Source organism: Streptomyces sp. JL2001 (assembly GCF_050917515.1).
GTDB lineage: Bacteria > Actinomycetota > Actinomycetes > Streptomycetales > Streptomycetaceae > Streptomyces.
Genome location: NZ_CP169421.1, coordinates 2,212,600 through 2,267,522 on the forward strand (window position 1 = coordinate 2,212,600; position 54,923 = coordinate 2,267,522).

Genomic DNA, 54,923 nt, shown 5'->3' on the forward strand with positions numbered 1-54,923 from the left:
TTGCCCCCGCCCGCCGTGACGACGAGGTCCGCGCCGCCGCTCTCGGCGACCTCGGCCTCGATCAGGTTGGAGGTGCCGAGGAAGTTCGCGACGAACGTGGTCCGCGGGTTCTCGTACAGGTCCGCGGGGGCGCCGAGCTGCTCGACCCGGCCGCCGTTCATCACCGCGACCTGGTCGGCCATGGTCATGGCCTCCTCCTGGTCGTGGGTGACGTGGATGAAGGTGATGCCGACCTCGGTCTGGATCCGCTTGAGCTCCAGCTGCATCTGGCGGCGCAGCTTGAGGTCGAGGGCGCCGAGCGGCTCGTCGAGGAGCAGCACCTGCGGGTGGTTGATGAGCGCGCGAGCCACGGCGACGCGCTGCTGCTGGCCACCGGAGAGCTGGTGCGGCTTGTGCCGGGCCTTGTCGCCGAGCTGGACGAGGTCGAGCATGTCGGCGACCTGCTTCTTCACCGACTTGATGCCGCGCCGGCGCAGACCGAAGGCGACGTTCTCCTGGATGTCCAGGTGCGGGAAGAGCGCGTAGGACTGGAAGACGGTGTTGACCGGCCGCTTGTACGGCGGCAGGTCGGTGACGTCCTTGTCGCCGAGGAAGACCGTGCCGGTGGTGGGGTCCTCCAGGCCGGCGATCATCCGCAGGGTGGTGGTCTTGCCGCAGCCGGAGGCGCCGAGGAGGGCGAAGAACGAGCCCTGCGGGACGGTCAGGTCGAGCGGCCGGACGGCGTGGAAGGAGCCGTAGGTCTTGCTGATCCCGGAGAGACGGACATCGCCGCCGGTGTTCGTGTCAGTCATGGGTTGCGGTCCCAGGTCGTGGTGAGGAGTGGACGGCGTACATGGCCCGAGGGTGCGCGCGCCGGGCTCGGCGCCCGCGCTCAGGCGCCGATGAGCTTGGCGAACTTCTCTTCGTACGCCGTCTCCTCCGCGCTGGTGAGCGAGCGGAAGGCGTGCGACTTCGCGGCCATGGCCTTGTCGGGGAGGATCAGCGTGTTGGCGGCGAGCTCCGGGTCGATCTTGGCGAGCTCGTCCTTCACCCCGTCGACCGGGCAGACGTAGTTGATGTACGCGGCCAGCTGGGCGGCGACCGGAAGCTCGTAGTAGTAGTCGATGAGCTTCTCGGCGTTGGCCTTGTGCCGCGACTGGGCGGGGACCAGCAGGTTGTCGCTGGAGGTGATGTAGCCGGCCGACGGGATGGAGAACTTGATGTCCGGGTTGTCGGCCTGCAGCTGGATGATGTCGCCGGCCCAGGCGAGACAGGCGGCGATGTCGCCCTTGTCCAGGTCGGAGGTGTAGTCGTTGCCGGTGAAGCGGCGGATCTGCTTCTTGTCGACGCCCTTCTGGAGCCGCCCGATCGCCGCGTCGTAGTCGGCGTCGGTGAACGCGCCCGGGTCCTTGCCCATGTCGAGCAGGGTCATGCCGACCGAGTCGCGCATCTCGGTGAGGAAGCCGACCCGGCCCTTCAGAGCGGGGTCGTCGAGCAGCTGCGTGACGGAGTCGACCTTCTTCCCGCCGGTCGCCTTGGAGTTGTACGCGATGACCGTGGAGATGCCGGTCCACGGGTACGAGTACGAGCGGCCCGGGTCCCAGTCGGGGCGCCGGAACTGCGCGGACAGGTTCGCGTAGGCGTTGGGCAGGTTGGCCGGGTCCAGTTTCTGCGCCCAGCCGAGCCGGATGATCCGGGCGGCGAGCCAGTCCGTGACGCATATCAGGTCACGGCCGGTGTCCTGGCCCGCCGCGAGCTGCGGCTTGATCTTGCCGAAGAACTCGACGTTGTCGTTGATGTCCTCGGTGTACTTGACCTTGATCCCGGTGCGCTTGGCGAAGGCCTCCAGGGTGGGGCGGGACTTCTCGTCCTCGCTGACGTCCATGTACTCGGTCCAGTTGGAGAAGGCGACCTGCCTCTCCTTGGCCGAGAAGTCCGTGGAGGCGGGCCCCTTGTCCTCCCGCTTCGCCGGCGGGATGCCGCAGGCGCTCAGACCGGCCAGTGAGCCGATGGTGAGCGCACCGACACCGCCGGCGCGCAGCATCGAACGGCGGCTGAGGGCGCCCCGGCCGCTGGTGAGGCTGCGCCGCATCGCGGCCAGCTGCGCCGCGGACAGGCTGTCGGGCTCGTACTGCTCCATGCGCTGTGCCCTTTCGGGATGGTTTCGCCGCTGGTCGGGCGACGGGCTGCTATCGGTCCCCGAAGATCGTGCGGTGCCAGTCCTTCGCGGCGACCGCTGTGTTGTCGTACATCACGTGCTTGACCTGCGTGTACTCCTCGAAGGAGTACGACGACATGTCCTTTCCGAACCCGGAGGCCTTGTAGCCGCCGTGCGGCATCTCGCTGATGATCGGGATGTGGTCGTTGATCCACACGCAGCCCGCCCTGAGCTCGCGGGTGGCGCGGTTCGCCCGGAAGACGTCGCGGCTCCATGCGGACGCGGCGAGGCCGTACGGGGTGTCGTTGGCGAGCCGGATGCCCTCGTCGTCGCCGTCGAAGGGCAGGGCCACCAGGACCGGGCCGAAGATCTCCGACTGCACGACCTCGCTGTCCTGCGCGGCGCCGGTGATCAAGGTCGGACGATAGTACGCGCCGGCCTTGAGGGCACCGCCCGGCGCTTCGCCGCCGGTGACGACGGTGGCGTAGCCGCGGGCCCGGTCGACGAACGCGGCGACGCGGTCGCGGTGCACGTGGCTGACCAGCGGCCCGAGGTCGGTGGCGGGGTCGAAGGGGTCGCCGAGCCGGACGGTCTCCATCAGCTCCGCGACGCGCGCGACGAAGGCGTCGAAGAGCGGACGCTGGACGTAGGCGCGGGTGGCGGCGGTGCAGTCCTGGCCGCTGTTGATGAGCGAGGCGGCGACGGCGCCGTGGGCGGCGGCCTCCAGGTCGGCGTCGTCAAAGACCACGAAGGGGGCCTTGCCGCCGAGTTCGAGGTGGAGGCGCTTGACGGTGGCCGTGGCGATCTCGGCGACGCGCCGGCCGACGGGGGTGGAGCCGGTGAACGAGGTCATGGCCACGTCGGGGTGGCCGACGAGGTGCTCGCCGGTGGTGCGGCCGGCGCCGGTGACGATGTTGACGACGCCGTCGGGGATGCCGGCCTCGGTGGCCGCCTGGGCGAACATCAGCGAGGTCAGGGGGGTGAGTTCGGCCGGCTTGAGGACGATCGTGTTGCCGGCGGCGATGGCCGGCAGGACCTTCCAGGCGGCCATCTGGAGCGGGTAGTTCCAGGGGGCGATGGAGCCGACGACGCCGATCGCCTCGCGGCGTACGTACGAGGTGTGGTCGCCGCTGTACTCGCCGGCCGACTGGCCCTGGAGGTGGCGGGCCGCCCCGGCGAAGAAGGCGGTGTTGTCGACGGTGCCCGGGACGTCGAACTCGGTGGTGAGCTTGACGGGCTTGCCGCACTGGAGCGACTCGGCGCGGGCGAGGTCGTCGGCCTGCTCGGCCAGGACGCCGGCGAAGCGGTGCAGGGCGTCCGAGCGCTCGCCCGGGGTCGCCCCGGACCAGCCCGGGAAGGCGTCCCGCGCGGCGGCCACGGCGGCGTCCACGTCCGCGGTGGACGCGAGTTCGTAGGTGAACACGCGCTCGCCCGTCGCCGGGTCGACGACGCTGTGCTCCTGACCTGAGGTTCCGGGCCGCAGACGCCCGCCGATGTACTGCGCGCCGTCCGCGAAGCGGTCCGTTGCCTGGAAGCGGTTGCCCATGACGCTCTCCGTTGTTCCAGATCGAATTGAGTGCCGATCCTGACAGAGGGACAACCGTCCAACAAGTGATTCCGTTGTTGCCTTTTGGTTACGCGACGGAATCGGTCGACCAAGTGTCGAGGGGTCGGTCACTTCAGCGTACGGAGTGTCCGTGGCGGCTGTCAGACTCGCGTGCATGGGGAATCTGGAACAGCTGACGGAGCAGGTCAGCCGGGGTGAACGCGTGAAGTGGCTGCTCTTCTGGGGGCACCGGCCGATGCCGGACGGCAGGCTCTCGGCGAGCTGCCTGAGCCAGTGGTGGCCGTCACCCTTCGAGGTCGACGGCGTGCGCTACGCGACGGCGGAGCACTGGATGATGGCGTCGAAGGCACGGCTCTTCGGGGACGCGGAGGCCGAGCGGGCCGCGCTGGACGCGGCGACGCCCGCGCAGGCGAAGAATGCCGGGCGGCTGGTGCGCGGCTTCGACGACGCGGTGTGGCAGCGGGAGCGCTTCGGGATCGTGGTGGAGGGCAGCGTCCACAAGTTCTCGTCGGACGAGGCGCTGCGCGGATACCTCCTCGGCACGGGCGGCCGGGTGCTGGTGGAGGCCAGCCCGCTGGACCGCATCTGGGGCATCGGCCTGGCGGCGGACGACGCCCGGGCCAAGGACCCGGCGCGCTGGCGCGGCCTGAACCTGCTGGGCTTCGCCCTGATGGAGGCCCGGGAGCGGCTGCGCACGGGGGTGTGACCGGGACGGGAGGACGCGGCCGTGGCCGTGACGGGGCCCTCCGCACATGCCGAGGGCGCGTGATCGGCGATCACGCGCCCTTCGCTCCGGACACGACCTGAGGGTTGGACAGCCCTTAGCGCCGCGTCTCCACGACCAGGTGCGTCGCGAACGGGTCGTCCTCGTCGTCGAAGGACGAGGAGTCCTGCGCGATCGCCCAGATGATGAATCCCAGGAACACCGCGCTCACGAGCGTGCCGATCGCGCCGAGCACGATGCCCGCGATCGCCATGCCCCGGTTCGTCGCCTCGCCCCGGCCCGCCTTCTTCAGGCCGATGACGCCGAAGATCAGCGCCAGGATGCCGAGGATCGCCCCCAGGCCGTACAGGCAGAAGCCTGCGGTCGCGATGATGCCGAGCACCATCGAGGCCGTGCCCATGCCGTTCGACGGCTGCTGCTGCCAGCCGGGCTGGCCGTAGCCCCCGCCGCCGCCACCGTAGGACGGGTAGCCGGGGTAGCCGTAGCCCGACGTGGCCGGGGTCACCGGCGGGGTCGGCGCCGTGGGGTAGCCGTAGCCGCCCGGAGCGACCGGAGGCGGCGGCACCTCGCCGGTCGGCATCGACGTCATCGTCGGCTGGTCGTGCACGTGCGGCACCGGCGGTGTCGCCGGCGAGGGCGACGGCTTGCTCAGTTCCACACCGTCGCGGTTCGGCGGAGCCCACGGGTCCGCCGGGTCGTACCCGCCCTGCGGCTGGTCGCTGTTGTCAGACATGGGCCTCCCCCATCGTGGTCACGTCATGCTACGACCTCCCTCCGACAGGCGAACGGCCCGGCCTACGATGACCCGATGACCGATCTCCACCCCTTCATCGCGGGGCTTCCCAAGGCAGAGCTGCACGTCCACCACGTCGGCTCCGCGTCTCCCCGGATCGTCGCCGAACTGGCCGCCCGACACCCGGACTCCAAGGTCCCCACGGACCCCGAGGCCCTCGTCGACTACTTCGTGTTCACCGACTTCGCCCACTTCATCGACGTCTACCTGTCCGTCGTGGACCTGATCCGCACCCCGGAGGACGTCCGGCTGCTGACCTACGAGGTCGCCCGTGACATGGCCCGCCAGAACATCCGGTACGCCGAGCTGACGATCACCCCGTACAGCTCGACCCGCCGGGGCATCGACGAGCGCGCCTTCATGGACGCCATCGAGGACGCCCGCCGGGCCGCCGAGGCCGAACTGGGCGTCGTGCTGCGCTGGTGCTTCGACATCCCCGGCGAGGCCGGACTGGAGGCCGCCGAGGAGACCGCCCGCCTCGCCGTCGACCTGCACCCCGAGGGCCTCGTCGCCTTCGGGCTCGGCGGCCCGGAGATCGGCGTCCCGCGCCCGCAGTTCAAGCCGTACTTCGACCGGGCCATCGCGGCCGGCCTCCACTCGGTCCCGCACGCCGGCGAGACGACCGGCCCCGAGACCATCTGGGACGCGCTGAACGAGCTCGGCGCCGAGCGCATCGGCCACGGCACCAGCGCCGTGCAGGACCCCGAGCTGCTGAAGTACCTGGCCGAGCACCGGATCCCGCTGGAGGTCTGCCCGACCTCGAACATCGCCACCCGGGCGGTCCTGGACCTGGACGAGCACCCGGTCAAGGAGATGGTGAAGGCCGGCGTCCTGGTGACGATCAACAGCGACGACCCGCCGATGTTCGGTTCGGACCTGAACAACGAGTACGCGGTCGCCGCCCGTCTGCTGGAGCTCGACGAACGGGGCCTGGCGGCCCTCGCCAAGAACGCGGTCGAGGCCTCCTTCCTCGACCCGGCGGGCAAGGCGCGGCTGGTCGCGGAGATCGACGACTACACCGAGAAGTGGCTGTCCCGCTGACCCTCAGGGAGGGCGCCCGCCGCCGCGCGCACCCCGCCGGGTCCGGACGCCGGGCCGGGGTTGCCGCGACAATGGCCGCATGGACCACGTCACTGTCGTAGGCCACCGCGGCGACCCGTACCGCGTGCGGGAGAACACCGTCCCCTCGATCGTCGCGGCGATCGAGGGGGGCGCGGACACCGTCGAGATCGATGTCCGGCTCACCGAGGACGGCGTGCCCGTCCTGCTGCACGACGACCGGCTGAAACGGCTGTGGGGCCACGACGTCGCGCTGGCCGATCTCACCCTGGAACAGGTCCGCGACATGACCTACGACGAGATCCCCACGCTGCGCGAGGCGCTGATCGCGGCCGGTCCGCGCCGGCTGATGATCGATCTGCCGGGCGGCGACGAGAGTTCCGTCCGCACCGTCGTCGGCATCGTCCGCGAGTGCGGCGCGTCCGAGCGGGTCCTCTACTGCGCGGGAGGCGTCGCCATGCTCCACGTGCGGGCCGCGGACCCGTCCGCCGAGATCGCGCTGACGTGGACGTCGCTGGCCCCACCGCGGGCCGCGCTGCTCGACGCGGTCCGGCCTCGCTGGCTCAACTACCGTTTCGGGCTGCTGAGTCGGGCTCTGGTGGACAAGGTGCACAAGGACGGCTACCTGGTCTCGGCCTGGACGGCGGACACCCGGCACTCCATGCGTAAGCTGATCGCGCACGGCGTGGACTCCATCACCACCAACCGGGTGGACGCCCTCGTCGCCGAACTGCGAAGGGGTGCTCCGAGGTGACCGGGACCGACAGGATCCGTACCGACGTCGCGCACAACGCCCGCGTGTGGAACTACTGGCTGGGCGGCAAGGACAACTACCCGGTGGACCGGGCAGTCGGCGACCAGGTCACCGGCTTCTACCCGAGCATCGGCGAAGTCGCCCGCGCGGACCGGGCGTTCCTCGGCCGGGTGGTGACCCACCTGGCCGGCGAGGCGGGCGTCCGCCAGTTCCTGGACATCGGCACGGGCCTGCCGACGGCCGACAACACCCACGAGGTCGCCCAGCGCGTCGCGCCGGACTCCCGCGTCGTCTACGTCGACAACGACCCGATCGTCCTGACCCACGCCCGGGCCCTGCTGACCAGCGCCCCGGAGGGCGTCACCGAGTACGTCGACGCGGACGCGCGGCGGCCGGAGCGGATCCTGGAGGCGGCGGCGCGGACCCTGGACCTGTCGCGGCCGGTCGCGGTGATGATGCTCGGCATCCTCAACTTCGTGCTGGACACGGACGAGGTCCGCGGCATCGTCCGGACCCTGATGGACGCGGTGCCCTCCGGCAGCTACCTCGTCCTGACCCACCCCACCCTGGAGCCCGGCCTCGGCGGCGAGGGCAACGCCGAGGCGATGGCGTTCTGGAACGAGAACGCCACCCCGCCGATCACCGCCCGTACCCGCGCCGAGTTCGCCTCCCTGCTGGAGGGGCTCGACGTGCTGGAGCCGGGCATCGTCTCGTGCGCGAGCTGGCGGTTCGCCCCGGCGAGCGAGGTGGCGCAGTTCGGCGCGGTGGGCCGCAAGCCGTAATGGACCTGCGGGGGGAGGTACGGGGCCGGTGGGAGCGGGCCCGGGTGGTGGGGGCGGCCAACCCGTGGGCGGTCGACATCGGGCTGGCGCTGCTGGTGCAGGCGGCGATGACGCTGCCGTTCGTGGTGCCCCGGCCGGCCGAACTGGAGCCGGCGACCTGGCCGGCGTACGGCCTGACGACGCTCATGGTGGTCCCGCTGGTCTGGCGGCGCCGCGCGCCGCTGACCGTGCTGCTCGCGATCCTGGCCGCCGGCAGCCTGTACCAGGTGGCCATGGACGGCCCGGGACAGCCGCTGCCCTACACCGGGCTCGTCATCGTCTACACGATCGCCATGCTCGCCCCGCCGTGGCAGCGGCTCGTGACCGCGCTGCTGATGCTCGTCGCCGTCCCGTGCTCCGTCTGGCTCAACACCCGGTCGGCCCGAGAACTGACCTTCTCCCTCTTCGTCTTCGCCGCGGCCTACGTCTTCGGCCGGCTGACCGTCACCCGGCAGCGGGCGGACCGGGTCGAGGCCGAGCAGGCCGCGGCGCGCGAACGCGCCAGGATCGCACGCGAGATGCACGACATCCTGTCGCACGCGGTGAGCCTGATGATCGTGCAGGCGGAGGCCGGGCCGGTGGCGGTGCGGACGGCTCCGGACCGGGCGGAGGCCGCGTTCGACGCCATCTCCGAGACCGGCCGGGACGCGATGGCGCAGCTGCGCCGGATGCTGGGGGTGCTGCGGGAGGGCGACGGTCCGGGTGATGCCCCGCGTGCTCCGCAGCCGGACATCGCGGCGCTCCACGAGCTGGTGGAGCGGGTGCGGGCCAGCGGGCTCGACGTCGGGTACGAGACGTCCGGCGGCGTGCGGACGCTGTCCGCGGCGACCGGGGCGACCGTCTACCGGATCGTGCAGGAGGCGCTGACGAACGTGGTCCGCCACGCGCACGCGCGCCGTGCCTCGGTCCGGCTGAGGTACGCGGAGGGGGTCGTGGGGATCGTGGTGTCGGACGACGGGCGCGGGGCCCAGCCGGGGTCGGCCGGGCACGGTCTCGTGGGCATACGGGAGCGCGCGGCGGCCCACGGCGGCACGGCGGTCACCGGTCCGGGTCCGGGCGGCCGGGGCTTCGAGGTGCGGGTGGAGATACCCGTAACCTCTGCTGCGGAGGTGGGGAGTTGACGATCCGTGTGGTGGTGGCGGACGACCAGGAACTGGTCCGCAGCGGCTTCGCGATGATCCTGGACGTCCAGCCGGACATCGAGGTCGTCGCCGAGGCGGGCGACGGTGCGGAGGCGGTCGAGGCGGTGCTCCGGCTCGCACCGGACGTGGCCCTGCTCGACATCCGGATGCCGCGGACCGACGGCATCGAGGCCTGCCGGGCGATCAGCGAGCGGAGCGACTGCCGGACGGTGATGCTGACGACCTTCGACTCCGACGAGTACGTGTACGAGGCGCTGCACGCGGGCGCCAGCGGCTTCCTGCTGAAGGACGTGCGCCGCGACGACCTGGTGCACGCGGTGCGGGTCGTGGCGCGGGGCGACTCGCTGCTCGCGCCGTCGGTGGCGCGGCGGCTGGTGGAGCAGTACACCCGCCCCGCGGTACGGCCGCGCAGGACCGATCCGGCCCTGGACGCGCTGACCGGGCGGGAGCGCGAGACGCTGCTGCTGCTCGCGCGCGGTCTGTCGAACGCCGAGATCGCCGCGGAGCTGGTGGTCAGCGACCACACGGTCAAGACGCACGTCGGGAACGTGCTCGCCAAGCTGGGGCTGCGCGACCGGATCCAGGCGGTGATCTGCGCGTACGAGACGGGACTGGTCGCGGCCGGCACGGCCGCTCCCCCGGCCGGGGGAGGCGGGGCGCGCGCGGACTCCCCCGCGTCGGCGAGGAACTGACCCGGGGAAGACCGCCGGTGCGGGCGATCCGCGCGACGGCCCAGGTCAGCAGGATGGAGCCATCGAGAACAACGGCTCGCACCCACGGAGTTGACCATGAAGCGCACCACCCGCACCCTGCTCGCCGCCGCCCTGGTCCTCGGGGTCGCCGCGGGTCCGGCGGTCGTCCCGGCGGTGGCCGCCGGCCCGGACACCGCCCTCGCGGTGTCCGCCCCGCCGCTTGGCCCGGCCCTGGAGGCGGCGATCGCCGGGCTGCCGACGGCCGACGCGACGGCGGCACTGGTCCGGGTCGGCGGCACCGAAGGCGTCTGGCGGGGCAGTTCGGGCGTGCACGACCTGCGGACGGGCCGCCCGGCCGACCCCGGCGCCCGCTTCCGGGCCGGTTCGGTGACGAAGGTCTTCACGGCGGCGGTCGCCCTGCAGCTGGCCGCCGAGGGGCGGCTGGACCTCGACCGGACGGCCCGCTCGTACCTGCCCGACCTGGTCCCCGCCCGCTACGGCGCGGTCACCGTCCGCCAGCTGCTCGACCACACGCACGGCATCCCGGCCCCGGACTTCCCGGGCGAGACCGTCGAGGAGTGGTACGCGCACCGCTTCGACGTCCACGACCCCCGGGACACGGTGCGTTCGGCGACGGCGAAGGAGCCGGAGTTCGCGCCCGGGACGAAGCAGCACTACCTCAACATCGGCTACACGATCGCGGGCCTGCTGATCGAGCGCGTGACGGGCGACTCCTACGAGCACCAGGTCGGCGTCCGCGTCCTCCGGCCGCTGGGCCTGCGGGGCACGTACTTCCCGGGGACCGACCCGCACATCGCGGGCCGTCACAACCACGGCTACCAGGCGATGCGGTCGGCCGACGGGACGACGGGCCTGCGGGACGTGACGGTGTGGGGGACGACGGACGGCTGGGCGGCCGGGGACATCGTCTCCACCACGGCCGATCTGGAGCGCTTCACGCGGGCCCTGTTCCGGGGCGACGTGGTGCGCGGCCCGCTGCTGGAGGAGATGTTCACGCTGCCGAAGGTCGCGGACGTGCGGACCGGCGCCCCGGCGGCCTACTCGGTGGGGCTGTCGATGAAGAAGCTGGGCGGCAGGGAGGTGTGGGGCAAGACGGGCGGCCGGTGGGGCTACAACGCAGCGGTCGCCTCGACCCGGGACGGTTCGCGCACCCTCGTGTACAGCGTGAACTCCACCGACGCCAAGGGCCAGGACATGAACAGGGTCGCGCTGAACCTCATGGTGGCGGCCTTCGGCCCGCCCTCCGCCTGACCGCCGGCGGTCCCGGTACGGCGGCGGGCCGGTGGCCGGCGCCGCCGCCTCCGTCAGCGGCTCAGCAGACCGCGGCCGCCGGCCGCGTCGCCGGCGGGGCGGCCGTCAGGCCCTCCAGCCGCTTGATCATCCGCCGCACGACCAGCAGCGGGACCACGCCGACGACACCGAACGACATGTCGATGACCGACCACCAGAACGGGATGTCCCGGATCGGTCCGCAGATCAGCGCGAGCGGGATGATGCCGGCGCAGGCGATCATGCCGAACTCGACGACCCAGATGTTGCGGACCGGGTCGCGGTAGGGCCCGTAGAACGCGACCGCGATGACGAGGTGGGCGAAGGCCAGCCAGTCGGTTCCGTACAGCACGAAGGGGTGGTCCGCGTCGGCGGTGTCGAGGCCGACGCGCACCCGCCGGATCCAGTCGAGCAGCCCGGGGAAGAGGTCGGCGGCGGGGCTCGCCCAGGAGGTCAGCGCGCTCTCGGCGAGGTGGAGTTCGGTGACCAGCGGGAAGGCGGTGAGGCCGCTGAGCACCAGGCAGACGATGAAGACGACCAGCCAGACGCGGATGCGCTTGAGGAGGGCTCTCGGCCCGTTCGTGTCGCTCATGGCAGCACCCTACGCCCCTCATGAACGTGTTCAAAAATCGGGTCGCCCCTGGGTTCCCGGCCGCCGGCCGCCCCCGCGACCGCCCGGCCTACGCCCCCCCGCCGTTCACCCGCGCCGGGTCACCCGCCGCGCCACCGCGTGCGCGGCGACGGTGGCGCCCGCGGCCACCGCGAGTCCCGTCACGGCGTCCCTCGCCCGGGCCGGCCGCAGGACCCCCGCCCGCTTCAGCCGCCCGCGGGCCCAGAGCGTGAAGGGGACGACGAGCAGCGGCGAGGTCACCGAGCCGGGCGTGTAGCCGCGGACCACGGCGGCCTGGGCGAGGTGGACGAGCCCGTGCAGCCCGAAGCCGTTCAACGCGGCCTGGTAGAAGGCGGACCGCCCCTGCGAGCGCGCTCCCGCGACGGCCGCGGCGGCGACCACGGCGCCCATCACGGCGACGGCGGCCGCGAACTCCCGCTCGTCCACGCCCTCCATGGCCTTCCAGACCGCCTCCGGCACCTCGGGGAACCGCTCGCGCAGCTCCGGAAGCCGCTCCCGGACCCAGCGCGGCCCGCGGGCGAGCTCCTCGGCGTCGTGCAGCGCCCAGGCGACGAACAGGCCATACGTCACAGTCGAGTTCACGAGGGAGGAACTCACAGCCCGACGATCGAGTTCCACCTCCTGACGAACCCGGCGCGCTCCTCGGAGGTGATGTCCCGGGCGATGGCGAGCCGCCGGCGCATCGCGTCGTCCGGGAAGATCAGCGGGTCCTCGGCGAGAGCGGCCAGCTCCTCGTCGCCGGAGTCGGCGAGGACGTCACGGGCGGCGGGCACCGGGCACACGTAGTTGACCCAGGCGGCCAGTTCGGCGGCCACCTCGGGCTCGTAGTAGTAGTCGACCAGGGCCTCGGCGTTGGCCTTGTGCGAGGCGAGGTTGGGGATCATCAGCGACTCGGCCCACAGCTCGGCCCCCTCCTCGGGGACGACGAACTCGATGTCGGGGTTGTCGGCCTGGAGCTGGATGACGTCCCCGGAGTAGGCCTGGCAGGCCAGGACGTCGCCGGTGGAGAGGTCCTTGATGTAGTCGTTCCCGGTGAAGCGGCGGATGTGCTTGCGCCGTACGAGCCCCTCGACCTGTTCGCACAGCGCGTGGAAGTCGTCGCCGGTCCAGCGGGTCACGTCCACGCCGTTGCCCTGCATCAGCAGGGCGAAGGACTCGTCGAGCCCGGACAGCAGGGTGACCCGGCCGCGCAGGTCGCCGGCCCAGAGGTCCTTGGTCGAGCGGATCTCCCGGCCCAGCTTCCGGCGGTTGTAGGCGATGCCGGTGATCCCGGACTGCCAGGGCACGCTGTGCAGCCGGCCCTCGTCGAAGGCGGGGCCGCGCAGCTGCGGATCGAGGTGCCGGGTGATGTTCGGCTGCCGGGAGCGGTCCATCTCCTGCACCCAGCCGAGCCGCACGAAGCGCGCGGCCATCCAGTCGCTGACGACGATCAGGTCCCGGCCGGTCTCCTGGTGGTTCATCAGCGCGGGGCTCACCTTGCCGAAGAACTCGTCGTTGTCGTTGATCTCCTCGGTGTACCGGACGGAGATCCCGGTCCGCTCGGCGAAGGCGTCGAGCGTGGGGCGCTTGGACGTGTCGTCGTCGTCGGTGTCGATGTAGAGGGGCCAGTTGGCGAAGTCGAGGACCCGGTCGCGCGCGGACAGGTCGCGCCCGGACCGGCGGCCGGGCTCCACGTAGGCGGCGGGCACCCCGCAGCCGGCCGTCGCCATCAGGCCCGCGGCGCCCCCGAGTCCGCGCAGCAGGGTCCGGCGGGACATGGTGTTCCTCGCTGTCGCTCTCACCCGAGCAGCCTCCCCCCGCGCCCCGCGCCGGGGCAATGGACGCTCCGTCTCCCCCACGGCCCCCGCCCCGACACCTTGTCGATCACCGGGGCGACTCGGTCCTGTCCGGGCGACAGGACCTGGATTGAGCGCCATGGCCGACGCACCGCGCGGCACGGTCAGTCCCGACGCGCGGACGGGCGGCCGGGGAGGAACCCGACCGCCCGTCCGTGTTCAGGGGGTTCAGCCCAGGGACGTCATCACGTGCTTGATGCGCGTGTAGTCCTCGAAGCCGTACGCCGAGAGGTCCTTGCCGTAGCCGGACTTCTTGTAGCCGCCGTGCGGCATCTCCGCGACCAGCGGGATGTGGGTGTTGATCCAGACGCAGCCGAAGTCGAGGGACTTCGACATGCGCATCGCGCGGGCGTGGTCCTTCGTCCAGACCGAGGAGGCGAGGGCGAACTCCACGCCGTTGGCGAACTCCAGGGCCTGCTGCTCGTCACGGAAGGACTGCACCGTGATGACCGGGCCGAAGACCTCGTTCTGGACGATCTCGTCGTCCTGCTTCAGGCCGGAGACGACGGTCGGGGCGTAGAAGTAGCCCTTGTCGCCGACGCGGTGGCCGCCCGACTCGACCTTGGCGTGGGCCGGGAGGCGCTCGATGAAGCCGCTGACCTGCGCGAGCTGGTTGGCGTTGTTCAGCGGGCCGTAGAGCACGTCCTCGTCGTCCGGCAGGCCGGTCTTCGTGTCGGTGGCGGCCTTCGCGAGCCGGGCCACGAACTCGTCGTGGATGGACTCGTGGACGAGCACGCGGGTGGCGGCCGTACAGTCCTGGCCGGCGTTGAAGAAGCCCGCCACCGAGATGTCCTCGACGGCCTTGTCGATGTCGGTGTCCTCGAACACGACGACGGGGGCCTTGCCGCCGAGCTCCAGGTGGACGCGCTTGACGTCCTTGGCCGCCGACTCGGCGACCTGCATGCCGGCGCGTACCGAGCCGGTGATGGAGGCCATGGCCGGGGTCGGGTGCTCGACCATCGCCTTGCCGGTCTCGCGGTCGCCGCAGATGACGTTGAAGACGCCCTTGGGGACGATCTGCCCGATGATCTCGGCGATCAGGACTGTCGAGGCGGGGGTGGTGTCCGAGGGCTTGAGGACGACCGTGTTGCCCGCGGCGAGCGCCGGGGCGAACTTCCACACGGCCATCATCATCGGGTAGTTCCACGGCGCGACCTGGGCGCAGACACCCACCGGCTCGCGGCGGACGATCGAGGTCATGCCCTCCATGTACTCGCCGGCCGAGCGGCCCTCGAGCAGACGGGCGGCACCCGCGAAGAAGCGGATCTGGTCCACCATGGGCGGGATCTCCTCGCTCGCGGTGAGGGCGACCGGCTTGCCGGTGTTCTCGACCTCGGCGGCGATCAGGTCCTCGGCGCGCTCCTCGAACGCGTCCGCGATCTTGAGGAGGACCTTCTGGCGTTCGGCGGGCGTCGTGTCGCGCCAGGCCGGGAACGCCGCGGCGGCGGCGTCCATGGCGGCGTCGACGTCGCTCTGGCCGGAGAGCGGAGACGTGGCGTAGACCTCGCCCGTGGCCGGGTTGACCACATCGATGGTCCGCCCGTCGGCGGCGTCCCGGAACTCCCCGTTGATGTAGTTACGCAGCCGGCGCAGCTCGGTGGTCACTTGCCACCCCTCCTGTCGTTCAGAGTTCATTCTGTCCCGATGGGTGAGACACCCCCACAGTAGTCGCTCGGCGGACGCTTTCGACAGGCCCGACAGCCCCCAACTTCGGATTCGGTGAGATGATGGAGCCGAAACAACGAATTTCATCGATCCGGGCTTGCCAGACAGACGAGTCCCGGTGCAGAGTGAGCTCGTGGCCAGTCAAAGCGCTAACTCCAGGACCGGATCCGGCTCGTCCCCGACGATCGATGCGGTCTCCCTGGCGATCATCGAGCAGCTACAGGAGGACGGTCGCCGTCCCTACGCGGCGATAGGCAAGGCCGTCGGCCTGTCCGAAGCCGCCGTGCGCCAGCGCGTCCAGAAACTGCTCGACCAGGGCGTCATGCAGATCGTCGCCGTCACCGACCCTCTCACCGTGGGGTTCCGGCGGCAGGCGATGGTGGGCGTCAACGTCGAGGGCGACCTGGACCCGGTGGCGGACGCGCTGACGGCCATGGCCGAGTGCGAGTACGTGGTGATGACCGCGGGCTCCTTCGACCTGATGGTGGAGGTCGTCTGCGAGGACGACGACCACCTGCTGGATGTGATCAACAAGCGCATCCGCACCCTCCCCGGCGTGCGCTCCACCGAGAGCTTCGTCTACCTCAAGCTCAAGAAGCAGACCTATATGTGGGGAACCCGATAGCCGTGAGCAACTCCCGCAGCGATCTCTCCAAGTCCGCCTACGACCACCTGTGGATGCACTTCACCCGCATGTCGTCGTACGAGAACAACCCCGTCCCCACCATCGTCCGCGGTGAGGGCACCTACATCTACGACGACAAGGGCAGGAAGTACCTCGACGGCCTCGCCGGCCTGTTCGTGGTCCAGGCCGGCCACGGCCGCACGGAGCTCGCGGAGACCGCCGCCCGCCAGGCCAAGGAGCTCGCCTTCTTCCCGGTGTGGTCGTACGCCCACCCCAAGGCCGTCGAACTGGCCGAGCGCCTCGCCCACGAGGCCCCGGGCGACCTCAACAAGGTCTTCTTCACCACCGGTGGCGGAGAGGCCGTCGAGACGGCCTGGAAGCTGGCCAAGCAGTACTTCAAGCTGGTCGGCAAGCCCACCAAGTACAAGGTCATCTCCCGCGCGGTCGCGTACCACGGCACCCCGCAGGGCGCCCTGTCGATCACCGGCCTGCCCGGCCTGAAGGCCCCCTTCGAGCCGCTGGTTCCCGGCGCGCACAAGGTGCCGAACACGAACATCTACCGCGCCCCGCTCTTCGGCGACGACCCCGAGGCCTTCGGCCGGTGGGCCGCCGACCAGATCGAGCAGGAGATCCTCTTCGAGGGCCCCGACACCGTCGCCGCCGTCTTCCTGGAGCCGGTGCAGAACGCCGGCGGCTGCTTCCCGCCGCCGCCCGGGTACTTCCAGCGGGTCCGTGAGATCTGCGACCGGTACGACGTGCTGCTCGTCTCCGACGAGGTCATCTGCGCCTTCGGCCGCCTCGGCACCACCTTCGCCTGCGACAAGTTCGGCTACGTGCCGGACATGATCACCTGCGCGAAGGGCCTGACCTCGGGCTACTCCCCGATCGGCGCGTGCATCGTCTCCGACCGCCTCGCGGAGCCGTTCTACAAGGGCGACAACACCTTCCTGCACGGCTACACCTTCGGCGGCCACCCGGTCTCCGCGGCCGTCGGCCTCGCCAACCTCGACCTGTTCGAGAAGGAGAAGCTGAACCAGCACGTGCTCGACAACGAGGGCAACTTCCTGTCGACCCTGCAGAAGCTGCACGACCTGCCGATCGTCGGCGACGTCCGCGGCAACGGCTTCTTCTACGGCATCGAACTCGTCAAGGACAAGGTCACCAAGGAGTCCTTCAACGACGAGGAGACCGAGCGCGTCCTGTACGGCTTCCTGTCGAAGGCGCTCTTCGAGAACGGCCTGTACTGCCGCGCCGACGACCGTGGCGACCCGGTCATCCAGCTGGCCCCGCCGCTGATCTCCGACCAGTCCACGTTCGACGAGATCGAGCGGATCCTCCGCGAGACCCTCACGGAGGCCTGGACGAAGCTGTAAGGCGCCTCGCGACCCACGCCGCCCTCACGGCGTGAACGGCCCGGGCATGCCGCCATCCGAGTGGATGACGGGGTGCCCGGGCCGCGTGCCGTCCGTACCGGCGGATCCGAATCCTTACGGTGCCCAGTGACCGACAGGACCGTCTCTTCGTTCCCCCGGACGGGGGAAGCACGGGGGACCACACACCAGATCCGCCACTCCTCCGATCCGACTCGATCCGACTTCGAGGTGTACGCGATGGCCCCACCGGACAACGACGTGCTCTGGGCGCGTTCCCTGCACTACTCCCTGGGGGGATCGACCGCGCTGAGCGGGGTCTCCCTCGGGGTCCGCGAAGGCGAGATCCTCGCCCTGGTCGGCCCGCGCGGCAGCGGCAAGACCGCGCTGATGCACTGCCTGTCCGGCCAGGCCGTCGCCCAGCAGGGCGAGGTCTGGTTCAACAGCAGCCCCGTGCACACCATGACCGGGCCCCAGCGCGAGCGGCTCCGCAGGGACCGGTTCGGCTGGATCGACCCCGAGCCGGGACTCGTGCCGGAGCTGACCACCTGGGAGAACGCCGCCCTGCCGCTCCTGCTGCGCGGGGTGTCGCACCGGAGCGCCAAGGTCGCCGCCGTCGAATGGCTGGAGCGGCTCGACATCGGCATGTGCGCGCGCCGGCGCCCGCACGCCCTCAACCAGTCGCAGCGGCAGCGGATCGCGATCGCACGCGCCCTGGTCACCACCCCGACGGTGCTCTTCGCCGACGAACCCACCGCCTCCCTGCACAGCGCCGACGGCGCGCAGGTGCTGCGCACCCTGACGGCCGCGGCCCGCTCGCACGGCATCACGGTGCTGCTCGCCACCCACGACGCCGAGGTGGCCACCCTCGCCGACCGCGCGGTCGGCCTGCTGGACGGGCGCCGCGTGAGTGCCGGCTCCCTGCCGCCGACGAACGGGGCGGAGGGCGTCGCCGCGTGCTCGCTCTCCGTCTAGTCCGCGGCACCCATCCCCTCGTCCTGCTGCGGCGGCTCCTGGTAGCCGCCGCGGCGGCAGGGGTCGGCTTCCTTCTGCTGTGCACGCTGGGGTACGCCGTGGGCCATCCGGACCGGTCGGCCTCGTCCGTGCTGCGACTGCTGTGGTGCGTGATCCCGCTGGCCGCGACCACGCACTTCGCGGTGGCCGTGGCCCGTACGGATCCCAGCACCCGGCCGCGGCCGGGGCTCTCGGCGATCGGGCTCGGCCCGGCCCGGCTGACGGCACTCGCCGCCGCGTCGACGGCGGTCTCCTGCACGCTGGGCTCGATGCTCGCCCTGCTGTTCTACCTGCACCTGCGCGGCGACATCACCGGCCTGCCCTTCGACGGCGCCGCGGCCGAGCTGCTCGCCGCCGACCAGCCCCTCCCGCTGGCCGCCGCGCTCACCCTGCTCGCGATCCTGCCGGTGGTCGCCTCGACGGCCGCGGGGCTCGCCCTGCGGCCGCGGAAGCCCGCCGCGCCCGAGGGCGCGGAGCGGACGACCCCGTCGGGGCTGCCATGGGGCGTCGCGCTGCTGGCCGTGGGCCTGGCCGTGGAGACGTACGCCGGCCAGGGCGGCGGGAACGGCGACTTCCCGCTGCCGGGCCGCTTCGAGGCCAGCCCTGGAGGCGTCCTCGCCGGCTGGGTCCTCACCGCCGTGGGTCTCGCGATGGCCGGCCCCGGTCTGACCCACTGGTGCGGCCGCCTGCTGCAGGCGGTGCGGCCCGGCGCGGTCCGGCTGCTGGCCGGCCGCGTCCTGATGGACGAGTCCCGCCGCATCGGACGCCCCCTGGGCGTGGTGTGCGCGGTGGCGTCCGGGGCGGTGGCCGCGGTCACCCTGTACGGGTCCGGGACGGGCGACTTCGGCCCGCTGACCGGCCTGGGAGCGGCCCTGGTGATGTCCTGCACGACGGCGACGCTGCTGACGGCGACCCTCGAATCGAAGCAGTGCCGCGCCCACACCACCGAGGCGCTGCTGCGCCTGGGCGCCCCGCCCACGGTGCTGCGCACGGCCGCGCTGCTGCGGGCGGGCGCCCTGCTGGCGGTCTTCCTGCCCCTGACCTGGCTGGTCGGAGAGCTCGCGGCCGTCCCGCTGGGCGGCTGACCGGCCGCGCGATCCCGGATCCCGGCGCCCGCTCCCCGACGGCGGCGCCCGGGGGCCGACGCGCCGGACCACCGGGCTCCGGCCGTCCTGTCCGGCGGCGGAGGCAACTTCGGCGGCCCGTATCCCGTCTGTCCCGGGGACGACACAGGAACAGCACACGGCGGGGATGCCGTACGACGGGAACGGAGCCCCCAGTGCTCACAGGACTGCTCACCGCGGTCGCCGCCTCGCTCTGCTACGGCACGGGTTCGGTCCTGCAGGCGGTCGGATCCCGCAGGTCCGCCCGCCGCGAGGCGGCGGCCGGACAGCTCAGCCGGCACGGCGGCCCCAGCCTGTCCTCGACCGCGAAGGCGGCGATGACCTGGGAGTTCATCGTCGGCACGATCCTGGACTTCGTCGGCTTCGGGCTCGGGGCCCTGGCCGCCCGGATGCTGCCGCTGTTCCTCTCGCAGACCGTGATCAGCGCCAATCTGGTGATCACGGCGGTCCTGAGCATCCGGCTCCTCGGGATCCGCCTCACCCGCGCGGAATGGACCTCGATCGGGGTGGTCTGCTCCGCCCTGGTGCTGCTGGCGAGCGCCGCGGGCCCCGAGGGCAGCGGGCACACGTCCCTCGCCACGCACGGGTGGCTGCTCGCGGTCTCCGTCCTGCTGATGGCGGGCGGCACCGTCCTCGTCCGGCGGCTCGGCGCCCGCGCGGCGGTCCTGGCGGGTCTCCTCTCGGGCCTCGGCTTCGGCGCGCTCGGTGTCGGGGTCCGGGTGCTGAACGGCGTCGACCCCTTCGACCCGGCCGCACTGCTCGCCGATCCGGCGCTGTACGCGATCCTGGTGGCCGGCGCCGGCGGCATGTACCTGCACACGGTCGCGTTGCAGATCGGTTCGGTGAACGGGGCGACGGCGGCGCTGGTGGTCGGCGAGACCGTGCTCCCCGGCATGATCGGCGTCTGGTGGCTGGGCGACGCCTCGCGCCCCGGGTTCGCCTGGCTCGCCGTGGCCGGGTTCGTCCTGGCGGTGGCCGGCGCGGTGGCGGTGGCCTGGTTCGGGGCGCCGGAGGACGAGCCGACGGCCGGCGCTCCCGTGCGGGACGCCCGCCGCGGCGACGGCGCCGCGCCCGCCGCCCGGGAGCCCGCCGCGACTCCGTGAGCGCGGCCCCACCCCCGTGGGCCCCCGCGCCCGCTGGTTGTCCGGGCGCGCGGTCAGCCGGTGGTGACGTCCGCCAGGAGCACGACCTCGGCCGGCGCGAAGGTCACGCCGACCCGGGCTCCGGCCTCCGGCGCGTCGTGCAGGGCGCACTCCGCCTCCAGCGCGGGCCCGTCATCCGGGCGGAGCCGTACCGCCACGCGGCTGCCGCGGAAGGTCCGGGCCTCGACCCTGCAGGTCAGGCCGTCCGCGGGGGCGCCGAGCCGCACGCCGCCCGGACGTACCAGGAGCCGGGCCGCACCGCGCGGCGACCCGTCCGGGACCGGGATCCGGCCCCACACCGTGTCGGCGGAGCCGGCGTCCACGGTCGCCGCCACGACGTTGTCGAAGCCGAGGAAGCGCGCCACGAACTCGGAGGCCGGCCGCTGCCAGACGTCGAGCGGCGTGCCGGACTGGGCGATCCGGCCGTCGCACATCACCACGACGCGGTCGGCGAGGGCGAACGCCTCGCCCTGGTCGTGGGTGACGGCCAGCACCGTCGTACCCAACCGGCCGAAGAGGTCGCGCAGTTCGGTGACCAGCCGTTCCCGCAGCCCGCGGTCGAGCTGGCCGAGGGGCTCGTCGAGCATCAGCAGCCGCGGCCGCGGCGCGAGGGCGCGGGCCAGCGCGACCCGCTGCTGCTCGCCGCCGGAGAGCGAGGCGACGGCCCGCCGCCCCGCTCCGGGAAGGCCCACGAGGTCGAGCAACTCGGCGACCCGGGCTTGCTGTTCGGCCCGGCCGACGCCGTGCATCCGCAGGCCGAAGGCGACGTTGCCGGCGACGTCACGCTGGGGGAAGAGCTGATGGTCCTGGAACATCAGGCCGACGCCCCGCCGGTGCACCGGCACCCCGGCCTGGTCGGTGCCGCCGAGCAGGACCCGGCCGGCGTCCAGCGCCTGCAGCCCTGCGACGGCCCGCAGCAGGGTGGACTTCCCGCTGCCGCTCGGCCCGAGCACGCACACGGTCTCGTGCTCGGCGACCTCCAGTTCCACCGCGTCGAGCACCGCGCGGTCGCCGAACCGTACGGTCGCGTCCGTGAGGGTCAGCATCAGAACTCCCCGGAGGTGCGGTCGGTGCGCAGCCGTTCGAGCAGGAGCAGGGACACCGCGCACACCACCATCAGAATCGTCGAGAGGGCCATGGCCTGGCCGTAGTTGAGCTCACCGGGCCGGCCGAGAAGCCGCGCCACCGCGACCGGCAGCGTGGGGCGGTCGGGGCGGGCGATGAAGACGGTCGCGCCGAACTCGCCGAGGGAGACGGCGAACGCGAAGCCGGCCGCGATGAGCAGGGCGCGGCGCACCAGCGGCAGGTCCACCTCGCGCCAGGCGCGCAGCGGCGAGGCGCCGAGGACGGCCGCCGCCTCGCGGAGCCGGTCGTCCACCGCGCGCAGCACGGGCAGCATCGTGCGGACGACGAAGGGGACGCCGACGAGCGCCTGGGCGAGCGGGACGAGGATCCAGCTGGCCCGCAGGTCGAACGGCGGCTCGTCGAGGGTGATCAGGAAGCCGAAGCCGACGGTGACGGCGGAGACCCCGAGCGGCAGCATGAGCAGCGCGTCGAAGCCGCGGACGAGGCGGCCGGCCCGCCGGGTCAGCGCCGCCGCGGCCAGTCCGCCGATGACGACGGCGATGGCGGTGGCGACGACGGCGTACTGGAGGGAGTTCGCCAGGGTGTCCGTCAGCGGGACGAGGAAGGTGCCGGAGGCGTCGACCTCCTGCAGGGCCCGGTAGTAGCCGAACCCGTACCCCTCCGGGGTGTCGAAGGACCGTTCGACGAGGACCGCGAGCGGGAGGACGAGCAGCAGGGCGATCGAGAGCAGAACGGCCCCGAACAGCGTCCACTGGCCGAGGCCCCGAGGGCGTCGCGCGGTCCGCTCGGGGGCGACGAGCCGCAGCGCGGTCTCCCGTCGCCGGACCGTCCGGGCGTGCACGGCGAGGATCGCGCCGACGGCGACGAACTGGACGATCGTGAGCACGGCGGCCGTGCCGAGGTCGAACCGGTCGACCGTCTGCCGGTAGATCTCCGTCTCCAGGGTGGAGTACGTCGGTCCGCCGAGGATCTGGACGACGGCGAAGGACCCGGCGGTGAAGAGGAACACCATGAGGGCGGCGGCGCCGACCGCCGGGACGAGGGCCGGCAGGGTCACCTTCCGCCAGGCGGTCCAGCGGGAGGCGCCGAGGACCCGGGCGGCCTCCTCCTGGCGCGGGTCGAGTTGGGCCCACAGCCCGCCGACGGTCCGGACGACGACGGCGTAGTTGAAGAAGACGTGGGCCAGGAGGATCGCCCAGACGCCGGTGTCCAGGCGGATCCCCCACAGCTCGTCGAGGAGCCCGCGGCGGCCGACGAGCGCCAGGAAGGCCGTGCCGACCATGACGGTGGGCAGCACGAAGGGGACGGTGACGACGGCGCGCAGAACCCCCTTGCCGGGGAATTCGAAGCGCGCGAAGACGTACGCGCCGGGCAGCGCGATCAGCAGGGTCAGCGCGGTGGAGGCGAGTGCCTGCCAGAGCGTGAACCACAGCACGTCGAGGATCTCCGGCCGGCCCAGGGTCTGGGCGAACCGGTCGAGCCGCGGGCCGCCGTCGCCGCCGAGACCGCGCTCGACGATGGAGGCGACGGGCCAGGCGAAGAACAGCCCGAAGAACGCGACGGGCACGGCCATGAGGCCGAGCCGCGCCGCGCTCCCGCGGACGTCCCGTCGCCGGGCTCGGCGGTCTACTTCAGAACGAGCGAGGACCACGACTTGATCCACTCGTCACGGTTCTCCGCGATCTTCTCGGGGGCCATGGTCTGCGGCTTGTCGACGACCACGCCGTGCTTCGTGAAGAGCTCGGGCAGGGTGGCGTCCTCGGCGACCGGGTTCACGAACATCTGCAGCGGCATGTCGTCCTGGAACTTCTTGGAGATCAGGAAGTCGATCAGCAGCTTGCCGCCCTCGGGGTTCCTGGCCCCGTCGAGCAGGCCGGCGAACTCGGTCTGCCGGAAGCAGGTGCCGGTGGAGACGCCGGTGGGGGCGGTCTCCGGCTGCGGCTCGGAGTAGAGCACCTCGACGGGCGGGCTGGAGGCGTAGGAGACGACCAGCGGCCGGTCTCCCTTGGCCTTCCGGCCGCCCGCGGAGCCGGAGAACTCCTGGTTGTACGCGAGCTCCCAGCTGTCGACGGTCTTGACGCCGTTGGCCTTGAGCCTGGTCCAGTAGTCCTGCCAGCCCTGGTCGCCGTACTGGGCGGCGGTGCCGAGCAGGAAGCCGAGGCCCGGGGAGGACCGCTCGGGGTTCTCGACGACGAGCAGGTCCTTGTAGGCGGGCTTCGCCAGGTCGTCGAAGGTCTGCGGGGGCGCGAGCTTCTTGTCGGCGAAGTACTTCTTGTCGTAGTTGACGCAGATGTCGCCGGAGTCGATCGGGGTGACCCGGTTCTCCTTGTCGAGGCGGAGCGCGGCCGGGACCCGGTCCAGGCCCTTCGCCTCGTAGGGGACGAAGATGCCGTTGTCGAGGGCGCGGGACAGCAGGGTGTTGTCGACGCCGAAGAAGACGTCGCCCTGCGGGCTGCCCTTGGTGAGGATCTCCTTGTTGACGGCCTCGCCGGCGTCGCCGCTCTTGACGACCTCGACCTTGAGGCCGGTCTGGCGGGTGAACTCCGCCAGGACCTCCTTGGAGGCGTTGAACGAGTCGTGGCTGACGAGCTTCACCGTCTTGGGCGCGGCGCTCCCGGTGTCCTCGCCGTCGGACCCGCCGCAGGCGGCGAGGGTGGTGACGCCGAGCGCGGCGACGAGCGCCGCGGCGGCCATCTTCTTGGTGCTCACTGGATTTCCTCCTGGGTGTGACCAGGAAGAGACGCGGCCCCACCCGCCCGGCCATGGGGGTCCATGGCCGCGCGGGCAGGGCGCAACAGCTCGAGTAACGACCGAACTTCCTACCCAGAATGACCTGGGCGAGGTTCAGAGGGTCTGCGGCCTGACGGTGCCGCACTCTCAGCGCTGTGGCGCTCCCCTGTCGGAATATGCATATGTGTTCGAGCTCAGGCTACAAGGTCAGCGCTCCGCCGCCGCAAGCTGTCCACAGGCGCCGTCGATCTCCTGGCCGCGGGTGTCACGGACGGTGACGGGGACGCCGTGGGACGCGATGGCCTCCACGAACGCCTTCTCGTCCTCGGGGCGGGACGCGGTCCACTTGGATCCGGGCGTCGGGTTCAGCGGGATGAGGTTGACGTGCACCCGCTTGCCCTTGAGGAGCCGGCCGAGCAGGTCACCCCGCCAGGCCTGGTCGTTGATGTCCCGGATGAGGGCGTACTCGATGGAGATCCGGCGGCCGGACTTCTCCGCGTACTCCCAGGCTGCGTCAAGGACCTCGCGGACCTTCCAGCGGGTGTTGACCGGCACCAGGGTGTCGCGCAGTTCGTCGTCAGGGGCGTGCAGCGAGACGGCGAGACGGCACTTGAAGCCCTCGTCGGCGAACCGCAGCATCGCGGGCACGAGGCCGACGGTGGAGACGGTGATGCCGCGCTGCGAGAGCCCGAGGCCGTCCGGCTCGGGGTCGGTGAGGCGGCGGATGGAGCCGACGACGCGCTTGTAGTTCGCGAGCGGCTCGCCCATGCCCATGAAGACGATGTTGGACAGCCGCGCGGGCCCGCCGGGCACCTCGCCGTCACGCAGCGCGCGCATGCCGTCGACGATCTGGTGCACGATCTCGGCGGTCGACAGGTTCCGGTCGAGGCCGGCCTGTCCGGTCGCGCAGAACGGGCAGTTCATCCCGCAGCCGGCCTGCGACGAGATGCACATGGTGACCCGGTCCGGGTAGCGCATGAGCACGGACTCGACGAGGGTGCCGTCGTGCAGCCGCCACAGCGTCTTGCGGGTGGTGTCGTCGTCGCACGAGATGTGCCGGACCACGGACATCAGGTCGGGCAGCAGCTCCCCCTGCAGCTTCTCGCGGGAGGCCGCGGGGATGTCGGTCCACTCGGCGGGGTCGTGGGCGTACCGCGCGAAGTAGTGCGTGGACAGCTGCTTGGCGCGAAACGGCTTCTCACCGATCGCGGCGACGGCTTCCTTGCGCTCGGCGGGCGTGAGGTCGGCGAGGTGCCGCGGCGGCTTCTTGGCTCCGCGCGGGGCGACGAAAGTGAGTTCTCCGGGCTTGGGCATGGTGCTACCAGTGTCGCAGACGCGGGCATGTGGCCCTTCTCCTTCGGGGCGCACCGCCCCTTCCCGACTCCCGCGGGAAGGAACCGGGCGCGCCCGCACACCCGGCTTCCGCACGCCGACGGCCCGGCTCCCGCTGCGCTCGGGATCCCGGGCCGCCGGCGTGTGCGCTTCGGCTCGTTCGTTTCAGGGGTTGTCGATCGTGCCCGGGTCGACCCGGGCGCTGATGCCGTCGATGGCGCCGTCGGGTGCGAGCGTCACGTCGACGATGACGGGTTGGATGGGGTGCGGCGGGACGATCGGGTTGGGCGGGACGATGGGGTGCGGCGGGACGATCTTGAAGAAGGTGGGGTTGAAGGTCAGCGGGGTGATCGGGTCGGGTGGCCAGGCGACTTCGTCGGTGTCGCTGCCGACGAAGCGGTAGCTGTCGCCGCTGACCTCGCCGGTGCCGGTGGTGTTCAGCAGGGTGCTAGTCACACGGGCGGTGCCGCCGCCGCCCGAGTCGGTCTCGGTCACGACCCGGATCCGGATGCTGCCGGTGATGTCGATCGGCTCCGAGGAGAAGGCTCTGAACGTGCCGCTCAGGGGCAGCACGACGGTCTCCCGGTCGGTGATCGGTGCGGGCCGGGCCGCGGCGGTGGCCGTGGCTGCCGTGGTGACCAGGCCCAGCGTGGCGAGAACGAGGCTGGCTTTCGTGGCGGCGCGCGTGAGATGACCGCGCATGGGTGCTCCCATCGGTGAGGCGGGACCGCGTCTCCACGCACGTCCCGCGGACGGAATCCCAGCCTGTCCAGCCGACCGGACACGTGTCGCGCCGGACCGGACCGGTCGAGTGACGGCGCCCGCCCAGGGGCGGTCCGCCGCCGGACGGTCCGGAGGTCGCGTGCGGTGGTGGCTCACGGCTGCTGATCCGTGACTCCTGGCGGGACGGCGGCGGACGCGGAACGTTCCGCCGAGAGAGAGGGCCCTGCCCTTACCTCCTGAAGAGCCCGCCCTGCCACACCGGAGGAATCCGGGCGAGGGTGAACGAGCAAGACGCCGTCCCCACCCTCGTACCGTCCGGGCCACGACAGGCAACGCCTGACCGACTGGGCGAGAGTGACGAAAGGGGCCCGCGGCACCACGAACCGGAGAGGGCGAGATGCGGTACATCAAGCTGCGTGACCTGGAGGTTTCCCGGATCGGCCTGGGCGCGATGGGCATGTCCCACGGCTACACCGGCTCCGGTACCGATGAGGCGGAGTCGATCAGGGCCGTACACCGGGCGGTGGAACTGGGAGTCACCCTCGTCGACACCGCCGAGATCTACGGGCCCTACACCAACGAGGAGCTGCTGGGCCGGGCCCTGAAAGGGCGCCGGGAGAAGGTGGTGCTGGCGACCAAGTTCGGCCTCGTCTCCCACGCCGGGGCGGGCGCGTGGACCCTGGACTCCAGCCCGGCCAACATCCGGACGGCGGTCGAGGGCTCCCTGAAGCGGCTGGGCACCGACCACCTGGACCTGTACTACCAGCATCGCGTGGACCCGGACACGCCGATCGAGGAGACCGCCGGCGCCGTCAGGGAGCTGATCGACGAGGGCAAGGTGCGCGCCTTCGGCCTCTCCGAGGCGGGTCCGGACACGATCCGCCGCGCCCATGCCGTCCAGCCGGTCACCGCGGTGCAGTCGGAGTACTCGCTGTGGACCCGTGGTGTCGAAGAGCGTGTCCTGCCCGTCCTGCGGGAGCTGAACATCGGCCTCGTGCCGTTCTCCCCGCTGGGGCGCGGCTTCCTGACGGGCACCGTCCGTTCCACCGATCAGTTCGACGAGGGTGATTTCCGCCGCGGCAACCCGCGCTTCACCGGCGAGAACTTCCGGCGCAACCTCGTGCTCGCCGACGAGGTCGAGGCTCTGGCCGACGAGGCCGGCGCCACGCCCGCGCAGGTGGCGCTGGCCTGGCTGCTCGCGCAGGGCGACGACATCGCCCCGATCCCCGGCACCAAGCGGGTCAGCCGGGTCGAGGAGAACACCGGCGCCGACGCGGTCACGCTGACCGGCGAGCAGTTGCACAGGCTCAGCAGCCTGCCGCCCGCCGCCGGCGACACCCACACCGAGGCCCAGGCACGGATGCTCGAACGCTGATCACCCGCACCCCCCGGTTCGACCCCCGTGCTTCGACCCCCGTTCGGAGCAGCCCCCTCATGCGTGCAGCAGTGATGTACGGAGCTGGCGCCGTTCGCGTCGAGGACCGGCCCGAGCCGAAGATCGTCCAGCCGCCCCTGACCTCCCCCTCCATCCGCGCAGCGAAGGACATTCCGCTCATGCAGACCGTGATTCTCAACAACGGCGTCGAGATGCCGCTCCTCGGCTTCGGCGTCTACCAGATCCCCGCCGAGGACACCGAGCGCGCCGTCTCCGAGGCGCTGGCCGCGGGCTACCGCCTGCTGGACACCGCCGCCGCCTACGGCAACGAGGAGGCCGTAGGCCGCGCCATCACGTCCAGCGGCATCGCCCGCGAGGAGCTGTTCGTCACCACCAAGCTGTGGATCCAGGACGGCCCCGCCGAGGACAACGCCAAGCGCGCGTTCGAGACGTCCCTGAACAAGCTGGGACTGGACCACCTCGACCTGTACCTGATGCACCAGCCCTTCGGCGACGTCTACGGCCAGTGGCGCGCCATGGAGGCGCTGCTCCGCGAGGGGGCGGCCCGGGCGATCGGTGTCGCCAACTTCTACCCCGACCGGCTGGTCGACCTGATCGTCAACAACGAGATCACTCCGCAGGTCAACCAGATCGAGACGCACCCTTTCTTCCAGCGCGCCGACTACCAGGACCTGATGCGCGGGCACGGGGTGCAGATCCAGTCCTGGGGCGGCTTCGCCGAGGGCAGGAACGACCTGTTCACCAACCCGCTCCTGGCCGAGATCGGCACGTCGTACGGCAAGTCGGTCGCGCAGGTCGTGCTGCGCTGGCTGACCCAGCGCGGCGTCGTGGCCATCCCCAAGTCGGTACGGGCCGAGCGCATGGCCGAGAACATCGACGTGTTCGACTTCCGGCTCACCGACGAGCAGATGGCCCGGATCTCCGAACTCGACACCGGCAGCTCCCTGTTCTTCGACCACCGCGACCCCGAGATCGTCGCCGGGTTCGCCGGGCGCCGCCTGGGCGCCTGACCCGCGTCCGCCCCGGGGGCCGGCGGCGGGTGCGATGAGCGGCCTGGGCACCACAGCACGCGACGACGCGGCCTCCTGCCGCGGCGCCGCCTTCGCCGACGGACTGGCGGTCCGAGGCGAAGAAGTCGGTCAAGCCGATCGCGCCCCGGGCAGGGACGTGGCGGGGCGGAAGCGGGCGGTCACGCCTTCCGCTTCGCGTCGATCTCGTCGATGAGGCCCTCGATGAGGGTCCTGATCTCGTCGCGGATGGGGCGGACGGCGTCGACGCCCTGGCCGGCCGGGTCTTCCAGGGCCCAGTCGAGGTACTTCTTGCCGGGGAAGACCGGGCAGGCGTCGCCGCAGCCCATGGTGATGACGTAGTCGGACGCCTGGACCGCCTCGGTGGTGAGGACCTTCGGCTTCCGGTCGGAGATGTCGACGCCCACCTCGGCCATGGCCTCGACGGCGGCCGGGTTGACCCGGTCGCCCGGGATCGAGCCGGCGGAGCGGACCTCGATCCGGTCCCCGGCGAGGTGGTCCAGGAATCCGGCGGCCATCTGGGAGCGGCCTGCGTTGTGGACGCAGACGAAGAGCACGGAGGCGAGCGGAGCAGTCATCGGTTCATCCTCGGGGGACGGCGCGGTCGCGGCGGGAAGCGCCGGTCGAGTAGGCAGAGAGATCAGCCAGGGCTGGCATCAGCCCGAAGTGATGTGACAGTATCAGCCCATGCTGACGTCAGTCGATACTGATCTGATCCGGGTGCTGGGTGACCCCCTGCGCCTCCAGATCGTGACCCTGCTCGCCCGCGAGACACTGTGCACCACCCACCTCGTGGAGGAGACCGGCGCCAAGCAGACCAATCTCTCCAACCACCTGAAGGTGCTGCGCGAGGCCGGGGTCGTCGAGACGGAGCCCTGCGGCCGGTTCACCTACTACCGGCTCAGGCCGGACGTCATCGAAGCCCTGGCCGGACGGTTCGCCGCCCTCGCCGAGACCGCGCGCACCCACGCCGACACCAAGAGAGCCTGCCCGTAGCCTCTCGCCCCGCCTGCCGAGGAGACCCCGCCCGTGACCGCCACCGAGCCCGCCGCGAGCGACGCCATAGCCTCCGGCGCGCCGCCGCAGCCGGCGCCGGGCGCCACCCCGCCCCGCGCGCCCCTCGCCGCCCGTGCCACCGCCGAGCTCGTCGGCACCGCAGCCCTGGTGGCGATCGTCGTCGGTTCCGGCATCCAGGCCACCCGGCTCACCGACGATGTCGCGCTGCAGTTGCTCGCCAACTCCACCGCCACCGTCTTCGGCCTCGGCGTCCTGATCGCCCTGCTCGGGCCGGTCTCCGGCGCCCACTTCAATCCGGCCGTCACCCTGGCCGAGTGGTGGACCGCCCGCCGCGGCGGCGCCGGGGTCGACGCGCGCGAGCTCGCCGTCTACGTCCCCGCCCAGGTCGCCGGCGCGATCGCGGGCGCCGTACTGGCGGACGCGATGTTCGGCGAACCGCTCGTGAAGTGGTCCACGCACGACCGCTCGGCAGGGAACCTGCTGCTCGGCGAGGTCGTGGCGACGGCCGGCCTGATCCTGCTGATCTTCGGCCTGGCCCGTACCGACCGGCTCCGCTTCGCACCCGTCGCGGTCGCCTCGTACATCGGCGCCGCCTATTGGTTCACGTCGTCCACGTCCTTCGCGAACCCCGCGGTGACGATCGGCCGGGCCTTCACCGACACCTTCGCCGGCATCGCCCCCGTCTCCGTCCCCGCGTTCATCGGCGCGCAGCTGATCGGCGCCGTCGTGGGCCTGGCCCTGGTCGCGGTCGTCTTCGTGCGTGGCACCGCGGACGCCGACTGACGCACGCCGCGGAGGTGAGGGAGATCGGCGGCGGCCGGGCGGGGCTCGCCACCGGTCACCTTGCGCAAGGTGGCGCGAGAGCGACCCCTGGGCGAGAAGCGGGCAGGACGACGTTCGGGACCTCAGGCCTCGGCGGCCTTGGTGAGCAGCTGTCCCATCGCGGCGAGGACGGCGGGCTCGACGCGGTAGTAGACCCAGGTCCCGCGTCGCTCGGAGGAGAGCAGGCCGGCTTCCTTCAGCTTCTTCAGGTGGTGGGAGACCGTGGGCTGGGAGACGCCGACGTCGGAGATGTCGCAGACGCAGGCCTCGCCGCCCTCGTGCGAGGCGACCGCGGAGAAGAGCCGCAGCCGGACGGGATCGCCCAGGGCCTTGAACATGGCCGCGGTCCGCTCGGCCTCCTCCGCCGTCAGCGGGCGCTCGTTCAGCGGCGGGCAGCAGGGCTCGACCTCGGGCTCCAGCAGGGGCAGCACCTTCACATTCGACATATGTCTATGTTGACACATGTCGAACCAAGCTCCTAGGGCACAGCGGGTACGGGCCCTCGCACGGCATCTCGGGTCGACGCGTGCGACCCGGCCGGGCTCGCCGCTCACCATCGTCGCGAACGCGACGCACCCCACGCACCCACCCCCAGAATCGATGAACGTCTATGTTGACGTCTATCGATACAGGTGCCATGCTGAAGGCACCAAGAGATCGACAGACGTCGAAACACAAGGGGAATCGCCATGAACGCCACCGCCACCGAGCAGCTGCCCGTCGTGGTCATCGGAGCCGGCCCGGCCGGGCTGGCCGCCGCCGCCCATCTGGTCGACCGCGGCCTGGAGCCGCTGGTCCTCGAGGCCGGTGCGCAGGCGGGCGCGGCGGTGCGCGAGTGGGCGCACGTGCGGCTGTTCTCGACCTGGGGCGAGGTCACCGACCAGGTGGCCGAGAAGCTGCTCGCCCCCACCGGCTGGGTGAAGCCGGAAGCGGGCACCTACCCGACGGGCGGCGACTGGGCCGAGAAGTACCTCCAGCCTCTCGCCGACGCCCTCGGGGACCGGGTTCGCGTCGGTGCCCGGGTCACCGGCGTCTCCCGCGTCGGCCGCGACCGGATCGTCGACGCCGACCGCGACACCCAGCCGTTCACGGTGCACGTCGTCCACGCCGACGGCCGCGAGGAGAGGATCCTCGCCCGCGCCGTCGTCGACGCCTCCGGCACCTGGACCATCCCGAGCCCGGCCGGCGGCGACGGACTGCCGGCGCTGGGCGAGCGCGCGGCCGCCGACCGCGTCTCGTACCGCGTCCCCGACCTCAAGGACCCCGCCGCACGGGCCCGTCACGCCGGAAAGCGCACCGCCGTCATCGGCTCCGGAGCCTCCGCCTTCACCGCCCTGGCCTCCCTCGCCGAGCTCGCGAAGGCCGACGACGGCGACGGCACGCACGCCACCTGGATCCTGCGCCGGGGCATCTCCGGATCCACCTTCGGCGGCGGCACCGCCGACCAGCTCCCCGCCCGCGGCGCCCTCGGCCTCGCCGCGAAGGCCGCCGTCGACGAGGGCCACGCGGACGCCGTCACCGGCTTCCGCACCCAGGCGATCGAACGCGCCGGCGACCAGCTCGTCCTGGTCTCAGAGGACGGCCACCGCCTCGACCCGGTCGACGAGGTCATCGTCCTCACCGGCTTCCGCCCCGACCTCACCTTCCTCGACGAACTCCGCCTCGGCCTCGACGAGCGCCTCCAGGCCCCCGTCGCGCTCGCGCCCCTGATCGACCCGAACCAGCACTCCTGCGGCACGGTCTACCCGCACGGCGTGAACGAACTCTCCCACCCGGAGCCCGGCGTGTACCTGGTCGGCATGAAGTCCTACGGCCGCGCCCCGACCTTCCTCGCCCTCACCGGATACGAGCAGGTCCGCTCCGTCGCCGCCGCGATCGCGGGCGACCACGAGTCCGCCGAGCGCGTCGAACTCGTCCTGCCCGAGACCGGAGTCTGCGGCGGAGCCGGCCTATTCGACCAGCCGCAGACCGAGGAGGCGGCCGACGGCGGCGGCTGCTGCGCCCCCGCTCCCGCTCTCATCCGGATCGGCGCCGACGCCCCGGCCGCCTCCGGCGGCTGCTGACCCGCACGGATCACCCACTCACAGCAGGAGGACCGTCATGTCCCGTGTACAGCTCGCCCTCCGCGTACCCGACCTGTCGGCGTCCGTCGCCTTCTACACCAAGCTCTTCGGTACCGAGCCGGCCAAGCTCCGCGACGGCTACGCCAACTTCGCCCTCACCGAGCCCCCGCTCAAGCTCGTCCTCATCGAGGGCACCGGCGACGACGACACCCGCCTGGACCACCTCGGCGTGGAGGTCGACAGCACCGACGCCGTCCAAGCCGCCACCGCCAGGCTGGCCCAGGAAGGTCTCGCCACCACCGAGGAGAACGACACCACCTGCTGCTACGCCCTCCAGGACAAGGTGTGGGTCCACGGCCCCGGCCGCGAACCCTGGGAGGTGTACGTCGTCAAGGCCGACGCGGACACCCTGGCCAAGCAGCCGGCCGGCGCGTGTTGCGCCGGACCGGAGACCGCCGACGCCCAGGCGGGCGAACCGGCCACCGCCGGTGCCGGTGGCTGCTGCTGATCACCTGATGACCCACCTTCACACCCGCGGGGCCGCGACCGGAACAGGGGACCGGTCGCGGCCCCGCGCCGTCCTGCCCGCGCTGTGCGCCACCCAGATCACCAGCTGGGGCATCGTCTACTACGCCTTCCCCGTCCTCGACCCCGAGATCACCGGCACCACCGGCTGGTCCACCACCGCCACCATGGCCGCGTTCTCGCTCGCCCTCGTCGTGTCCGGCATCGCCGGCATCCGCGTCGGCCGGATCATCGACCACCGCGGCCCCCGCACGGTCATGACCGCGGGCTCCGCCCTCGGCACGGCGAGCCTGGTGGTCGTGGCACTGGCCCCGAACCTGCCGGTGTTCTTCGCCGGCTGGCTCCTGGCCGGACTCGCCATGTCCGCCACCTTCTACCAGCCCGCCTTCGCCGCCATCACCCGCTGGTGGGCCCCCGGCCACGTCCGCGCCCTCACCCTCGTCACCCTCGCCGGCGGCCTCGCCTCCACCGTCTTCGCCCCCCTCACCGCCACCCTCGCCGACCACCTCACCTGGCGCGCCACCTACCTCGTGCTCGCCGCGATCCTCGCGGCCGTCACGATTCCCGCCCACGCCCTCGCCCTGCGAGCCCCCTGGCCCCCGGCCCCGCCCGCCCCCGACCACACCGACGACACCCCGAGGACAGTCGTCCGCAGCCGCCCCTTCCTCCTGCTCACGCTCGCGTTCACCCTCTCGGCGTTCGCGATGTACGCCGTCGTCGTCACCCTCGTCCCGCTCCTGATCGAACGCGGCTGCACCACCACCCAGGCCGCCTGGGCCCTCGGCCTCGGCGGCGCCGGCCAGACCCTCGGCCGCACCCTCTACGCCCCGCTCACCCGCCACACCGGAACGACCACCCGCACCGTCGTCCTCATCACGCTCGGCGCCCTGACCACCGCGGCCCTCGCCGCCGTCCCCGGCCCCTACGGCCTGCTCATCGCCGCGTCGGTCGCGGCGGGCGTGGTCCGCGGCAACCTCACCCTCCTCCAGGCCACCGCCGTCACCGACCGCTGGGGCACGCAGCACTACGGCCGGCTCTCCGCGATCCTCGGTGCGCCCGCCATGACCGCCGCCGCCCTCGCCCCCTTCGCCGCCGCCCTCATCGCCCCGCGCATCGGCGGCATCCCCCAGCTCTTCCACCTGCTCGCCGCCCTCGCGCTGGCAGCCGCCCTCGTCGCCGCCGGCACCGCCCGGGGCGGGGGCCCCGGCGGGCCCACGGAGCCGGTTCGGAGCTGACGACGGCCGGCCGGGGCCGCCGTCCGGCCGACCCGGGCCGCCCCTAGGGCGTGTTGCGAAAGTCCCGCCTGCCCGGGCGGAAGGGGGCGGTGGTGGTCGCCGACGGCCGTTGCAGACCGTCTCCGGGGGCACTCCCACGACCCTCGACCCCGTCGTCGCGTGAAGCGGACTTCTCCACGATCAGCCGTTCGGCGCGATCCCCCGACCTCGCATAATCGACACACCATCAACAGCAGGGGGACGAGCCGTGTCGATCACCAGAGCCTTAACCAGGACTCACCCGAGCATCGCCCGGGCCCTGGCGCGCGAACGGCTCCAGGAGCGACGCGCCTGCCGAGCGGCCGGCGAACAGGCGCTCGCGAACCTCGATCTCGCCCTCACGTGCCTGGGACTCGCCACGAACGGCCTGCCGCACACCCGCTTCGGCCTCGCCGCCTGGTTCTCGGTCCCCGGCCACCGCGGAGTCCGCTCGCTCGCGGCGGGGGCCTTCGCCGGCTTCCTGACAACCGCCCTGCTCACGCAGTGGCTGTTTCCTCTGGAGATCGACGCCCTGCGCCCGGTCGTCTCCGACGAGTTCGCCGACCAGGCGCTCCTCGCGTTGTCGTACCGGAGGATGTCCGACCTCCTGCCACACCGCGGCGCGCCCGTCGCCCCCATCGTGACGGCCCTCCTGATCATGCTGGTCACGATGCTCGCCATCGGCGCGGCCCTCGGCTACCCGCTCGTCGCGCGGTTCCGCCGTCGCCGCCCCGACTTTCCCTACGCGCTCCTGGGCAACACGGCACGCGCCCTCAGTCTGTGCGCGATCCTCTACGGCTCGGAACCCGCCGACCGGCTCCAGGCGATGCGCGAGCTCGACGGCCGCTCCCGCCGAATCGAGCAGAACGTGCTCAGCGCCTACCGTGACTCCCGCCTCATCCCCCGCCGATCGCACCGCGTCGCCCCCGCCCGGCAGCACGGTCGGCACGTCGCCGCAGCCCTCAGGCAGCAACTCGCCCAGATCGACGTCGACCCCCGCCAAGGAGCCCGCCACTACGCCGCGATGGTCGCCGAGATCGGGGAACGCTACGCCCAGGGCAGGGTGAGCGGCCTCCTGCCCGAGGAGAAGCTCGCCGGCGTCACACCACCGTCCCGGGCCCTGGCCGCGTTCCGCGAGACACTCCACATCGCCGGCGGAATCGCCGCCGCGGTCCTCGCCGCCATCGCCACCGCGGCGCTCCTGCCTCGACTCGGCTTCGTCCCCGAAGACCTCCGCCCCTGGCTGGTCGCGGGCGTCGCCGCCGTCGCCGGCATCCTCGCCGCGGGATGGCACCGAGTGGCCCGCCTCGTCCCGCTCCTCGGTCCCTGAGACTGCGCCCTCCGGCCCGCTCCCGCTAGGTTCCTCGACATGAAGATCGGGGAGTTGGTGGGGGCGGGCCGGACGGCGGACGTGTTCGCGCTGGACGACGGTCGGGTGCTCCGTCGCTATCGGAACGGTGACGACGCCAAGGACGAGGCCGCCGTGATGGCCTACCTGGCGGAGAGCGGGTTTCCGGTCCCCGCCGTATGGCCGGGGACGGCCGCGGGTGAGCTGGTGATGCAGCGGCTGTCCGGACCGACGATGGTGGAGGCCCTGGCCGGCGGCGCGATCACGGCCGAGCAGGCGGGCGAGATGCTGGCGGAGCTACTGCGACGTCTGCACGCCGTCCCGGCGCGCCTGTCCGCGGACCCCGGTCATCGGGTGCTGCACCTGGACTTCCATCCCGAGAACGTCGTACTGACGCCGCAGGGGCCGATGGTGATCGACTGGGCCACCGCGGAGGAGGGGCCGCCCGGCCTGGACGCGGCGATGGCCGCGCTGATCCTGGCTCAGGCCGCCCTCACGATGCCCGCCGTCTCCGTGATGGCCCGAGCCGTGCTCTCCTCGCTGCTCCGGCATCTCGGCGGCGTCGACCGGGTGCATCTCGCGGAGGCCCGCAGGCGGCGGGCCGCCAATCCGACGCTCAGCGCGGAGGAGGTCGGCAGGCTCGACGAGGCGATGGCCCTGATCACCGGGACGGCCGGTCCTTGACGCCCCCGCGACGCCTCCGCTCAGGTCGCGGGGGCGCGGGGCTGGGTGCGGGGGATGCGGGAGGTGAAGAAGAGCGCCACGAGGGAGGCGCCGGCGAGGATCGCGAGGGCGGCCCGCAGGCCGTCGAGCCGGGCGGCCTCGTTCGCGTCCAGGGCCGCCTCGGACACCTCCGGGCTGGTGCCCGCCTCGTCGAGGGCCGTGGTCAGCTGGGCGTCCGAGAGGAACGGGACGCCGCTCTGCAGCTCGACGACGGCCTGGCTCTTGACCTGCTCCGGGATCGCCTCGTTCCGCTCCACCGAGCTGAGGAACGAGGCGGTGAGCGCGGCGATCATCAGTGAGCCGGCCAGGGCCGTCCCGATCGAGGCGCCGAGGTTGGTGACGGCGTTCTGGATCCCGCCGACCTCCGCGCTCTGCCGGTCGGGCACCGCGGACACCGTGACCGAACCGAGCTGGGACGCCAGTGCGCCCATCCCGAGTCCGATCAGCAGCAGCGGGATGGTGACGATCTCCGCGCCGGCGTCCGCGTCCAGCGCCGCCATCAGGACGATCGCGCCGGCGAACAGCGCCAGCACGCCGAGCCGCACCACGCGCCGCGGCGACACGTCGGGGAGGTAGCGCGGGATCAGGACGGCGGCGCCCAGCAGGGTGAGCGACAGGGGCAGGATCCGCGCACCGGTCTGGAGCGCGGACAGGCCGAGGGCCACGGACAGGTAGAGCGGGACGACGAAGAAGACGCCCATCTGCACCAGGTACTGGAAGAAGAACATCGTCAGGCCGCCGGTGAGCTGCCTGTTCCGCAGCATGGCCGGGTCGACGAGGGGCTCCCGGCCGTTCCTGACGAGCCGGGTCTCCCAGCGCAGGAACAGGTACACCAGCAGCAGGCCCGCCATCATCAGCCACACGACCATGGAGACCCCCAGCCAGGCGGGGGCGTCGGGTTTGGGCTGGACCCAGCCCCATTCGTCGGAGCGCAGCACGCCGTAGACGAAGATCCCGAGTCCCAGGGCGGACAGCAGGGCACCGACGAGGTCGATCCGCGGGTGCGCGTCGTCGACGGCGTCGGCGATGCGGCGGGCGAACACCAGGATGACGAGCACCACCAGGACCTCGCCGGCGAAGACCCAGCGCCAGGAGAAGTACGTCGTGGCGACGCCGCCGATCAGCGGGCCGAGCGCGATGGCCACGGCTCCCGCCGCCGCGACGATGCCGTACGCGGCGGCCCGCCGTTCGGTGGCGAAGTTGCCGGCCACCAGCGCCACGATCGAGGGCAGGATGAGCGCCGCCCCGAGGCCTTCGAGAAGTGCCCAGCCGAGCAGCAGCACGGTCAGGTTCGGCGCGAGCGCCGTGGTGAGGGAACCGCAGCCGTAGACGAAGCAGCCGATCATGAAGGCCCGTCGGCGGCCGATCAGCACGCCGACCTTGCCGCCGGGGATCATGAACATCGCCATCACCAGCGTGTAGGCGGTGATGGCGCCCTGGATCCCGGTCACCGTCGTGCCCACGTCCTCGGCCACGGTCGCGATCGATACGTTCATGACGGAGCTGTCGAGCGCCATCAGGAACTGGCCCGCCGCGAGCGTCAGCAGGACGAGACGGGCCCCTGCGGGTGCGCCGCCGGCGCCTGCCTTGGATGCCATGACCGTATTGTCCCCACGCATCCCGGTTTCGGCTCGGTGGCCGAACTCCCCCGGGGCGGCCCGGACCGGTGCCCGCACCCCGGGGCCCGCCGCCAGGCGCCGGGGGCATGCGAAGGGCCCGCCGCCCCGGAGGACGACGGGCCCTTCGGCCACACGTGTATCAGGCCGAACCGACGAAGATCACGAACAGCAGCCACACGACCGGGGCCGTCGGCAGCAGCGAGTCCAGCCGGTCCATGATCCCGCCGTGCCCCGGCAGCAGGGTGCCCATGTCCTTGATGCCCAGGTCCCGCTTGATCATCGACTCGCCGAGGTCGCCGAGCGTCGCGCTCGCCGCCACCGCGAGACCCAGCAGCAGGCCCTGCCACCAGGCACCGTCGTCGATCATGAACTCCATGCACAGCGCACCGGCGGCCATCGCGAACGCCACCGCCCCGAACAGGCCCTCACGGGTCTTTCCGGGACTGATCCTCGGCGCCAGCTTGTGCTTGCCGAAACGCCAGCCGATCGCGTACGCCCCGGTGTCGCTGACGACCGTCAGGACCAGGAACGTCAGCACCCGCTTCGGGCCGTCGTCGGCGGTGAGCATCAGCGCCACGAACGTCGCCAGGAACGGCACGTAGAACGCCGCGAAGACACCCGCCGTGACGTCCTTCAGGTAACCCTCGGGGGGCTCCGTCATCCGCCACACGAGCACCGCGAGAGCCGTCAGGGCCATGGCGACCCAGGCACCCTCCGGCCCCCGCACGTACCCGGCCACGACCATCGCCGCGCCGCCGACCGCGAGCGGTACGAGCGGCGCCTTGATGCCCTTGCGCTCCTGGAGACGGGAGGTGAGCTCCCACAGTCCGACGACGACGGCGACCGTTATGACGCCGACGAACGCGGCCTTCCAGATGAACAGCGACGCGATGATGACGGCGCCGAGCCCGACGCCGACCCCTATGGCCGCACCCAGGTCTCGCCCCGCGCTCTTCTTCTGCGGGGGCTTCGGAGCCGTAGCAGGCTGGTGCGGGCTGGGCATGGGCTCCTGCGGCTTCTCGTCACGGGACGGGTTCTCGTCACGGAACAGGGGACCGCTCAGGCGAGCGGCCCCCCGGTCGTCATCCTGGTCTCCGGCGGCCGGAACGTCGGGCACGATGGGCATGCGCCGAGTCTGCGCTGCGTTCTGCCCGTCGAAGGGGGGACCCGCCGGATGGGGCCCCTGGTCGGGTCCCCAGTAGCCGGTGCCGGCCGGGGCCCCCCAGGAAGAGTCGTTCATCAGACCTCGAGCAGCTCGGCTTCCTTGTGCTTGAGCAGCTCGTCCACCTGCGCGACGTACTTCGCGGTGGTGTCGTCGAGCTCCTTCTCGCCCCGACGGCCCTCGTCCTCGCCGACCTCGCCGTCCTTGACCAGCTTGTCGATGGTCTCCTTGGCCTTGCGGCGCACGGAACGGATCGAGATCTTCGAGTCCTCGGCCTTGCTCTTCGCGACCTTGATGTACTCGCGGCGGCGCTCCTCGGTGAGCTCCGGGAACACCACACGGATGATGTTGCCGTCGTTGCTCGGGTTGACGCCGAGGTCCGAGTCACGGATCGCCTGCTCGATGTTGCGCAGCGCGCTCTTGTCGAACGGGGTCACCACAGCCATGCGCGGCTCGGGCACCGAGAAAGACGCCAGCTGATTGATCGGCGTGATCGCACCGTAGTAGTCGGCCACGATCTTGTTGAACATCGCCGGGTGCGCACGGCCGGTGCGGATCGCGGCGAAGTCCTCCTTGGCGACCACGACGGCCTTCTCCATCTTCTCCTCGGCCTCGAGGAGGGTCTCTTCGATCACCACTTGCTCCTGCGTGTCGTCGCGTCTTGTCCTGCACGGTGTACGACCGGCAGGGCTCTGTCCATCCCCTCGCGGGGCGGTACCCGGTTCAGGCTCAGGCCCGGGTGCCCTGGTCGCTCACGAGAGTGCCGATCTTCTCACCCTTCACCGCGCGCGCGATATTGCCCTCGGCAAGCAGTTCGAAGACGAGGATCGGCAGGGTGTTGTCACGGCACAGGGTGATGGCGGTGGCGTCGGCGACCTTGAGGTCGCGGGAGAGCACCTCGCCGTACTCCAGCGCGTCGAACTTGACCGCGTCGGGGTTGGTCTTCGGGTCGGAGTCGTAGACCCCGTCGACACCGTTCTTGCCCATCAGCAGGGCCTCGGCGTCGATCTCCAGGGCACGCTGCGCGGCCGTGGTGTCGGTGGAGAAGTACGGCATGCCCATGCCCGCACCGAAGATGACCACACGGCCCTTCTCCAGGTGGCGCACGGCACGCAGCGGGATGTAGGGCTCCGCGACCTGGCCCATGGTGATGGCCGTTTGGACGCGGGAGTCGATGCCTTCCTTCTCCAGGAAGTCCTGGAGGGCGAGGCAGTTCATGACGGTGCCGAGCATGCCCATGTAGTCGGAGCGCGCCCGGTCCATGCCGCGCACCTGCAGCTCTGCGCCGCGGAAGAAGTTTCCGCCGCCGATCACGACCGCGATCTCCGCACCGTCGCGGACGACCGCGGCGATCTCGCGCGCGATTTTGTGCACGACGTCGGGGTCGACGCCGAGTGCGCCGCCGCCGGCGAATGCCTCACCGGACAGCTTCAGCATGAAGCGTCCGGCCTTTTTGCCGTGGATGTCGTCGCCCTGTGCGGCGCCCTGGTTCATGGAGATCTCCTCGTGCACATACGACGAAGGCCATTGCCGGTGGGTCCTTGCGGTTTCCCCTACGGCAATGGCCTCCTCGTCAGATCTGCGGTCGTCCTACGCGAACGCGGACAACCGCTTCAGACCCTACCGGGGTCCGGCGTCCGTTGCGTACGGACTCAGATGCCGACCTTGATACGCGTGAAGCGCTTCAGGGTGACACCGGCCTCGTCCAGGATCTGCTGGACGGACTTCTTGTTGTCCAGCGCGTACGGCTGGCCGAGCAGCGTGGCGTCCTTGAAGAAGCCGTTGACGCGACCCTCGACGATCTTCGGGAGCGCGGCCTCGGGCTTGCCCTCGGCGCGGGTGGTCTCCTCGGCGACGCGACGCTCGGTCTCGACGACCTCGGCCGGAACGTCCTCACGGGTGAGGTACTTCGGCGCGAAGGCGGCGATGTGCTGCGCGACACCCTTGGCGATCTCGGCGTTCTCCTTGTCGAACTCGACGAGGACACCGATCTGCGGCGGGAGGTCGGGCATGGTGCGGTGCATGTAGGCCGAGACGAAGCCGTCGGCGTACTGCGCGAAGCGGTCCAGGACGATCTTCTCGCCGAGGTTGGCGTTGGCCTCGTCGACGTACGCCTGAACGGTCTTGCCGGGCTCGATCTCGGACGCGAGCAGCGCCTCGAGGTCGGCCGGGGAGGTGGCGGCGACGTGCGCGGCGAGCGCGTTGGCGACGGCCTGGAACTTGTCACCCTTGGCGACGAAGTCCGTCTCGCACTTCAGCTCGACGAGGACACCGGAGGTGTTGTCGTCGGCGATGAGGGAGACGACCGCGCCGTTCTCGGCGGAACGGCCCTCGCGCTTGGCGACGCCCTTCTGGCCCTTGATGCGCAGGGCCTCGACGGCCTTGTCGACGTTGCCCTCGGCCTCGTCCAGCGCCTTCTTGCAGTCCATCATGCCGGCGCCGGTGAGCTCACGGAGCTTCTTGACGTCAGCGGCGGTGTAGTTCGCCATGAGTCTGAGTTTCTCTCTCGAAGTCTGAAAGATCTACGGGTGGACGGCGGGGGCGACACGCCCCCGCCGTCGACATCCGAAACAACCGGACCTGTGAAGGTCAGGCCGTGGGTCAGGCCTGCTCGCCCTCGGCGGCCGGAGCCTCAGCGGCCGGAGCGTCGGCGGCGGGCGCCTCAGCGGCCGGAGCCTCGGCAGCCGGAGCCTCGGCCGGCTTCTCGGCGGACTCGTCCGAGTCGGCCTTCTTCTCGCCCTCGAGCAGGTCGCGCTCCCACTCGGCGAGCGGCTCGCCGGCGGCCTTCTCGCCCGGCTTCGAGTCGCCGGTCGCGGCGCCGGAACGGGCGATGAGGCCCTCGGCGACGGCGTCGGCGATCACGCGGGTGAGCAGGGTGACGGAGCGGATCGCGTCGTCGTTGCCCGGGATCTTGTAGTCGACCTCGTCGGGGTCGCAGTTGGTGTCGAGGATCGCGACGACCGGGATGTGGAGCTTGCGCGCCTCACCGACGGCGATGTGCTCCTTCTTGGTGTCGACGATCCAGACGGCGCTCGGCACCTTCTGCATCTCGCGGATACCACCGAGGGTCTTCTCCAGCTTGGCCTTCTCGCGCGAGAGGACCAGGAGCTCCTTCTTGGTGAGGCCGGACGCGGCCACATCCTCGAAGTCGATCTGCTCGAGCTCCTTGAGGCGCTGCAGACGCTTGTAGACGGTGGAGAAGTTGGTGAGCATGCCACCGAGCCAACGCTGGTTGACGTACGGCATGCCGACGCGCGTCGCCTGCTCGGCGATGGCCTCCTGGGCCTGCTTCTTCGTACCCACGAACATGATGGAGCCGCCGTGCGCGACGGTCTCCTTGACGAACTCGTAGGCGCGGTCGATGTACGACAGCGACTGGAGCAGGTCGATGATGTAGATGCCGTTGCGCTCGGTGAAGATGAAGCGCTTCATCTTCGGGTTCCAGCGACGGGTCTGGTGACCGAAGTGGACGCCGCTCTCCAGCAGCTCCCGCATCGTGACGACGGCCATGGCCGTATCTCCTTGGGTTTCTCGGTTATGTCCTGACGCCCCGGCGCGCCGTGCCACGAAGGACCGAAAGGCGCTGCCACGACCGGTGAAGGTGGCGGCGGGGCGTGCGAAGTCGACCCGGTGACCCGGGTCGCCATAGGAAGTGTACGGGACCCGGGGGGCGCCGGGTGACGGCACTGTCCACAACCGGCCGGTAGTCCACAGATATCCGCCATGATCCCCACGAATCCCCCCGCCACGAGACCGTTTCCCCATGCACCTCACGACATGGATCCTCACCCTCGCCCTCACGTGGCCCGTCGGCCCCGCACCCCCGGACGTGCTCCGCGGCTGGGAACCACCCGCCGGGCCGTACGCCCCTGGCCACCGCGGCGTCGACCTCGCCGCACTCCCGGGCACCGACGTCCGCGCGACCGCGCCCGGCCTGGTCACCTTCGCGGGCCCCGTCGCCGGCCGCGGCGTCCTCACGATCACCCTGCCCGGCAGCGGCGACCCGCCCCTGCGCACCACCTACGAACCCGTGACTCCCCTCGTCACCCGCGGCGACACCGTCACCCGCGGCCAAGTGGTGGCCACGGTCGCGACCCCGCCCCCGGACACCACGCCGCACTGCCCACGGTCCTGCCTGCACTGGGGCCTGCTGAGAGGTGACACCTACCTGAACCCCCTGCTCCTGCTCCACCGACCCGCGCCCCGCCTCCTCCCGGTCACCGGGGTGCCCTAGCGAGCGCGACAAAGGCCCGGGCGACGGGCGACGACTGCGCGGGGCGAGGCAGGACCGCGCGCGAGCACAACCGAAAAGGGGCGGGGACGGGGAGGGAGGGGTGGGGGGCGGGGGGGGAGGGAGGCCCCCGGAAGGGTGTGGTCAGCCGCGGACGCCGCGGAGCGCCATCGTGACCGCCGCCTCGGTGATGCGTTCCGGGTCCTCGGCGGCGCCGAGCTCGATGCGGCGTACGGCCGCGTCGACGACGCCCTGGAGGAGCATCGCGCCGAGGCGGGGCTGGTCCTGACCGAGGTCGGCGAGGGCTTCGACGATCATGGCGACGAGTCCGCCGTGTGCGGCGCGGATCTTCTCGCGGGCTCCGTCGTCCAGCTCGCTCACGGAGATCGCGACGACGGCACGGTGGCGGCGGTCCCCGACGAGCTCCAGCTGCTTGCGGACGTAGGCCTCGACCTTGCCGTCGGGGGTCGCTGCGCCGGCCATGGCGGCTTCGACCTCTGCCGCCCAGACGGGGAAGTCGACGGCGCACAGCTCTTCGACGACGGCGGCGCGGGAGCGGAAGTACTCGTACACCGAGGAGCGGGCGAGGCCCGTGCGCTCGGCGAGGGCGGGGAAGGTCAGCGCCTCCGTACCGCCTTCGGACAGCAGGGATCGCGCGGCGTCCAGCAGGGCGCCTCGCTGCATCGTCCGGTGCTCGGCCACACTGGCCGCTCGAATCCTGGGCACGGCTCCACTGTACGACCGGCCCTCCGGAGTCAGCGCCCTACATCGGCCAGCTTGGCGCGGAGCTGCAGGACGGACTTGGTGTGGATCTGGCTGACGCGACTCTCGGTGACGCCGAGGACGTTGCCGATCTCGGCGAGGGTGAGTCCCTCGTAGTAGTAGAGCGTGACGACGGTCTTCTCCCGCTCGGGGAGGGTGTTGATGGCGCGGGCGAGGAGTCTTCGCAGTTCGCGGTCCTCGGCGACCTCGACCGGGTTGTCGGCGGCGGTGTCCTCGAGGGTGTCCATGAGGGACAGGCGGTCGCCGCCCTCGCCGCCGACGTGCAGGAGCTCTTCGAGGGCGACGACGTTCGCCAGGGACAACTGGCTGAAAACGGTGTGCAGTTCCTCGAGGGTGATGTCCATCTCCGCGGCGACCTCGCTCTCGGAGGGCGTGCGGCGGAGCTGGGCTTCGAGGGTGGCGTAGGCGCGCTCCACGTTGCGGGCCTTCTGGCGTACGGAGCGGGGGATCCAGTCGAGGGCACGCAGTTCGTCGATCATCGCGCCGCGGATGCGGGTGATGGCGTAGGTCTCGAACTTGATCGCCCGTTCGACGTCGAACTTCTCGATGGCGTCGATGAGTCCGAAGACTCCGGAGGACACGAAGTCGGCTTGTTCGACGTTGGACGGCAGACCGACGCTGACGCGGCCGGCGACGTACTTGACCAGGGGCGAGTAGTGCAGGATCAGCTGTTCGCGCAGTCGCTCGTCGCCCGTGTCCTTGTACGACCGCCACAGCTCGTCGAGCGATGTCGGTGCGGGCGGTCGCACGGTGCCCCGGGCTGCTGGGGGCACCGCAGCGCGGTCAGACCCGGAGGTGTGCTGGGGCATGCGTTGCCTTGAGCCGTTCTGCCGTGGAGTGAGTCTGGCTGTGTGTCCGGTAGGGAATCCTGGTGAGCGTAGCGTGACTGGACTGTTGCGGTGAGCGAACCTCTGCGGATCGCACCGGTCCGGGGGGGCGCGCTCGCCCACATCTTCGAACCCGGGCCGTGGCGCGTACCGGCCCCTCGGGTGCGGCCGAGAGAACTCGTTTGTTCATCGGCATCACCTTTTCACCCGAATGCTCCAGGTCAAGTACCGCCTCGCCGGGCGTTCGGCCGCTGGATGGCGTGGGTCGTCAACTTCCAGTCGTCCGTGTGCCGTTCGACGAACCCGAGGGAGTGGAGTTCATACAGCCGGGCGAGGGTGTCGTCGGGTGAGGTGCCGGCTCGGCGGGCGATCTCCGCGGCGGGGGTGGCGTGGCGGGCGGGGAGGGCTTCCAGGACGCGGGTGCAGCCGGGGTCGAGGAGGTCCCGGGGAAGGACGGGGCCGCGTCGTTCGGGGGCGAGTTCGCCCATGTCGCCGATGAGTTCGACGATGTCGTGGACGTCGGTGACGAGGGTGGCGTCGGTGCGCAGGAGTTCGTGGACGCCTGCGGAGAGGCCGCTGCTGACGGGCCCGGGGACGCCCATGGTGTGGCGGCCGAGGCGTTGGGCGGCGCGGGCGGTGACGAGGGAGCCGCTGCGGTGTTCGGCTTCGACGACGACGGTGCCGCGGGTGAGGGCGGCGATGACGCGGTTGCGGAGGATGAAGCGGCTGGGGGTGGGGTGGCTGCCGGGTGGGAGTTCGCCGATGACGAGGCCTTGTTCGGTGATGCGTCGGATGAGGCCGGCGTGGCCGCGCGGGTAGGGGGTGTCGACGCCGCAGGCGAGGACGGCGACGGTGGCTCCTCGGGCGGCGAGTGCTCCGCGGTGGGCGGCGCCGTCGATGCCGTAGGCGGCTCCGGAGACGACGACCCAGCCGCGTTCGGCGAGGTCGGAGGCGAGGGTGGTGGCGGTGTGGGCTCCGTAGGGCGTGCAGGCGCGGGCGCCGACGAGGGCGACGGAGCGCAGGGCCCAGGTGCGGAGGTCGGCTCGGCCGTGGATCCAGAGGCCGATGGGTCGGGTGTCGCCGAGGTCGTCGAGTTGCCGGGGCCATTCGGTGTCGCCGGGGATGACGAGTCGGCCGCCGTGGGCGTGGATGGTGTCGAGGTCGCGCTCGGGTCGGGCGTCGGCGGCGCGGCGTCGCCAGCCGTCGACGCGTCGGTCGCTGGTGCCGGGGAACGGTGTCGTGCCGGGGAGGGGCGCCGTGTCGGTGGCTGGGGGTGGGTCGGAGGAGTGCGCGGCACCGGGCGGGGCGCTGGGTGGGGGCGGGGTGCTTGTGGTGTGAGGGGCGTGGATGCGCTGCAGGAAGCCGGTGGCTCCGTATCGGCGGATCCAGCGGCCGGCGTGTTCGTCGCCGGGTTCGACGATGCGGGTCAGGGCTGCGCGGGCGAGGCGTTCGTCGGGGGTGTTCATGGCCGGGGTCCTGTCATGGCGGGGATGCCTCGGGCGATGCCGGTGCGCAGTTCGAGGGCGAGGTCGACGTCCTGGGTGTCGGGGCGGTCGTGTCCGGCGAGGTCGGCGACGGTCCAGGCGACGCGCAGGACGCGGTCGAGTCCGCGGGCGGTGAGGAGTCCGCGGTCGATGTCCCGTTCGGCGGTGGCGAGGGCGCCGGGGTGGACGAGGTAGCGGGTGCGGAGTTCGTGTCCGGGGATTTCGCTGTTGACGGTCCAGGGGGTGCCAGCGAGGCGGGTGGTGGCGCGGGCGCGGGCTTCTCGGACGCGGTCGCCGACGGTCGCAGTGGTCTCGGCGCGGCCGCCTAGGGCGAGGAGGTCGGAGCGGGTGACGGGTTGGGCTTCGACGCGCAGGTCGATGCGGTCGAGGAGGGGGCCGGAGAGTCGTGCCTGGTAGCGGCGGATGAGGGAGGCGGGGCATTCGCAGCCGGTGCCGTGGAGGCTGTGGCGGCCGCAGGGGCAGGGGTTGGCGGCGAGGGCGAGGAGGAAGCGGGCGGGGAGTCGGACGACGCCGGCGGCGCGGGCGACGACGACGTGTCCGGATTCGAGGGGTTGGCGGAGGGCGTCGAGGGCTTTGGCGGAGAACTCGGGGGCTTCGTCGAGGAAGAGGACGCCGCGGTGGGCGAGGGAGACGGCGCCGGGGCGTGGGAGTCCGTTGCCGCCGCCGACGAGGGACTGCATGGTCGCGGAGTGGTGGGGTGCGCAGTAGGGCGCGCGTCGGACGAGGGGTTCGCCGGGCGGGAGGATGCCGGCGACGGAGTGGACGGCGGTGACTTCGAGGGACTCCTGGCGGGTGAGTGGGGGCAGGATGCCGGGGAGGCGTTCGGCGAGCATGGTCTTGCCGGCGCCGGGTGGGCCGGAGAGCAGCAGGTGGTGGCTGCCGGCGGCGGCGACTTCGAGGGCGCGGCGGGCGGTGTGCTGTCCGGCGACGTCGGCGAGGTCGGGTCCGTCGGCGGGGTCGGCGGCGAGGCCGGTGCCGATGCCGGCTCCGGGGACGAGGAGTCCGGCGAGCATGGCGTCGGGGCGGCCGTCTTCGGGGGGTTCTTCCGTGGGGACGGGTTCGTCGGTGAGGACGGCGATGAGCTGGCGGAGGCTTCGGACGCCGAGGACGGAGACTCCGGGTACGAGTGCGGCTTCGCCGGCGGTCTGTTCGGGGACGACGACCTGCTGGTAGCCGGCTTCGGCGGCGGCGAGGACGGCGGGGAGGACTCCGCGTACGGGGCGGACGCGCCCGTCGAGTCCGAGTTCTCCGATGAGGACGAGGTCGGCGATGACGCGGGGGTCGATGCGTTCGGCGGCGCCGAGGACTGCGGCGGCGACGGCGAGGTCGAATCCGCTGCCGCTCTTGGGGACGGAGGCGGGGCTGAGTCCGACGGTGAGTTTCTTCTGGGGCCATTCGGCGTCGGAGTTGACGATGGCGGCGCGGACGCGGTCGCGGCTTTCGCTGAGGCTCTTGTCGGGGAGTCCGACGAGGGTGAAGGCGGCGACTCCGGCTTCGAGGTCGGCCTGGACTTCGACGACGACGCCTTCGACGCCGACGAGGGCGACGGAGCAGGTGCGGGCGAAGCCCATCAGGCCACCCCCTGGGCGTGGGTGATCTCGGGGGCGCCGTGGCGGGGCAGGATGATGCCGATGAGGTCGATGCGGATGCCGCCGGGGGGTGGTGCTCCGCCGTGGCGGTCGAGCCAGCAGGCGGCGAGGCGTTTGAGTCGGTCGGCCTTGGTGGGGGTGACGGCGGCCATGGGGTGTTCGTAGGTGCCGTCGCGGCGGGTCTTGACCTCGCAGACGACGACGGTGTCGCCGTCCTGGGCGACGATGTCGATCTCTCCGGTACGTCCGCAGCGCCAGTTGCGGGCGAGGACGGTCATGCCGGTCTCGGTGAGCCGGCGGGCGGCGAGGTCTTCTCCGTAGCGGCCGAGTGCCGTGGTTGCGTTCATCGGTACCACCTCCGGCACCGACTGTGACGGGTGGCGACCTCGCGTGTGCGGCGCTGTGGACGGTGGGCGGTCTGTGGAGAACCGCCTCACCCGTAGGGGTGGTTTCCGGCAGCGTCCGGGCCTGGCGAAGCGGGCTTCGGGCGGCCGTCGGCCGTGGCGGAGGGTGTGTGCGTTTCAGCCGCAGGGGCGGGGGTGACGCTCTCTCGGCGCCGCTCGCCGGGCGGAACGGGTGTGTCCGGTCCCCCGGTTCCCGGCGCATCGGGGTGGCGAGCGCCCGGCCGCCCGGCGTGTACGGCCCTGGCCGCCTGTCGGGTCCGGGACCGCCGCCGAGACCGCCGGCCGCCCGGTTCCGGCCCGCCGGCCCCCGGGCCCGGACCCCGCTGCACCGGATGTCCCGGGAGTGCCGCGCCCCCGAACCGCCGGGCTCCCGCTCAGCTGCCGGGCAGCTCCAGGTCGGTCTTGTTGAGCTCCTCGATGTTCACGTCCTTGAACGTGAGTACACGGACCTGCTTGACGAAGCGGGCCGGCCGGTACATGTCCCAGACCCAGGCGTCTGCCATGGAGACCTCGAAGAAGACCTCGCCCTGGACCGAGTGCACCTGCATCTCGTAGTCGTTGGTGAGGTAGAAGCGACGCTCGGTCTCGATCACGTATTTGAACAGCCCGACGACGTCGCGGTACTCCCGGTAGAGCTTCAGCTCCATCTCGGTCTCGTACTTCTCGAGGTCCTCGGCGCTCATGGCATGTTCCCCTTCAGCCGTGCGTCCCCCCATTGTGCGGCAGGCATTCGCACCCCTAGGCGATTTCCGGGGCGAGAACCACCGGTGCACTCGGAGGTCCCTCGTCGAGCAGCGTGCGCAGCAGCTCGGCGAGTCTGGTCGGGTACACCGTCTCACGCGTCGCCGACAGTTCGGCGGAGGTCCACCACCTCAGGCCCGAGACGCTGCGTTCCTCCAGCTCGGTCAGGGCCCGGGGGCCGGTCTCGGTGCGGGTGGTTCGTGCCAGGTAGTACCACTCGTCCTGGTCCCAGCGCCGCCCGGCGAAGGGGAAGGAGCAGGTGCGCCGCCAGAGAACGGGGCCGAGGGTGATGCCGGTGATGCCGGTCTCCTCGGCCACTTCGCGGCGTGCGGCCTCCTCGTGGGTCTCGTCGCCCTCCAGTCCGCCGCCGGGGGTGAACCACCAGGTCTGTGCGGGGTCGTCGGGTTCGTGGCCGTGCAGGAGGAGGATGCGGTCGTCCGGGTCGAGGAGGACGACGCGGGCCACGCGCCGCGGCTCCGCGCCGTGGGTGTCCGCCGTGGCCCCCGTGCCGTGCGTCATGCGTTCACCGTCTCCGTCTCCTTCTTCCGCCGTCCGCCGAGCCGGCTCGCCACGGGTCCGTACGCGGCGCCGAGCAGGATCAGCGCGCACCCGCCGAGGATCGCGTAGAAGAGGAGCGTGACGGGCCCGGGCTGCGAGATGCCGCCGGGGAGTGCCGCGAAGCCCGTGGGGCGCGCCAAGACCCCGGTGGAGGGCCAGGCGACGGCGTCGACCCGGGCGGTGACGCTGGAACGCGGGACGGAGCCCTGGCCGGCCTCCTGGAGGTGGACGCGGGAGTCCATGGAGTTGTGGCGTTCGTCGCCGAGGAGGAAGAGGTTGTCGGCGGGTACGGTCGCCGAGAACTCCTGCCCGGAGGCCGGGGCACCGGCCCGCAGATACGGTTCGTCGATGGGCTCGCCGTTGACGGTGAGCCGTCCGTCGGCGTCGCAGCAGGCGATCTTGTCGCCGCCGATCCCGACGACCCGCTTCACCATCGGGCCGCCGCCCCACACCGGGTCGTCGAAGACGACGATGTCGCCGCGCCTGACCTCGTCGCCGTCGATGCGCTGGGCCAGGACCCGGTCGCCGACGTCGACGGTGGGCGTCATGGAGTCGGTGGGGATGGTGTAGGGCGCGTAGAGCACGGCGCCCCAGGCGAAGCCGCCGAGGAAGAGCAGACAGCCGACGGCCACGGCGAGCCCCGACAGTGTCCTGCCGAGGCGGCCGTGGCCGCCGTCCGTCCGTATGGTTCCGCTCATCCCAGTACTCCCCACCTCAGAGGCCGGTTCGTCGATCTGGGACGGCACCCTACCCGCGGGTCGCTACTCGGCGGTATGCCGGGAGACGAGCCGCTTCCTGCGCCACAGGACCAGCGGGAGGGCGCCGGCGAGGCCGGCCGCGGCGGGTGCCATGGCCAGGGCCTGGTTCAGGCCGGGCTGGTCGAAGGTGGCGGGGATGGGGAGCGTCGCCCAGCGGGTGACGGGCCAGGCGACGACGACGGCGCGGCCGACGACCTCGTCGTTGGAGACGGTGCCCCGGCCGGGGAGTTCCTGGTGGAAGCGCGAGTCCAGCGAGTTCTGGCGGTTGTCGCCCATCACCCAGATGCTGTCCTCGGGGATGGTGATCGGCCCGAACGGGCGGTCGCCGCACGGCGTGGAGCCGGGGGCGAGGTACGAGGCCTCGTCGAGCGCCTTGCCGTTGACGATGACCTTGCCGCCCTCCTTGCAGGAGACGGTGTCGCCGCCGATGGCGATGACGCGCTTGATGAGGTCCTTCTCCTCCGAGGACGGCATCAGGCCGATGAAGCTGAGGAACTTCTGCACGGCGTTGGGCTCGGGCGCGGGTTCGCCGCCGACGAGCCAGCCGCCCGGGTCGTGGAAGACGACGACCTCGCCGCGCTCCGGCTCGGAGCCGAACCACGGGGTCAGCTTGTCGACCAGGACGCGGTCGCCGCGCTGCAGGGTGTTCATCATCGATTCCGAGGGGATCGAGAACGCCTGCACGAGGAAGGTCTTGATCAGCAGCGCGAGCACCAGCGCGATGCCGATCAGGAGGGGCAGTTCCTTCCAGAAGGAGCGGGGCTTCTTCGCGCCCTTGCCGGGCTCGCCGGTCTCGCCGTCGTTGCTTCCGCCGTCGGCGTCCGAGGGGTCGGCGCCGGGCCGGCCTGCGGATTCATCCGTCATGGCGACCGGCGACTCGGCGAGCCGCTGGGGTCCCTTCTCGGGCTCGTCGTGTCCGGATCGTGCCCCGACGGCCAAATCCCCCACATCCACTCCTCAGTCCGTGCGTTCGCCTGACCCAGAACAGGGACAGGCCCACCACTCCCATAACGAGCGGGAGTTCCGCAGGGGTCGGGAGCCAGGGCAATCCGTTCAGATTCCGCGAGGACACACTATGCGACACACCGAGCGCGGTCGAAGATCCCGAACGGGCGTCCGGTACGGCGGCGAAGGTCTCCCTCTCCTCCAGCCGGCGCCAGTGGCCGACGGGCCAGGCGATGACGACGGCTCGTCCCACGACCTCCTCCTCGGAAATCGTCCCCCGGTCCTTCTCGTCGAGGTGGAAGCGTGAATCGGCGGAGTTGGACCGGTGGTCGCCCATGACGAAGATCCGTCCGGGCGGCACCTTCACCTCGAACCTGATCTTCGAGGGTTCGTTCCCCGGGTGCACGTAGGGCTCGTTCAACGGTACGCCGTTGACGGTGAGCCGGCCGTCCTTGCCGCAGCACGCGACGGTGTCGCCGCCGACCGCGACGACCCGCTTGATCAGGTCCTGTTCGTCGGCCGAGGGCAGGAGTCCGATGAAGGTCAGCGCCTGTTTGACCTGCTTGACGCCGACCGGGTCGTCCTCGGTGGAGGTGGTCTCGTCCTGGAGCCAGTTGCCGGGGTCCTTGAAGACCACGACGTCGCCGCGCTGCGGCGTGGAGCCGAACCAGGGCGTCAGCTTGTCGACCAGGACCCGGTCGTCGATCCGGATGGTCTGCTCCATGGATCCCGAGGGGATCACGAACGCCTGGACCAGGAAGGTCTTCAGGACGAGCGCGATCAGCAGGGCGACGGTGATGAGGAGCGGGATCTCCTTGACGGCGGAGCGCTGACGGCGGCGCTTGACCTTGCGGGCGAGGCGGCGTCGCTCCGCCCGGCCGGGCATGGCGCGGCTGTCGAAGGCGGACCGGGTGCCGGTGGGCAGCGGGGTCTCGGCGCGGCTTCCGGGCGGCCGTCCGCGGTTACCCATGGCGGCCCGCCGCGGGCGCGGGCGCGGGTACGGCGTCGAAGGCGGCGGTCGGCGGCACGGCGGACCAGCGGCCGAAGGGCCAGCCGATCCAGTCCGCGCGCCCGATCACCCGGTCGACGGGCACCATGCCGCCGCCCGGCTGCCCCAGGTGGTCACGGGAGTCGCTCGACTGACTGCGGTGGTCGCCCATCACCCACAGGGTGCCCTGCGGTACGACGATGTCGAAAGGGACTTTCGAGGGAGCGTCACCCAGGTGGACGTACCACTCGTCGACCGGTACGCCGTTGACGGTGAGCCGGCCGTCCTTGCCGCAGCAGACCACGCGGTCGCCGCCGACGCCGACGACGCGCTTCACGAAGTCGGTCTCGTCGGGCTCGGCGAGGCCGAGGGCCGCCGCCGCGCCGTGCAGCAGGCCGGTCACCGGGTTCTCCCGCGGGGGCTCCTGGACGAAGGAGCCGGTGCCGTCGAAGACGACGACGTCGCCGCGCTCGGGTGCGTCGCCGAAACGGTACGCCAGCTTGTTCACCAGGATCCGGTCGCCGACCTGGAGGGTCGGTTCCATCGAGCCGCTGGGGATCAGGAACGGCTGGAGCACGAAGTGGCTCAGCAGCAGGAGGAAGACGACGCAGGCGGCGCCGACGAGTCCGGTACGGCGCCACGAGAGCCGGAACGGGTCGCGTCCGCCGGTCGCGTCCGGCCCGTCGCCCCCGGGGGCGGTGTCCGGTGCGGGTGCCGCCTCCGGCGACCGCGCCGCAGCGGAACGGGGCCCGGACATACGCGCGGAGCGCGACCGCTCCTCCGTCTTGCCGGAGGAGCGGTCGCGCTCCGTGTGCTGTGCTTCGGTGTCCATCGGGGGCAGAGCCTATCCGGCCGCCCTGTAAGTTCTACGTCCGAAGCACCGCGCGGTCGGTGAGCCGGGGGCTCAGCGGTCGCGCTTCTCCTTGATCTTCGCAGCCTTGCCGCGCAGCTCACGCAGGTAGTAGAGCTTGGCACGACGGACATCACCGCGGGTCACGAGCTCGATCTTCTCGAAGATCGGGCTGTTCACCGGGAAGGTGCGCTCGACGCCGACGGAGAACGAGACCTTGCGGACCGTGAAGGTCTCGCTGACGCCCGAGCCCTGGCGGCGGATGACGACACCCTTGAACTGCTGGATACGGGAGCGGTTGCCTTCGATGACGCGCACGTGGACGTTCACGGTGTCGCCGGGGCGGAAGGCGGGGAGGTCGGTGCGGAGCGAAGCCGCGTTGACCGAGTCGAGCAGGGAGGCCATGGTGGTCTCTTTCCTCGCTGATGCCACAGGTCATCAGCGGTACGTTCGCAAGTGGATGGAGCGCCGGTCGTACCGGGCGGGCGTCGTTCCCCCTGTGGCAGGGGCGCACGCAGGACAAACGGCAGCGGCCTATTGTTCCACGCCGTCCGGCCTGCGCCAAAATCGGCCGCCCGGCTCCGGGGCCCAGCCCATCATGGAGAGGATCTCCCGGTCCTTCTTGTCGAAGTCCGCGGGGTCGCACCGTTCGATCAGGTCCGGCCTGTTGGCGGCGGTACGGCGGAACGCCTCGTCCCGCCGCCAGCGCGCGATCTTCCCGTGGTGCCCGCTGAGCAGGACCTCGGGGATGGTGCGCCCGCGCCACTCGGGCGGCTTGGTGTAGACGGGGCCTTCCAGGAGGTTGGCCATGGCGCCGGGGGCGAAGGAGTCGTCGCGGTGCGACTCGGCGTTGCCGAGGACGCCCGGGAGGAGCCGGGCCACGGCCTCGGTGACGACGAGGACGGCGGCTTCCCCGCCGGCGAGGACGTAGTCCCCGATGGAGACCTCGTAGACCGGGAGGCGGGTGGCGTACTCGTCGGTGACGCGGCGGTCGATGCCCTCGTAGCGGGCGGGCGTGAAGATCAGCCAGGGCCGCTCGGAGAGCTCGACGGCGAGTTCCTGGGTGAAGGGGCGGCCGCTGGGGGTGGGGACGACGATGGCGGGGCCGTGGGCGCCGGCCTCGAAGCCGTCCGCGACGATCTGGTCGAGGGCGTCGCCCCAGGGGTCGGTCTTCATGACCATGCCCGGCCCGCCGCCGTACGGGGTGTCGTCGACGGTGTTGTGGCGGTCGTAGGTCCACTCGCGCAGGTCGTGGACGTGGACGTCGAGCCGGCCGCGGGCGCGCGCCTTGCCGACGAGCGAGACGTTCAGCGGTTCCAGGTACTCGGGGAAGATCGTGACGACGTCGAGGCGCATCAGGAGGCGTCCTCGTCGGCGCGGCCGGTACCGGCGTCGGTGCCGGGCGCGGCGTCGGGGGCCTCGTCGGCGCCCTCCGCGTCCTCGGCGTGCCCTGCGTCCTCGGCGTCGCGCGCGGACGCGATCTCGGCGCGGTCGTCGATCAGTCCGGGCGGCGGGTCGATGACGGCCCGCTG

General features: G+C 71.8%; 57 protein-coding genes (2 of these 57 only partly in view). 22 read left to right on the top strand and 35 right to left on the bottom strand.

The window, feature by feature from the left end:
• From ACE1OA_RS09530 to ACE1OA_RS09540, 3 genes are all read right to left on the bottom strand, one after another.
• Positions 1 to 791 carry the 5' portion of an ABC transporter ATP-binding protein gene (locus tag ACE1OA_RS09530; RefSeq protein ID WP_432752637.1) on the bottom strand. Its footprint begins 361 nt before the window's first position, so 791 of the gene's 1,152 nt are visible here — the first part of the coding sequence; its start codon is at positions 789 to 791; its stop codon lies beyond the left edge, outside the window.
• Between the two features lie 80 nt (positions 792 to 871).
• Positions 872 to 2,119 (bottom strand): polyamine ABC transporter substrate-binding protein, encoded by a 1,248-nt coding sequence (locus ACE1OA_RS09535; RefSeq protein ID WP_356604426.1) that lies wholly within the window; start codon positions 2,117 to 2,119, stop codon positions 872 to 874.
• 49 nt (positions 2,120 to 2,168) lie between these two features.
• A complete protein-coding gene (locus ACE1OA_RS09540; protein ID WP_432752638.1) occupies positions 2,169 to 3,683 on the bottom strand; it encodes a gamma-aminobutyraldehyde dehydrogenase in 1,515 nt (504 codons plus the stop codon).
• 175 nt (positions 3,684 to 3,858) lie between these two features.
• On the opposite strand from ACE1OA_RS09540, the gene ACE1OA_RS09545 reads away from it, so the two are divergent.
• The gene (locus tag ACE1OA_RS09545; protein ID WP_432752639.1) at positions 3,859 to 4,410 is read left to right on the top strand and encodes an NADAR family protein; all 552 of its coding nucleotides are present in this window, start codon (positions 3,859 to 3,861) and stop codon (positions 4,408 to 4,410) included.
• A gap of 115 nt (positions 4,411 to 4,525) precedes the next feature.
• Here ACE1OA_RS09545 and ACE1OA_RS09550 read toward each other — a convergent pair whose 3' ends face one another.
• On the bottom strand, positions 4,526 to 5,161 hold the full coding sequence (locus ACE1OA_RS09550; RefSeq protein ID WP_356604432.1) for a DUF4190 domain-containing protein: 636 nt from the start codon (positions 5,159 to 5,161) through the stop codon (positions 4,526 to 4,528).
• Positions 5,162 to 5,236: 75 nt separating this feature from the next.
• Between ACE1OA_RS09550 and ACE1OA_RS09555 the strand changes: the two genes are divergently transcribed.
• The 6 genes from ACE1OA_RS09555 to ACE1OA_RS09580 all read left to right on the top strand — a co-directional run bounded on the left by ACE1OA_RS09555 (position 5,237) and on the right by ACE1OA_RS09580 (position 10,961).
• Positions 5,237 to 6,262, top strand: coding sequence for an adenosine deaminase (locus ACE1OA_RS09555; RefSeq protein WP_356779399.1), 1,026 nt, complete (start codon positions 5,237 to 5,239; stop codon positions 6,260 to 6,262).
• A 79-nt stretch (positions 6,263 to 6,341) separates the two neighbouring features.
• A complete protein-coding gene (locus ACE1OA_RS09560) occupies positions 6,342 to 7,034 on the top strand; it encodes a glycerophosphodiester phosphodiesterase (RefSeq protein ID WP_384871545.1) in 693 nt (230 codons plus the stop codon).
• The gene (locus ACE1OA_RS09565) at positions 7,031 to 7,816 is read left to right on the top strand and encodes an SAM-dependent methyltransferase (RefSeq protein WP_356604436.1); all 786 of its coding nucleotides are present in this window, start codon (positions 7,031 to 7,033) and stop codon (positions 7,814 to 7,816) included. Before ACE1OA_RS09560 ends, ACE1OA_RS09565 begins: the two co-directional genes overlap by 4 nt.
• Positions 7,816 to 8,976, top strand: coding sequence for a sensor histidine kinase (locus ACE1OA_RS09570; RefSeq protein ID WP_432752640.1), 1,161 nt, complete (start codon positions 7,816 to 7,818; stop codon positions 8,974 to 8,976). Before ACE1OA_RS09565 ends, ACE1OA_RS09570 begins: the two co-directional genes overlap by 1 nt.
• Positions 8,973 to 9,689 (top strand): response regulator transcription factor, encoded by a 717-nt coding sequence (locus tag ACE1OA_RS09575; RefSeq protein WP_356604440.1) that lies wholly within the window; start codon positions 8,973 to 8,975, stop codon positions 9,687 to 9,689. Before ACE1OA_RS09570 ends, ACE1OA_RS09575 begins: the two co-directional genes overlap by 4 nt.
• 96 nt (positions 9,690 to 9,785) lie before the next feature.
• Positions 9,786 to 10,961, top strand: coding sequence for a serine hydrolase domain-containing protein (locus ACE1OA_RS09580; RefSeq protein ID WP_432752641.1), 1,176 nt, complete (start codon positions 9,786 to 9,788; stop codon positions 10,959 to 10,961).
• A 61-nt stretch (positions 10,962 to 11,022) separates the two neighbouring features.
• Here ACE1OA_RS09580 and ACE1OA_RS09585 read toward each other — a convergent pair whose 3' ends face one another.
• From ACE1OA_RS09585 to ACE1OA_RS09600, 4 genes are all read right to left on the bottom strand, one after another.
• Positions 11,023 to 11,571: a hypothetical protein gene (locus ACE1OA_RS09585; RefSeq protein ID WP_386541943.1), complete on the bottom strand. Its 549-nt coding sequence runs from the start codon at positions 11,569 to 11,571 to the stop codon at positions 11,023 to 11,025.
• 105 nt (positions 11,572 to 11,676) lie between these two features.
• Positions 11,677 to 12,207: an HXXEE domain-containing protein gene (locus tag ACE1OA_RS09590; protein ID WP_356604446.1), complete on the bottom strand. Its 531-nt coding sequence runs from the start codon at positions 12,205 to 12,207 to the stop codon at positions 11,677 to 11,679.
• On the bottom strand, positions 12,204 to 13,367 hold the full coding sequence (locus ACE1OA_RS09595; RefSeq protein ID WP_432752642.1) for an ABC transporter substrate-binding protein: 1,164 nt from the start codon (positions 13,365 to 13,367) through the stop codon (positions 12,204 to 12,206). Before ACE1OA_RS09595 ends, ACE1OA_RS09590 begins: the two co-directional genes overlap by 4 nt.
• 246 nt (positions 13,368 to 13,613) lie before the next feature.
• Complete coding sequence (locus tag ACE1OA_RS09600; RefSeq protein WP_356604450.1) at positions 13,614 to 15,050, bottom strand: gamma-aminobutyraldehyde dehydrogenase; 1,437 nt, start codon at positions 15,048 to 15,050, stop codon at positions 13,614 to 13,616.
• A gap of 193 nt (positions 15,051 to 15,243) precedes the next feature.
• Between ACE1OA_RS09600 and ACE1OA_RS09605 the strand changes: the two genes are divergently transcribed.
• From ACE1OA_RS09605 to ACE1OA_RS09625, 5 genes are all read left to right on the top strand, one after another.
• Positions 15,244 to 15,735, top strand: coding sequence for an Lrp/AsnC family transcriptional regulator (locus ACE1OA_RS09605; RefSeq protein ID WP_356604452.1), 492 nt, complete (start codon positions 15,244 to 15,246; stop codon positions 15,733 to 15,735).
• Positions 15,720 to 17,108: an aspartate aminotransferase family protein gene (locus ACE1OA_RS09610; protein ID WP_432752643.1), complete on the top strand. Its 1,389-nt coding sequence runs from the start codon at positions 15,720 to 15,722 to the stop codon at positions 17,106 to 17,108. The genes ACE1OA_RS09605 and ACE1OA_RS09610 overlap by 16 nt, the downstream gene beginning before the upstream one ends.
• A gap of 237 nt (positions 17,109 to 17,345) precedes the next feature.
• A complete protein-coding gene (locus ACE1OA_RS09615) occupies positions 17,346 to 18,080 on the top strand; it encodes an ABC transporter ATP-binding protein (protein ID WP_356604456.1) in 735 nt (244 codons plus the stop codon).
• Positions 18,062 to 19,204: a hypothetical protein gene (locus ACE1OA_RS09620; protein ID WP_356604458.1), complete on the top strand. Its 1,143-nt coding sequence runs from the start codon at positions 18,062 to 18,064 to the stop codon at positions 19,202 to 19,204. Before ACE1OA_RS09615 ends, ACE1OA_RS09620 begins: the two co-directional genes overlap by 19 nt.
• 194 nt (positions 19,205 to 19,398) lie before the next feature.
• Entirely contained in the window at positions 19,399 to 20,346 is a 948-nt protein-coding gene (locus ACE1OA_RS09625) for a hypothetical protein (protein ID WP_386541937.1), read from the top strand.
• A 53-nt stretch (positions 20,347 to 20,399) separates the two neighbouring features.
• Here the strand turns inward: ACE1OA_RS09625 and ACE1OA_RS09630 are convergent, their stop codons facing one another.
• The 5 genes from ACE1OA_RS09630 to ACE1OA_RS09650 form a co-directional block, all read right to left on the bottom strand.
• Positions 20,400 to 21,431, bottom strand: a complete 1,032-nt coding sequence (locus ACE1OA_RS09630) for an ABC transporter ATP-binding protein (RefSeq protein WP_386541935.1) — start codon at positions 21,429 to 21,431, stop codon at positions 20,400 to 20,402.
• Positions 21,431 to 23,044, bottom strand: coding sequence for an ABC transporter permease (locus tag ACE1OA_RS09635; protein ID WP_356604464.1), 1,614 nt, complete (start codon positions 23,042 to 23,044; stop codon positions 21,431 to 21,433). The genes ACE1OA_RS09630 and ACE1OA_RS09635 overlap by 1 nt, the downstream gene beginning before the upstream one ends.
• Positions 23,045 to 23,097: 53 nt before the next feature.
• Entirely contained in the window at positions 23,098 to 24,165 is a 1,068-nt protein-coding gene (locus ACE1OA_RS09640) for a thiamine ABC transporter substrate-binding protein (protein ID WP_356604607.1), read from the bottom strand.
• A 243-nt stretch (positions 24,166 to 24,408) separates the two neighbouring features.
• Positions 24,409 to 25,515, bottom strand: a complete 1,107-nt coding sequence (gene rlmN, locus ACE1OA_RS09645; protein WP_147979919.1) for a 23S rRNA (adenine(2503)-C(2))-methyltransferase RlmN — start codon at positions 25,513 to 25,515, stop codon at positions 24,409 to 24,411.
• 183 nt (positions 25,516 to 25,698) lie between these two features.
• Positions 25,699 to 26,235 carry a hypothetical protein gene (locus ACE1OA_RS09650; RefSeq protein WP_356604467.1) on the bottom strand — a complete coding sequence of 179 codons (537 nt, stop codon included), beginning with the start codon at positions 26,233 to 26,235 and terminating at the stop codon, positions 25,699 to 25,701.
• Between the two features lie 418 nt (positions 26,236 to 26,653).
• Between ACE1OA_RS09650 and ACE1OA_RS09655 the strand changes: the two genes are divergently transcribed.
• Both ACE1OA_RS09655 and ACE1OA_RS09660 read left to right on the top strand, forming a co-directional pair.
• A complete protein-coding gene (locus ACE1OA_RS09655) occupies positions 26,654 to 27,631 on the top strand; it encodes an aldo/keto reductase (protein WP_432752644.1) in 978 nt (325 codons plus the stop codon).
• A 179-nt stretch (positions 27,632 to 27,810) separates the two neighbouring features.
• The gene (locus tag ACE1OA_RS09660; RefSeq protein WP_386541927.1) at positions 27,811 to 28,662 is read left to right on the top strand and encodes an aldo/keto reductase; all 852 of its coding nucleotides are present in this window, start codon (positions 27,811 to 27,813) and stop codon (positions 28,660 to 28,662) included.
• A 179-nt stretch (positions 28,663 to 28,841) separates the two neighbouring features.
• Here ACE1OA_RS09660 and ACE1OA_RS09665 read toward each other — a convergent pair whose 3' ends face one another.
• Positions 28,842 to 29,258: an arsenate reductase ArsC gene (locus ACE1OA_RS09665; RefSeq protein ID WP_356604473.1), complete on the bottom strand. Its 417-nt coding sequence runs from the start codon at positions 29,256 to 29,258 to the stop codon at positions 28,842 to 28,844.
• A gap of 109 nt (positions 29,259 to 29,367) precedes the next feature.
• Between ACE1OA_RS09665 and ACE1OA_RS09670 the strand changes: the two genes are divergently transcribed.
• The gene (locus ACE1OA_RS09670; RefSeq protein WP_356604475.1) at positions 29,368 to 29,676 is read left to right on the top strand and encodes an ArsR/SmtB family transcription factor; all 309 of its coding nucleotides are present in this window, start codon (positions 29,368 to 29,370) and stop codon (positions 29,674 to 29,676) included.
• Positions 29,677 to 29,709: 33 nt separating this feature from the next.
• Positions 29,710 to 30,480: an aquaporin gene (locus ACE1OA_RS09675; protein ID WP_432752645.1), complete on the top strand. Its 771-nt coding sequence runs from the start codon at positions 29,710 to 29,712 to the stop codon at positions 30,478 to 30,480.
• A 122-nt stretch (positions 30,481 to 30,602) separates the two neighbouring features.
• On the opposite strand, the gene ACE1OA_RS09680 is transcribed toward ACE1OA_RS09675, so the two are convergent.
• The gene (locus ACE1OA_RS09680) at positions 30,603 to 30,965 is read right to left on the bottom strand and encodes an ArsR/SmtB family transcription factor (protein ID WP_356604479.1); all 363 of its coding nucleotides are present in this window, start codon (positions 30,963 to 30,965) and stop codon (positions 30,603 to 30,605) included.
• Between the two features lie 243 nt (positions 30,966 to 31,208).
• Between ACE1OA_RS09680 and ACE1OA_RS09685 the strand changes: the two genes are divergently transcribed.
• The 5 genes from ACE1OA_RS09685 to ACE1OA_RS09705 all read left to right on the top strand — a co-directional run bounded on the left by ACE1OA_RS09685 (position 31,209) and on the right by ACE1OA_RS09705 (position 36,392).
• On the top strand, positions 31,209 to 32,582 hold the full coding sequence (locus tag ACE1OA_RS09685) for an NAD(P)-binding domain-containing protein (RefSeq protein ID WP_356604481.1): 1,374 nt from the start codon (positions 31,209 to 31,211) through the stop codon (positions 32,580 to 32,582).
• Positions 32,583 to 32,619: 37 nt separating this feature from the next.
• Entirely contained in the window at positions 32,620 to 33,090 is a 471-nt protein-coding gene (locus tag ACE1OA_RS09690; protein ID WP_356775263.1) for an ArsI/CadI family heavy metal resistance metalloenzyme, read from the top strand.
• 7 nt (positions 33,091 to 33,097) lie between these two features.
• The gene (locus tag ACE1OA_RS09695) at positions 33,098 to 34,342 is read left to right on the top strand and encodes an MFS transporter (protein WP_432752646.1); all 1,245 of its coding nucleotides are present in this window, start codon (positions 33,098 to 33,100) and stop codon (positions 34,340 to 34,342) included.
• Positions 34,343 to 34,589: 247 nt separating this feature from the next.
• Positions 34,590 to 35,690, top strand: coding sequence for a hypothetical protein (locus ACE1OA_RS09700; RefSeq protein ID WP_432752647.1), 1,101 nt, complete (start codon positions 34,590 to 34,592; stop codon positions 35,688 to 35,690).
• 39 nt (positions 35,691 to 35,729) lie between these two features.
• Positions 35,730 to 36,392: a phosphotransferase gene (locus ACE1OA_RS09705; protein ID WP_384872563.1), complete on the top strand. Its 663-nt coding sequence runs from the start codon at positions 35,730 to 35,732 to the stop codon at positions 36,390 to 36,392.
• Between the two features lie 20 nt (positions 36,393 to 36,412).
• Here ACE1OA_RS09705 and ACE1OA_RS09710 read toward each other — a convergent pair whose 3' ends face one another.
• The 6 genes from ACE1OA_RS09710 to rpsB all read right to left on the bottom strand — a co-directional run bounded on the left by ACE1OA_RS09710 (position 36,413) and on the right by rpsB (position 42,722).
• Complete coding sequence (locus tag ACE1OA_RS09710; protein WP_384872560.1) at positions 36,413 to 38,029, bottom strand: MFS transporter; 1,617 nt, start codon at positions 38,027 to 38,029, stop codon at positions 36,413 to 36,415.
• A 160-nt stretch (positions 38,030 to 38,189) separates the two neighbouring features.
• Complete coding sequence (locus tag ACE1OA_RS09715; protein ID WP_356604491.1) at positions 38,190 to 39,290, bottom strand: phosphatidate cytidylyltransferase; 1,101 nt, start codon at positions 39,288 to 39,290, stop codon at positions 38,190 to 38,192.
• Positions 39,290 to 39,847, bottom strand: coding sequence for a ribosome recycling factor (gene frr, locus ACE1OA_RS09720; RefSeq protein WP_137993093.1), 558 nt, complete (start codon positions 39,845 to 39,847; stop codon positions 39,290 to 39,292). The genes ACE1OA_RS09715 and frr overlap by 1 nt, the downstream gene beginning before the upstream one ends.
• A gap of 94 nt (positions 39,848 to 39,941) precedes the next feature.
• Positions 39,942 to 40,706 (bottom strand): UMP kinase, encoded by a 765-nt coding sequence (gene pyrH / locus ACE1OA_RS09725; RefSeq protein ID WP_147979912.1) that lies wholly within the window; start codon positions 40,704 to 40,706, stop codon positions 39,942 to 39,944.
• A 158-nt stretch (positions 40,707 to 40,864) separates the two neighbouring features.
• A complete protein-coding gene (tsf, locus tag ACE1OA_RS09730; protein WP_147979911.1) occupies positions 40,865 to 41,701 on the bottom strand; it encodes a translation elongation factor Ts in 837 nt (278 codons plus the stop codon).
• A 112-nt stretch (positions 41,702 to 41,813) separates the two neighbouring features.
• Positions 41,814 to 42,722 carry a 30S ribosomal protein S2 gene (gene rpsB, locus ACE1OA_RS09735; protein ID WP_356604494.1) on the bottom strand — a complete coding sequence of 303 codons (909 nt, stop codon included), beginning with the start codon at positions 42,720 to 42,722 and terminating at the stop codon, positions 41,814 to 41,816.
• Between the two features lie 253 nt (positions 42,723 to 42,975).
• Between rpsB and ACE1OA_RS09740 the strand changes: the two genes are divergently transcribed.
• Positions 42,976 to 43,446, top strand: coding sequence for a murein hydrolase activator EnvC family protein (locus ACE1OA_RS09740; RefSeq protein WP_356604496.1), 471 nt, complete (start codon positions 42,976 to 42,978; stop codon positions 43,444 to 43,446).
• 141 nt (positions 43,447 to 43,587) lie between these two features.
• Here ACE1OA_RS09740 and ACE1OA_RS09745 read toward each other — a convergent pair whose 3' ends face one another.
• From ACE1OA_RS09745 to rimM, 14 genes are all read right to left on the bottom strand, one after another.
• Entirely contained in the window at positions 43,588 to 44,145 is a 558-nt protein-coding gene (locus ACE1OA_RS09745; protein ID WP_356604609.1) for a TetR/AcrR family transcriptional regulator, read from the bottom strand.
• Positions 44,146 to 44,198: 53 nt separating this feature from the next.
• Positions 44,199 to 45,035: an RNA polymerase sigma factor WhiG gene (whiG, locus tag ACE1OA_RS09750; RefSeq protein ID WP_356604498.1), complete on the bottom strand. Its 837-nt coding sequence runs from the start codon at positions 45,033 to 45,035 to the stop codon at positions 44,199 to 44,201.
• 239 nt (positions 45,036 to 45,274) lie between these two features.
• A complete protein-coding gene (dprA, locus tag ACE1OA_RS09755; protein ID WP_432752648.1) occupies positions 45,275 to 46,519 on the bottom strand; it encodes a DNA-processing protein DprA in 1,245 nt (414 codons plus the stop codon).
• The gene (locus ACE1OA_RS09760) at positions 46,516 to 48,129 is read right to left on the bottom strand and encodes a YifB family Mg chelatase-like AAA ATPase (RefSeq protein ID WP_432752649.1); all 1,614 of its coding nucleotides are present in this window, start codon (positions 48,127 to 48,129) and stop codon (positions 46,516 to 46,518) included. The genes dprA and ACE1OA_RS09760 overlap by 4 nt, the downstream gene beginning before the upstream one ends.
• Positions 48,129 to 48,494 (bottom strand): YraN family protein, encoded by a 366-nt coding sequence (locus tag ACE1OA_RS09765; RefSeq protein WP_356604504.1) that lies wholly within the window; start codon positions 48,492 to 48,494, stop codon positions 48,129 to 48,131. Before ACE1OA_RS09765 ends, ACE1OA_RS09760 begins: the two co-directional genes overlap by 1 nt.
• 431 nt (positions 48,495 to 48,925) lie before the next feature.
• Entirely contained in the window at positions 48,926 to 49,234 is a 309-nt protein-coding gene (locus tag ACE1OA_RS09770; protein ID WP_008737534.1) for a DUF2469 domain-containing protein, read from the bottom strand.
• Between the two features lie 55 nt (positions 49,235 to 49,289).
• On the bottom strand, positions 49,290 to 49,811 hold the full coding sequence (locus ACE1OA_RS09775; protein WP_356604506.1) for an NUDIX hydrolase: 522 nt from the start codon (positions 49,809 to 49,811) through the stop codon (positions 49,290 to 49,292).
• Positions 49,808 to 50,548: a signal peptidase I gene (gene lepB / locus ACE1OA_RS09780; protein WP_432752650.1), complete on the bottom strand. Its 741-nt coding sequence runs from the start codon at positions 50,546 to 50,548 to the stop codon at positions 49,808 to 49,810. Before lepB (ACE1OA_RS09780) ends, ACE1OA_RS09775 begins: the two co-directional genes overlap by 4 nt.
• Before the next feature lie 63 nt (positions 50,549 to 50,611).
• Positions 50,612 to 51,547, bottom strand: coding sequence for a signal peptidase I (gene lepB, locus ACE1OA_RS09785; protein WP_356775484.1), 936 nt, complete (start codon positions 51,545 to 51,547; stop codon positions 50,612 to 50,614).
• Positions 51,462 to 52,523: a signal peptidase I gene (gene lepB, locus ACE1OA_RS09790; protein WP_356604510.1), complete on the bottom strand. Its 1,062-nt coding sequence runs from the start codon at positions 52,521 to 52,523 to the stop codon at positions 51,462 to 51,464. The genes lepB (ACE1OA_RS09785) and lepB (ACE1OA_RS09790) overlap by 86 nt, the downstream gene beginning before the upstream one ends.
• A complete protein-coding gene (gene lepB / locus ACE1OA_RS09795; protein WP_384872537.1) occupies positions 52,516 to 53,373 on the bottom strand; it encodes a signal peptidase I in 858 nt (285 codons plus the stop codon). Before lepB (ACE1OA_RS09795) ends, lepB (ACE1OA_RS09790) begins: the two co-directional genes overlap by 8 nt.
• A gap of 72 nt (positions 53,374 to 53,445) precedes the next feature.
• Entirely contained in the window at positions 53,446 to 53,796 is a 351-nt protein-coding gene (gene rplS / locus ACE1OA_RS09800; protein ID WP_147979877.1) for a 50S ribosomal protein L19, read from the bottom strand.
• Positions 53,797 to 53,925: 129 nt separating this feature from the next.
• Entirely contained in the window at positions 53,926 to 54,747 is an 822-nt protein-coding gene (gene trmD / locus ACE1OA_RS09805; RefSeq protein WP_386545696.1) for a tRNA (guanosine(37)-N1)-methyltransferase TrmD, read from the bottom strand.
• Positions 54,747 to 54,923 carry the 3' portion of a ribosome maturation factor RimM gene (gene rimM / locus ACE1OA_RS09810; RefSeq protein ID WP_432752651.1) on the bottom strand. Its footprint extends 465 nt past the window's final position, so the window shows 177 of its 642 coding nt (coding positions 466-642); its start codon lies off the right edge, out of view — the gene reads right to left on this strand; it ends in the stop codon at positions 54,747 to 54,749. The genes trmD and rimM overlap by 1 nt, the downstream gene beginning before the upstream one ends.

Coding starts and splice junctions, on each gene's coding strand:
- ACE1OA_RS09535 (WP_356604426.1), bottom strand. CDS start 2,119: ATGGAGCAGTACGAGCCCGACAGCCTGTCCGCGGCGCAGCTGGCCGCG.
- ACE1OA_RS09540 (WP_432752638.1), bottom strand. CDS start 3,683: ATGGGCAACCGCTTCCAGGCAACGGACCGCTTCGCGGACGGCGCGCAG.
- ACE1OA_RS09545 (WP_432752639.1), top strand. CDS start 3,859: ATGGGGAATCTGGAACAGCTGACGGAGCAGGTCAGCCGGGGTGAACGC.
- ACE1OA_RS09550 (WP_356604432.1), bottom strand. CDS start 5,161: ATGTCTGACAACAGCGACCAGCCGCAGGGCGGGTACGACCCGGCGGAC.
- ACE1OA_RS09555 (WP_356779399.1), top strand. CDS start 5,237: ATGACCGATCTCCACCCCTTCATCGCGGGGCTTCCCAAGGCAGAGCTG.
- ACE1OA_RS09560 (WP_384871545.1), top strand. CDS start 6,342: ATGGACCACGTCACTGTCGTAGGCCACCGCGGCGACCCGTACCGCGTG.
- ACE1OA_RS09570 (WP_432752640.1), top strand. CDS start 7,816: ATGGACCTGCGGGGGGAGGTACGGGGCCGGTGGGAGCGGGCCCGGGTG.
- ACE1OA_RS09580 (WP_432752641.1), top strand. CDS start 9,786: ATGAAGCGCACCACCCGCACCCTGCTCGCCGCCGCCCTGGTCCTCGGG.
- ACE1OA_RS09585 (WP_386541943.1), bottom strand. CDS start 11,571: ATGAGCGACACGAACGGGCCGAGAGCCCTCCTCAAGCGCATCCGCGTC.
- ACE1OA_RS09595 (WP_432752642.1), bottom strand. CDS start 13,367: ATGTCCCGCCGGACCCTGCTGCGCGGACTCGGGGGCGCCGCGGGCCTG.
- ACE1OA_RS09615 (WP_356604456.1), top strand. CDS start 17,346: ATGGCCCCACCGGACAACGACGTGCTCTGGGCGCGTTCCCTGCACTAC.
- ACE1OA_RS09630 (WP_386541935.1), bottom strand. CDS start 21,431: ATGCTGACCCTCACGGACGCGACCGTACGGTTCGGCGACCGCGCGGTG.
- ACE1OA_RS09635 (WP_356604464.1), bottom strand. CDS start 23,044: ATGGCCGTGCCCGTCGCGTTCTTCGGGCTGTTCTTCGCCTGGCCCGTC.
- ACE1OA_RS09640 (WP_356604607.1), bottom strand. CDS start 24,165: ATGGCCGCCGCGGCGCTCGTCGCCGCGCTCGGCGTCACCACCCTCGCC.
- rlmN (WP_147979919.1), bottom strand. CDS start 25,515: ATGCCCAAGCCCGGAGAACTCACTTTCGTCGCCCCGCGCGGAGCCAAG.
- ACE1OA_RS09650 (WP_356604467.1), bottom strand. CDS start 26,235: ATGCGCGGTCATCTCACGCGCGCCGCCACGAAAGCCAGCCTCGTTCTC.
- ACE1OA_RS09655 (WP_432752644.1), top strand. CDS start 26,654: ATGCGGTACATCAAGCTGCGTGACCTGGAGGTTTCCCGGATCGGCCTG.
- ACE1OA_RS09660 (WP_386541927.1), top strand. CDS start 27,811: ATGCAGACCGTGATTCTCAACAACGGCGTCGAGATGCCGCTCCTCGGC.
- ACE1OA_RS09665 (WP_356604473.1), bottom strand. CDS start 29,258: ATGACTGCTCCGCTCGCCTCCGTGCTCTTCGTCTGCGTCCACAACGCA.
- ACE1OA_RS09670 (WP_356604475.1), top strand. CDS start 29,368: ATGCTGACGTCAGTCGATACTGATCTGATCCGGGTGCTGGGTGACCCC.
- ACE1OA_RS09680 (WP_356604479.1), bottom strand. CDS start 30,965: ATGTCGAATGTGAAGGTGCTGCCCCTGCTGGAGCCCGAGGTCGAGCCC.
- ACE1OA_RS09685 (WP_356604481.1), top strand. CDS start 31,209: ATGAACGCCACCGCCACCGAGCAGCTGCCCGTCGTGGTCATCGGAGCC.
- ACE1OA_RS09690 (WP_356775263.1), top strand. CDS start 32,620: ATGTCCCGTGTACAGCTCGCCCTCCGCGTACCCGACCTGTCGGCGTCC.
- ACE1OA_RS09695 (WP_432752646.1), top strand. CDS start 33,098: ATGACCCACCTTCACACCCGCGGGGCCGCGACCGGAACAGGGGACCGG.
- ACE1OA_RS09705 (WP_384872563.1), top strand. CDS start 35,730: ATGAAGATCGGGGAGTTGGTGGGGGCGGGCCGGACGGCGGACGTGTTC.
- ACE1OA_RS09710 (WP_384872560.1), bottom strand. CDS start 38,029: ATGGCATCCAAGGCAGGCGCCGGCGGCGCACCCGCAGGGGCCCGTCTC.
- ACE1OA_RS09715 (WP_356604491.1), bottom strand. CDS start 39,290: ATGAACGACTCTTCCTGGGGGGCCCCGGCCGGCACCGGCTACTGGGGA.
- pyrH (WP_147979912.1), bottom strand. CDS start 40,706: ATGAACCAGGGCGCCGCACAGGGCGACGACATCCACGGCAAAAAGGCC.
- tsf (WP_147979911.1), bottom strand. CDS start 41,701: ATGGCGAACTACACCGCCGCTGACGTCAAGAAGCTCCGTGAGCTCACC.
- rpsB (WP_356604494.1), bottom strand. CDS start 42,722: ATGGCCGTCGTCACGATGCGGGAGCTGCTGGAGAGCGGCGTCCACTTC.
- ACE1OA_RS09740 (WP_356604496.1), top strand. CDS start 42,976: ATGCACCTCACGACATGGATCCTCACCCTCGCCCTCACGTGGCCCGTC.
- whiG (WP_356604498.1), bottom strand. CDS start 45,035: ATGCCCCAGCACACCTCCGGGTCTGACCGCGCTGCGGTGCCCCCAGCA.
- dprA (WP_432752648.1), bottom strand. CDS start 46,519: ATGAACACCCCCGACGAACGCCTCGCCCGCGCAGCCCTGACCCGCATC.
- ACE1OA_RS09760 (WP_432752649.1), bottom strand. CDS start 48,129: ATGGGCTTCGCCCGCACCTGCTCCGTCGCCCTCGTCGGCGTCGAAGGC.
- ACE1OA_RS09765 (WP_356604504.1), bottom strand. CDS start 48,494: ATGAACGCAACCACGGCACTCGGCCGCTACGGAGAAGACCTCGCCGCC.
- ACE1OA_RS09770 (WP_008737534.1), bottom strand. CDS start 49,234: ATGAGCGCCGAGGACCTCGAGAAGTACGAGACCGAGATGGAGCTGAAG.
- ACE1OA_RS09775 (WP_356604506.1), bottom strand. CDS start 49,811: ATGACGCACGGCACGGGGGCCACGGCGGACACCCACGGCGCGGAGCCG.
- lepB (WP_432752650.1), bottom strand. CDS start 50,548: ATGAGCGGAACCATACGGACGGACGGCGGCCACGGCCGCCTCGGCAGG.
- lepB (WP_356604510.1), bottom strand. CDS start 52,523: ATGGGTAACCGCGGACGGCCGCCCGGAAGCCGCGCCGAGACCCCGCTG.
- lepB (WP_384872537.1), bottom strand. CDS start 53,373: ATGGACACCGAAGCACAGCACACGGAGCGCGACCGCTCCTCCGGCAAG.
- rplS (WP_147979877.1), bottom strand. CDS start 53,796: ATGGCCTCCCTGCTCGACTCGGTCAACGCGGCTTCGCTCCGCACCGAC.
- trmD (WP_386545696.1), bottom strand. CDS start 54,747: ATGCGCCTCGACGTCGTCACGATCTTCCCCGAGTACCTGGAACCGCTG.